This window comes from Photobacterium phosphoreum, assembly GCF_002954725.1.
GTDB lineage: Bacteria > Pseudomonadota > Gammaproteobacteria > Enterobacterales > Vibrionaceae > Photobacterium > Photobacterium phosphoreum.
Window position 1 is genome coordinate 1,674,277 of record NZ_MSCQ01000001.1, and the last position, 57,671, is coordinate 1,731,947.

A 57,671-nucleotide genomic window follows, 5' to 3' on the forward strand; every position below is an offset into this window, starting at 1 on the left:
AGCGCTAAATGCGCCCTTTGTTATTACTATATCTAGTTAATCATTGATCATAATGGATGTTTAAAACAAGCACCAATTTGATTACTGATCGCCGTTAATACATCACGACGGGTAATAACGCCTACCAAACGACCGTCATCAACCACAGGGTATATTTTAGGCTTTTGCCCTGTCATGGTTTCAGCTAACACAATAATAGTGTCATTGCCCGATACCGTAAGCACATCAGTTCGCATACACTCACTAACGGTATGGCTATCTTGGCAGTGATAACTGACTTTAAGTAATTTATGAATCATATCTTGTTCAGAGATAAAACCCACCACTTGTTTATGCTCATTAATAACCGGTCCACCAATCTGTTTTGCCGTTAATAGTTTATCTAACGCAGCAGACAGTGACATACTCTCGGTAAATGTAACCGGACGAGTATTCATATAGTCTTTGACTTTTAATGACTCCATACCTTCTCCCAACGTACTTTTTCTGTCGTCGATCAGGTTTAATCCCTTGAAATCTTAATTAAAAAACCTGTACCTATAATATTAAGTTAAGTCTAAATATTTAAATTTACTAAATATCAATGTTCCATTTTGGACATATTTATCATAAAAAAAGATAACATCATGATAATTATTGATTTTATCGAACCTAAAAAAACGCTTACCCTGAGAGTAAGCGTTTATTAGTACTTGCCCACTACACTGAAATTAATGCAATAATAGTGCCATCATTGCTAATGGTAATTTTGCGCCAGAAGAAAACTCTAACTGATCAGCAACAATCTTCACCTGAAGCTGATAGTTGCCATTTTGTTGAGTGACAATTTTTTGATTAACTAATATTGGTAACTTCGCCGCCAACAATGGCTCTTTAGCCACCAATGCTTCAGGAAGAACAATATTAATATTACCACTTAATTGATCAGTAACCGCGGTAAGGTTGGTTGATGCATGCTCTAATCCAGGCTTAATATTTAATAACAGCTGTGCGTTAACGACTCCCTGCGGTGTCTTCACACTTAGCTGTGATAAATCGACACTAGCACCATGAGCAATTAATAAATCTAATGCTAACATTGCTTGTTTAATTTGAGCAGGATCTTGCGTCGCTTGTGGTGATTGCTCCATCGCAGCTAATTGAGTAATCGCTTTATAATTTAAATCTTTTAGCGCTAACTTAAAGGCAATATCTTGATAATGTTGACCATCAAGCGTGGTTAATTTCGCAACCTGAATAGTGTTCGTATTGGTCACCTGCTGAGTTGCTTCCGTCGGGTTTTTCTCACCTTGTGGCTGACTCAACGCATTATTCATCGCAACATTAACGCCATCAATCGCAATAAATTGATGTTGATCAGACGCGGTAAATTTTGCATTTTCTAAACTGAAGGTTTGATGTCCAATCCAAAAGTTCCCTTGCATTTGGCCTTGACCTTCACCATCAATATTATTTACGACCATACTTTCTTTATCAGGTGTCGTGATCGTTAATGCGGGTAGGCTGTAACTAAATTGACTCTTACTGTTTTCAGGATCAAATTCACCTTGCACAACAAACTTGTCACTGATGGCACTTACACCATCTTTTTTCTTATAATCCATTGGGTTAACAGTCATTACAAAATGGGTTGATCCTGTGAAACCAGAATCAGTTACAATTTGCATTGGCGCAACATTCTTACCCCAAATTTGATTTACTATTGGCGCTATTTGTTTATCAATCACAAATTCACTGGTAGATTTAACCCCTAAAAAGCCATTTTCAATATGGTGTTTCACCAACCAGACAGTCGGTAACCCTTGCTCTGCAAACTCCGCTTTTAATTGATTTTTAAGCTCAATACGAGACACCGCATTAGAGGAAAAATAACCACGTTCAAAGCTTTTATTGGTAATAGACAAATAAGGACTATGGTAATTTTCAACCGCACCCGTATAGATACTCTGCCCAATTTGCCCTGTCGCCAAGGGACCACAAGCAATGATCGCAACCGCGCCAGCACTAGCAAGAATTTTTTTCAACATATTGAATCCCAAAAATAAAGTAAATTGCAATAAACTATCCAAATCATAGCATGAACCACTTAGCCACAGCAGTACTACCATAACCGTTATTTTAGTGTGCTTATTTTGTCATACAATTTATTTGCTATTTACAACAAACTTGTTATCTTGATCACATAATAACCGTGTGATTTAGTCAGATATTCGCGTATTAAACGTCAATAATGACTAAGTAACAAACCGTGTTTATGGAGTGATATTATGAAAATAGCTGTTTTTAGCACCAAAAGGTATGACCAAAAATCATTTGCGCATACGAATAAAGAATTCCATCAACAGCTCACTTATTTTGATTTTCAACTCAATCATCACACTGCAAAAATGGCTGAAGGTTTTGACGCTATTTGTGCATTTGTTAATGACGACCTTAGTGAACCCGTTCTCAAAATATTAGCAGAACAAGGGGTGAAAATTATCGCCATGCGTTGTGCTGGCTTTGATAGAGTCGATCTTGACGCAGCCAAGGCATTAAATTTACAGGTTGTCACTGTTCCGGCTTATTCTCCTGAATCCATTGCTGAACATACGTTAGGATTAATGTTAAGCCTAAATCGTCGTATTCACCGCGCTTATCAACGTACCCGTGATGCGAATTTCTCACTCGAAGGCTTAACCGGTTATAATTTCCATGGTCGTACCGTCGGTGTTATTGGTACAGGCAGAATTGGTATTGCGACAATTCGAATTCTAAAAGGGCTCGGCATGAATATTCTTGCTTATGACCCTTATCCAAACCCGATAGCACTAGAGTTAGGTGTCACCTACTGCACCCTTGATGAAATTTACGCACAAGCACATGTGATCACACTTCATTGCCCAATGAGCAAAGAAAATTATCATATGCTAAATCGTAAAGCGTTTGCAAAAATGCGCCGAGGGATGATGGTTATCAATACCAGTCGTGGTGGTTTACTTAACTCAAGCGATGCCGTTGAGGCATTAAAAAGCGGTATTATTAGTGCGTTAGGGGTTGATGTTTACGAAAACGAAAAAGATTTATTCTTCCAAGATAAATCAAATGACATTATTCAAGATGATGTATTCCGTCGTTTATCGTCATGCCATAACGTATTATTTACAGGCCACCAAGCCTTTTTAACAGAAGAAGCGCTCGGCAGTATTGCTCAAACGACATTAGAAAATCTCGCTAGTTTTGAAAAAAATGAACTTTCAGGTAATGAACTCATTAAATAAACCTACCGTTTAATGAGTCGTTTGGTACATCATAAATATACGACAAAAAGGCGCGTAAAGTGCCTTTTTTTGATCATGATACCCACACCGCCATTACATGTAGATCTCACTAAGAAGCCAATCTTTAAACGCTTTGATTTTAGGCGAGGTTTGCATATCTTTACGACACACAACGTAATAACTGTGCGCAGAATTTACTGTCATATCAAAAGGGGAAACTAAGCGCGATGTTGCTAATTGTTCAGCAACAAATGATTGCCTTGCCATCGCGACCCCCATCCCCGTTGTTGCTGCTTTAATGGCTAAATCAGCCCGATCAAAAGTACAACCATTATCGGGTAATATTACCTTAAAATGTTGCGCCCAAAATTGCCATTCATCATTACGCCCCGCTCTTGCCCACGGTGCTGCATCATGCAGTAATAAGCAATGAATTAAATTTTCAGGCTTATTATAAAGTTGATATTTTAACGCATAATCATGGCTACATACCGGAAACATACTTTCTTCCAGCAGTTTATCGACCGCTAAACTTGGGTAGATACCATTTCCAAAATAAATAGCACAATCATAACTTTCCGTTTGAAAATCAACTAAATCATTCCGCGTACGTAAATGAATCCGCACATTAGGGTACTTATCAATAAAAGACGTTAACCGAGGAACTAACCATGTTTGTGCAAAAGTGGGTGGGACTGAAATGGTTAAATCACCACTTAATTCAGAACTTTTTAAATCACGAATTTCATGAATAATATCCCCAAAATTCGTTGCTAAGACTTGTTTTAAACGCAGACCTTCATCGGTCAAAACTAATTTTCGATGTTGTCGAATAAATAATTGGACGTCTAGGGTATCTTCAAGATTTTTAATTTTATGACTTACCGCGCTCTGAGTAAGGCATAATATCTCAGCCGCACGTGTAAAGCTCATTTGATCAGCTGCAATCAAGAAACAATGTAATCCCGATAAAACAGACCCTGACAATTTAGATAATTGCATAATTTAGCCACAGCAACATAATTGTCGCCAGCATAACAAAAAAATCACGTATTCTCAGCTACATCATCTAAATAGACTCAGATTATCAATTAGCTATGCCTTTAATGAGTTTGTTGATGATATTCATCTAATAATTGTTGCTTATGATCTTCACTTAATAACTGCCAATGCCCGCCATGAATAGCACCCGCAAATATCCACAATAATTTATAATCTAATTCTTGGCCATTATGTTCACACACACGACGAAATACATTTACAGCACCAGCATCAAAAAACGTATCAACATCCAATACACCGGCTTTTTTTACCATGCGTTCAAGTGTTAAACGCATATTAGGTAAATCACGCAAACGACGATTTGATTCGGAAGATTTGAAACTTTTGTCACGACAAGAAAAGGCAATAGATTGTTCTACAAGCTGATCACATTGAGATTGTTCCGTTAAAAACAAATTTTTGATCTCATAATAATTAACCGTTGCGGTTTTACTTTTCTTTATATGTCTAAACTTTTCACAGCCCGCGTTAAGTAATTTTTCATCAAGATCATCCCCTCCACGAATATACATTGAGTTTGGGGTTACGATGGCAAACATAGCACTATTAATAAAAATCCCCGTACCACCAAACATTGACCTTCTTTCTTGCGATCCAAATTTAGCTAAATAATTTAAATAATCATCTTTTATTGACGTCATAACTCATGCTCCAGATATTATCCATAACAACTAAAAACACATCCAATCTTTATCACTTTCAGTGTCAATGATTTGACGAGCTATTTTATGCTCATAGCCGCAACAGATGATACAACGAGCATTCGAATATGAGATTGCTCGCATATTTTTAATCGAAAATTTATGAAACAAATTAACAATTCACGCTTTTTTATACTTACTCTCAACTAAATATATAGTGCTACCCTTAGTAAGGTTTCTTGTAAGCAGAACAAAAACGACAAGGTTAAAATATGAATTCCATCGCATTATTACCCCATAGCAAGCATATATTACCCGGTGGACGGCTAAAACTGGTTATCTCAAGAGTCTGTGATATTCGCATGGTGACAGAAGCGATGGCAAATAATCACCCATTCGCTCTGGGTATGATCGCACCCAATAGCTCCCCAGAAACGGTTACTAATATTCCAGTTATCGCGACAGTGGTAACTATTGTCGATTTTAACACTCGTGATGATGGATTATTAGAAATTATGGTTGAAGGTACTGATACAATTTCAGTTTCAAGCCTCACTATGGCGTACGATAATTTACTGACTGCCGTTTATGAACCATGCCATTCTTGGCCAACTATTCCGATCAATGCCGATAGCCAGATGTTAGCCGATAAACTCAACCTACTCTTTGACTCGGTTCCAGAAATTAACACTTATTATCAACACTCTAACTACAACAATGCTACTTGGGTTTGTCAACGTTGGTTAGAAATATTACCCATTGACATCAAACATAAACAATCTTTAATTCACCATCCAACTGCAGAGACTACAATTCACTTTCTCTTGCAATTATTGCAAGATCACAACTTAATTAATAATTAATAATAATAGCCATATTCAGCGACTCAAGCGTTAACTATGTCAAAAATACAACAGTTTACGCTTTGTGCATCTACCAATAATGCGTACACTTATAACATCTCTTACCACTGTAATTATTCGATGCCACACTTATCTTTTTTTTGGCTGGAAGCTAATAACCACCACATCCGCGCTATTCAGTCGAATCTTTGCCTTTCGATAAAAAAATCAGCACGCGATAATCGGTTAACCTTACCGTCCATTCCAGATACACTGCTAACCTTGAATAAATTGTGCAAAAATCCTGAAACAACTATTCATGACGTCGCAAATTTATTAATTGATGATCCCGTGTTAACGGCCAATATTATTCGAACCGCCAACTCCATCATATTTAATCGTCGTAATATTATCTGTCACGATATTGTCACTGCCGTATCCCGGTTAGGTATTACTCGAATTAGAGATATCATTACAGCTCAAACAATATATTCATTAAAAAACACCACCATTGAAAACATTGAATGTAACCAACTACTTAAAAATAGTGCTTTTCATTCACGTCAATTTGCAGCGACGATGGCACTAATTTGTCAAAAAATGCAGCTTCATAGTAATTACCCCTTAAAACTTGAGCCTGAAAAAGCGTTATTAACCGGTCTACTTGCTGACATTGGTTTATTTGGATTAATAAATGAATATGCGTATTTTATTGAGCAAGGCAATTATCTCGATTTTAATATCGCTAAGTATATTTTTCAGGATAACTGCGCATTAGCCAGTCAGATTGTTCTGACCCAATGGGGGTTTGATGAAGATTATATCGCTGTCGCAACCAATACAACGTCCCTTCTCCATGAGAATGACATCAGTTATTTAACTATCGCTCGTATGGCGCATCACTTGCTACTGTTTAAAGCCAATGATGATGCAATAAATGATCATGACGTTGAATTAAATCTAGCAGGGGCTGAAGTGATGTATGAATTAACCAACCTGTCAGAATTTGAATTTGATCATCAATTAAAACAGATCACCCATAACTGTGGCATCTAATGCTATTGATTGCTTCTATGATGTAATGTCTGCGTTCGTCTAACTCCCCATTAGACGATACGCTCTGACACATATTCATACACTTTTCAGAGACTTTAAGCTGCTTCTTTCCTATTGATATCTATATTCTTTCTGCTGCTTTATGTTATATTCGTCACAAATTCAACGCTTAATCTTTAATCACTTATTATGATGTTGTTACAACAGCACCGTATGTAAGATATTCCAAAGATCACTTCAACGCTGTTTTATACATATAAGGATAAATATGTTATCGGGGATCCTGCTAATTTTTCTACCGTTGGTGCTGGGGTATTTAATCCCGATAAAAAAAACCAATATCCTTGAATTTATTAATACCCAAACGAGTCGCTTAGTATTAGTGATCTTAGCTTTAATGGGATTAAGTTTGGCAGGGCTGGATAATCTCAGCCAGAATTTAGGTCAAATTCTGCTCTATACATTTACCTTTTTTATCTCAATTTCGGCGTGTAATCTGCTCGCATTGCCTTGGCTTGATCGGTTATGGCCAACGCCTACTTCTCATGTTCAGCGTAAAGTACCCTTAGCAAAAATGATGCAGGAATCAGTAAAATTAGTCATCGTGGTTGCGCTAGGGTTAATTATCGGACTACTGTTAAACGTTGATCTGTCGTGGGTAGAACAAGCGAGCGAAAACATCTTATTATTGCTACTGTTTTTTGTTGGGATCCAACTCCGAAATAGCGGCATGACCCTGAAGCAAATTATACTGAATAAGAAAGGTGTCATCATTGCAGCAGTGATCCTCGTGACATCATTATTAGGCGGCATTATTGCTGCGTTATTACTCGGCATTCCAATTAATAATGGCTTAGCGATGGCATCTGGTTTTGGTTGGTATTCATTGGCAGGCATATTGATTGGCGATGGTTTAGGTAATATCTATGGTGGCGCAGCCTTCTTAAATGAGCTACTGCGTGAAATGCTAGCACTGATCATGATCCCACTGTTGATTAATCGCTATCCAAACACCGCAATAGGTTATGCAGGCGCGACAGCAATGGACTTTACGCTACCGGTTATTCAAAACAGCGGTGGTATTCGCTGCGTGCCAATTGCAATTGTAAGTGGTTTTATTTTAAGTTTATTAGTCCCTGTTTTAATTCTGTTCTTTATCTCTTTATAAGCATCCCCCTACCTTCATAGCCAGCCTTGTGCTGGCTTTTGACATCAAATTACAGAGCGATTATATCGTTTTCTGAGTCGTCCTATCAGTTCTCATTACCGCTGTTCGTTATATACCGCTGACAATAAAAAGTTAGTCACACCGAATCATCAGATCAAAAAAAACCGCAGCACTTCATCAATGTGAAATGGCTGCGGTTTCTACATATAAACAAGGTTAAGACTGAATTAAATCAACGTTCAACAACGGTCGTATGGTTGGTACGATCATGCCACGGTGGATTTGAAAAAGCTAAATATTGAGCACCACTATAAAGTGGATATAACCCCAACGTTGCGACACAAAGGTAAATTTTATTAAATTCACGCTTTAAGTAACGTTGTTTTGTTAATGGTTGATCATCAATCGTAATCACCTGCACACTCAATAAGTAACGTGATAATGACGTTCCTAATAAGCGATAACAGATCCATTGATAACCCATAAAGACACCAATAAATAACACCATTAATCCCATCAACAATAACAACAATGCGGGTAATGCCATAGTATCGTTTAACGACAGCGTTATGCCTGTACCATCAGAAAGATAAGCAATGATTCCAAGGTAGATGTCGCGACCCACCATCGCGAACATCTGAACAATTGCCATATCAATCATGAAGGTACCGATACGTCGGTATTTCAATTTAAAGCCCATTAGTATTCTTACTTACCGAGTTTAGCGTTAATTTGCGCTTTAAAGCCTGCAGCTTGTGCGCCGTAGATAGCTTGAATACCTGTGCTACCAATCTTCACTAAGCCTTTCGCGCCTAAATGCTGAGTCCAATATTGATTATCTTTTACTAAATCACCATCTTTCACAGTGATACGTAAACGGGTAATACAGGCATCAACATCAACGATATTATCTTTACCGCCTAATGCTTCAATCATCTCATCAGCTTGAGCGTCATTTGCGCCACCAGCAGCTTTTGATGCGTGGTAATCTTTCTTACGCACAACGGCAACTGCACTACCCTTACGGCCCGGAGTTTTAACGTCAAACTTCAGAATGAACCAACGGAACAAGAAGAAGTATACTGGACCATAGATTAGACCAAGTAGTGGAATGTAGTACCAATGGTTCTCAGTACCCGTTAGACCTGGCAACATACCAAACAAGGCGAAGTCAATGAAACCACCACTGAATGTCATACCCACTTTAACCTGTAGCAAGTCCATGATCATAAATGATAGGCCAGCTAGAGGAACGTGAATGAAGTAGTAAAGCGGTGCAGATAAGAATAGGAACGTAAATTCAATTGGTTCAGTAATACCTGTTAGGAACGCTGTAAGCGCAACAGAGAATAATAAACCACCTACCGCTGTCTTGTTTTCTTTATCAGCAACAGTGTACATCGCGTAAGCTGCAGCAGGTAAACCGAACATCATGAATGGGAATTTACCTGTCATGAAGTTAGTTGAAGAGAACTGTGAATAATCACCGTTAGCTAAAGAGCCAAAGAAGATATTTTGCGTACCCTTAAACACATGACCTGCGATTTCAGCAGTACCACCAATTTCTGTCTGCCATAATGGAAGATAGAACACATGGTGTAGACCAACAGGAATCAATGCACGCTCGATAATACCGAAAATGAACGATGCAATGTAACCATGACCAGAAGCTGTCATTTCACCTAGCGTTGCACCGATAGAACCGAATGCAGCACCGATGTATGGCCATACGAATACTAATGCAATACCGTAGAACAATGCCGAGAATGCACTGATGATCGGTACGAAACGTGCGCCACCAAAGAAGCCAAGGAATTCAGGTAACTTAATGTCATGGTATTTGTTATGAAGAATAACAGTAAGACCACCAGCAATAAGACCACCAAATACACCCATACTCAGTGTATTTTGAATACCTAATACATCAGCAAGTACACCTGCGTAATGATTGCCCATTAACACTACTGTGTTGTTGGTGGTATCAACCATACCCGCAACCGTCAGTGTTTTTGCAATCGCAACGTTCATTACTAAGTATGCAATCGTTGCAGCCAGTGCAGCAGCACCTTTTTCTGCACGCGCAAAACCGATAGCAATAGCAAGTGCGAACATTAATGGTAAGTTTGCGAAGACGATACCGCCAGCTGCGGTCATAACCTGTAGGAAACTATTTAAAAGTGTTCCGTCTTGCAAAATACCAATTTGGTACGCATCAATCATACTTTGGTTAGTAAAACTACCACCCAGCCCTAGCATAATACCAGCAGCAGGTAGCAAGGCTATCGGTAGCATTACCGCTTGAGATAACTTACTGAAAAAGGCTTTCATGACCTTCTCTCCTTGAGATGAACTCTAAACTTGTCGATGAAATAAATATAAGACGCTAATGACATCTCTTTTTCTAAATCATTTTCAAAAACAAATAAGCATTTGGTGAACACTTTCGCAGTTAGAGGCCAGCTCCAATTACCAATGGTAATTGCGTTAGTGAACATTGTTTGCTCCTGAGTATATTAATCAGAAATAAGACTAAGCATTAGCGACATACCCCCGTAGTCATTTGCTAACACTTCTTTTATATCTATTTCAGGCACTAGTATAAAAATGCGTTGAATAATATAACTTGATGACAGTCAAAGTTACAAATAAGTAATTAATTATAGTTCTAAATTATAATCCAGATCACAATGAAACAAATGTATTCAACGTTAAAGAAATAAGTGTAAGTAATTGATTATAAATAACAAAGTAACTAAAAATCCGCCATTTAAAACAATTAATTTAATCTCTAATAAGTAACCTTTGTAACCTATGTAACATGAATAATAAGTAATAGTTGTTAATGTTTTGTAATAAGCATCTATTATTTACTTTCTAAATAAGAATTAAAATAGAACCACTCAACTAATTTATAAATTAAATATGCTGATTTGGTTTTAAATTAAACAATAATAATCACCACAGCTATAACTCGATGACGATAAAAATAATATCACCGCTAATTCATTCTCAAAAAAATTGACCGCCATAATTAATCTCATCGGTATGATCACCTCAAAGCAGCCCCCCAAAAATCAAATACTCTCTATTTTAGGCACAAAAAAATCCCGCGATTTTCATCACGGGATTGTTTATCGATCAGCGAATAAAATTAATCTTATTCTTTATGAGCGGCTTTTTCTTCTGCTGTACGATAATCAAAGATGAAAATCAATACCATTGGCACAACGAAAGCAACAGCGATTGATACTGCGTAAACCCACATTGGATGGAACACTGGAATCGTTAATAGTGACGTAAATGCAAACGCTTGAGTTTTAACACTGCCGTACATAGAACCAAGAATCGCAAGTGTTACACCACCGGCTAAACAACCAGGAAGTAAACGTGAGTACACTTTCTTAAAGCGTAAGTGAATACCGTATAGTGATGGCTCAGAAATACCACCAAATAAACCCGCAGCTAAAGCACCAGAAGCGGTTTGACGCATCGTGGCATCTTTCTCACGCAGTGAAATAAGTAGTACACCTGCCGTCGCACCGAAACAAGCAAAGTTCCACACACCCATCGGACCTTGAATGAAGTCATAACCTAATGTTTGAATATTCATTAACATTAGTGCGTTTAGTGGCCAGTGTAGACCCAATGGAACAAGGAATGGGTACAGTAGTGGGATTAGAATCGCGAATACAAACGGTGCATGGGTATTTAGCCAAGCTAAACCAAGACCTAAATAAGTACCAATCCATACCCCTAGAGGACCAATCAAGAACGCGGTTAGCGGAATCATGATGATCAAAGAAAGGAATGGTACAAATACCATGTGTAGGTTATCTGGAATGATTTTCTTTAAGAAACGATATACCAGCGCTAATACAGCAACCATGATCAACGGCACGAACACGTTACCAGAGTAATCATTAAGCTGCATTGGTAAACCAAACACGTGTGCAACGTGAGAGACAGTACCTAAGGTTGCATCTTTAATAGATGTTGTTGACGCTAATGAAGTTAGCTTTTGGAAATCAGGCGTCATTAATGCGCCCATGATTGCAGCACCTAACCAAGGGTCAACCTTAAGTTTTTTAGCGGCGTTATAAGCAACCATAATTGGCAAGAAGTAGAATACTGAATGCCACATTGAGTCGACAAAAATCCACCCAGCAGACTTCTCGCCTCTAAAATCAACAATGTGTAAGGCATCCAATACGGCACATAATGCAATAATTAATGATGCGCCAAGTAAAATACCTAAAATGGGACGGAACGAATCTGAAAGGTATTCAAAGAAACCATCAACCCAAGCAACTTTGCCACGAACGCCACCAGAGCGCAGTGAAGCTTTTACATCATCATTTGATGCGCTCTCTGCTTTGGTTTCATTATTGCTTGGCGTAGCTGCACCGCTACTTGCTTGGTTTTCTATTAACTGTTGCAATGCGCTGTTCATCGTTGCGACACCACCACCAACAACAATTTGGTAGCGCTCGCCACTTTGAGGAACACACCCCATCACTTCAGGAATAGCATCTAATGCGGCTTTATCTACAATTGAGTTATCGTTTAATTCAAAACGTAAACGCGTTGCACAGCACGTCAGAAACTTAATGTTAGCAGCACCACCAACCCCTTCAAGGATCTTCGCTGCTGAAGATTGAATATCTTTCGACATGATTTTTACCCTTTATATCCAAAACAATACCAGTGAATGTAGTATTTTTTCACTGGTATATACGTAATAAGCCATTAATTTAATTGGTATAATTTGGGGTTTATATAAAGTGTTCGTCTACATTAATAAATTTAATTTTAGCTCATTATAATAAAAAATTGATTAAAGCATTCTGCACAGGCATATCCCCATCTCTAATATGCTCGTTTTTGACCGATTTTTCCAGAATATACTTAAATAACATGCAAAATATAAAACATTGATCACATAGATCAACATGCGAGCCGTAAATTACTGATAATAAAACCAAAAAAAAGTAAATCTAATAAAACTTTAATTACAAAAAATAAACATAACAAACACATTTCAACTTAGGTAATGTAACCTATCGTACAATTTAAATTACAACGTCCTTTTCAAGGTAGCTAAAAGAAGCACCATTATTTTCTTATTAATTGGAAGCTATTCAGTATTGCTAATATGACGATCAGAAATGATTAAAAAACAGCCGTGATAATTAACAACAGCATTAAAATAATGAAAACTCCAACCCCTCCGTCATTCCCTACAGTGAATGCCCGCGAGGGCGATAGGGAATCTAATCACCGCGCGTCGTAGGGTTATTGTGGCTATAATTAATTCCGACAGTATGATTATGAATTTCGAGACTAAACCCCTCAAAAATCGTCTTCTTTAATTTTGCTCTTCCTTATACCTTGTTTCTTTATATCCACTGGCGTCTTTAAGGCTCAATCACGCGGTGAGTAGATCACGGATAGCTTCGTGCCTCAACTTCCGAGATGACGGATAATAGGCTGAGTGAACACCAAGCTTTACGATCGCAATTATCAATAATGAATGCCAAGCCCAAATCCCCCGTCATTCCCTACAGTGAATGCCCGCGAGGGCGATAGGGAATCTAATCACCGCGCGTCGTAGAGTTATTGTGGCTATAATTAATTCCGACAGTATTATTATGAATTTCGAGACTAAACCCCTCAAAAATCGTCTTCTTTAATTTTGCTCTTCCTCATACCTTGTTTACCTCGATCCTGCTTTATCCACTGGCGTCTTTAAGGCTCAATCACGCGGTGAGTAGATCACGGATAGCTTCGTACCTCAACTTCCGAGATGTGAATAATAGGCTGAGTGAACACCAAGCTTTACGACCATTGTTTCAGACATTGAATGTCCAACCCCCCTTCCATCATTTCCGAAACTGAATACCCAAATCCCCCGTCATTCCCTACAGTGAATGCCCGCGAGGGCGATAGGGAATCTAATCACCGCGCGTCGTAGGGTTATTGTGGCTATAATTAATTCCGACAGTATGATTATGAATTTCGAAACTAAACCCTCAAAAATCGTCTTCTTTAATTTTGCTCTTCCTTATACCTTGTTTACCTCGATCCTGCTTTATATCCACTGGCATCTTTAAGGCTCAATCACGCGGTGAGTAGATCACGGATAGCTTCGTGCCTCAACTTCCGAGATGACGGATAATAGGCTGAGTGAACACCAAGCTTTACGATCGCAATTATCAATAATGAATGCCAAGCCCAACCCCCCGTCATTCCCTACAGTGAATGCCCGCGAGGGCGATAGGGAATCTATTATCCGCGCGTTGTAGAGTTATTGTGGTTGTATTATTAGATTTTAGGCTTTTTTAGATTCCTCCCCTATTGGTTCAATTTAAGTCAGTTCCTTTGAATGGTTCAATAGTAGTGGTTTCTTAAATGCAGCAATGCGGGGTGAAAGGTTGAAGTGAACTGGTTTCGTTGGGGTATACCCATAAATCACTCAAATGAGTGATTAAAAAGCAGGTTGTTTATATTTCTACTTCTTGTTTGGAGTTTTACGATAAGCTCGGATAACATACTGTTAATACAAAATATCATTGGAATTTTATGTTTACAAAAGAAGAAATTAAAGAATTTATAATTAAGTATGGGAAAAAATGGCTGTTTCCAGATTTCTATAACAAAGTAACTTGGTATGTGATTACTTTAGGCGCAGGAATAATACTTACACCTACTCCGTTTAAACTAGTTGTTTATAACTGGATCATTGAGTCTTTTAATCTCAATTTAGGTAATACTATCACGCTGTCCGAGATGGGCTCTAGTAATACTGATTACTGGCTTGGCTTTGGGCTAATAATTTCAGCCTTATTGCATAATGTATTCTCAAAGTGGATTCTTCATCAAAATGATATTCAACAGAGAGCTTCCGTAGATACAATAAGTACAGTAGATAAATCGTTATTCAAAGAATTTTTAGAAGTTTTTCCATCTGGGTCAAGATCATCTGAATTATTACACACACATGATTTCGAGCATTCCTTTAGCCTAAAATCCTTGGACGAGATAGATAAATTTGTTAACGAATGGAATTGTCCTGAAAAAAGCTTTATAGATCCAAAACTAGAAACTATACGTAAAGAGTTATGGGTAAAATGTAATGAATTCAGTAGGCTTATAGCTGAGAAATCATCTCCTACGTGTGGAGGTCTACAAAGTGTCGTTCCAGACCAACATCGAAATGACTGGGATAGACCTAAGTGGATAAATGATGATATTAAGCTTGTTAATAATATGGCATCGGAAGTATTCACCTTACATCAAACTTTTATCAAGTCTATGCGAGAGGTATTAAAGTGCTAATAAGCACATCGATTAACAAGCAATTCTGCCATAATAAACTCCACCAATATCAGACTATACCGATACAATTAGCCATCAACTTTACATAACATCTGTTATATGTCCTACAGGGAATTGTATGTGCCACAACCATTTAGAAATATCACATCACCACCAGCCCCTTTCCACAAAAAAAAAGAGAAGCCAAAGCTTCTCTTTAATGTCATACCAACAATAGCCTTTACTGTTTAGCTAATGAAAACAGCGTAAAGAAGTTTTTGGTGGTAGCTTGCTCAACTTCCTCAACAGATACGCCTTTTAATAACGCAATATATTGCGCCACTTCACGGGTATAAGCAGGTTGGTTTTGCTTACCACGGTATGGAATTGGGGCTAAGAAGGGTGAATCAGTTTCGACCAATAACCGATCTAGCGGTAACTTACTGACCACATTCTTCAAATCGCTAGCAGTATTGAACGTTACGATGCCTGAGATTGAGATATAAAAGCCTAGCTCAATCGCTGCTAGTGCCATATCCAAATCTTCAGTGAAGCAGTGCAATACACCACCACACTTCTCTGCGCCTTCTTCACGCAAAATACGCATCGTATCTTCACGCGCCATACGAGTATGGATAATTAACGGCTTATTTAATTCAACCGCCACACGCGCTTGCTCACGGAACAGTTTTTGCTGTAATTCTGCCGTCTCTGGCTGATAGTGGTAATCAAGACCTGTTTCACCAATCGCGACCACTTTTTCATGGCGAGCATAGGCTTTAAACTGCTCAGAGTCATAACCAGACTCAACATCTAATGGGTGAATACCACATGATGCAAACACGTTATCGTAAGGTGCGATCATTTCCATCATTTTAGGAAAAGCCGCTAATGTTACCCCTACAGATAGAAAATATTCAACGCCACGTTCCTTGGCTTTATTTAATACATCATCAATCCCTGTATGAAGTTTGTCATAATCAAGTTTATCAAGATGACAATGTGAATCGACTAACACAGGCTTTCCTCTTGTTTATTCTAACGCTTCATTTTATAACAGTAACAGTCAGTGGTAACGAACAACGGTTACTTACTCATAAATCCCGTTAACCATTCAACCACTAACAACTCAATATTTAGCCCTGTATGTTTGGCTAATTGACGATGCAAATCATTAATCTTACGTACTTGTTCTAATAGCAATGCCGTTGGTATGGTGGTTGCGATAGCTTCTACCGCTGGCAATGATTCTTGGTGAACAAGATATTGCGTTACCCCTTGTTGCCATTTTAAACAATCAACTAAGAAATAACTTAATAATTGCAATGTCACGATACCATCAGCACTGCACATTGCCGCGACATCATAAATACCAAGATGAGGCGGCTGTACAAACTCTGTAAACGCTTTGACCAAATGACCGTAACGAATATTTAAGCCACTTTCAATAAATGCCAAAGTGGCTAATGGTGCGCCGTTATTAAGTCGAACATTCTCTAATAAAATCGATTGCTGTAACTGACTTTCAACCCAACTTTTCACACTGAGTTCATTCGGTGGGTTTAAACGCCATTTATTACATCGACTCACGACGGTTGGCAATAAGCGATCAAGGCTTTGTGCGGTTAAGATAAATTGACAGCCTGCTGGCGGCTCTTCCAATGTTTTTAAGATCGCATTCGCACCAGCTTCACCCAATGCATCAGCGTGTTCAATTAAAATCACTCGCTGTCCATTTAGGTGCGAGGTTTCAGTCGCCCAACGGTTACATTGTCGCACCGCATCAACACCAATTTGCTTACCTTCTTGTTCTGGCTTAATAACATGAAAGTCAGGGTGGTTTTCAGCATCAAACAGTTTACAGCTATGGCAAACACCGCAAGGCTCAGTCTGTGAATTTTGACAGAGTACGGTTTTGGATAATTGTCGTGCTAACACACCACGTCCACTGCCCTTTGCTGCTAATAACAAAATAGCATGGTGTAAACGTCGTTGCTCAAGCAACTGCTGCCAGTTGTGCCACAAGGTTTGTTGCCATGGATATATCATTATTATTGTTGCTCCAACCAAGACTGTAATGCTTGGGTTAAATCCGTTGTAACTTGAGCCAATGTTTGGCTTGCATCAATAATGATCACATTAGGTTGATCAATACATAATGCTAAGAAGCGCTCACGGGCACGCTCAAAAAAAGCGATATCCATTTGTTCAATACGATCTAGCTCACCACGGCCACGAGCACGTTGTAAGCCTAGCACGGGATCAATATCCATATAGATAGTCAGATCAGGACGAAAATCACCTAAAACAGTGTCACGCAAGTTTTCCATTAACGCTTGATCAAAACCACGACCACCACCTTGATAAGCTTGTGATGACATATCATGGCGATCACCGACCACCCAACGCCCTTCAGCAAGGGCTGGCTTAATCACGTTATCGACTAATTGAATACGAGCCGCATACAGCAATAACAATTCAGCCATATCCGTTAATGGCTCATCGGGATGTCCTTGCTTAACCAAGGCACGCATTTGCTCAGCAAGTGGGGTGCCACCAGGTTCGCGGGTCGACTGCGGATTTTCAATTCCATGCTGCGCTAATGTTGCTATTACTTGTGCAATAGCTGTACTTTTACCAGCCCCTTCAAGGCCTTCGATGACAATAAATTTACCGATCATTTCTGTGTTCTTAATATTTTGAGGTAGGCACGAACCGCGCGATTGTGCTCGACTAACGTAGTTGAAAATTTGTGACCGCCTTTACCATCTGCAACAAAATAATAATAATCACTGTCATCAGGATCAACGGCAGCCATGATAGATGCCTTATTGGGCATAGCTATCGGTGTTGGTGGCAAACCACGCATGGTATAGGTATTGTAAGCCGTTGGCGTGCGTAAATCTTTTTTGGTGATATTGCCATCATACTTATCACCCATGCCATAAATAACCGTAGGATCGGTTTGTAATGGCATATTAGCACGTAAGCGGTTCATAAAGACTGACGCGACTAAACCACGCTCACTCGCCACTGCGGTTTCTTTTTCTATAATCGATGCCATGATCAACACTTGATAAGGTGTCTTTAATGGCAGATCTTTTTCACGTTGTTGCCATGCAAGATCTAACTCTTTCATCATTGCAGTATGAGCGCGCTTTAAAATACTAATATCACTGGTGCCAGCAGTAAAATGATAAGTATTCGGTAGGAAATAGCCTTCAATTTTACTGCTATCAATGCCAACCGCGTCACCAATTTGTTCTTCCGTCATCTTATCCGTGGTATGGGTTAAATGCGGATCAGCTTGAAGCAACTTGCGCCACTCACTAAAATGCTCACCATCAACCAATGTAATTGCATACTGATACTCTTTACCTTCGGTGATCATTTCTAATACTGAATGCAATGTTTCTTGAGGTTCAATCGCATACGTACCGGCTTTAATATCGGTTAATGTCGGTTCTAAATACCCGACCCAACGTAGCCATGGCGATAAAGTGACAATTTTTTCATTACTTAATTTAGTTAATAACCCACGAAAAGGTGTGCCTGATTTCACGGTAATAAATGTTTGTTGTTCAATCAGCACTGGCTTATCTAGCGCTGATCTTACTTGGAAAAAGCCCCAACCTGCCACGCCTGCCATCAACAAGCCCAACAGAAAAATCACAATAATCAACTTCTTTAGCACGAATGTAACCTCTTCCATAGTGTTTTGAACATTGTACGTTCACAATATTGTGTAGTTTGTATTTGATTAACCGGTACTAACGCCATAAGTGCATTAGTAATAAAAACTTCATCCGCTGCCAATAAAGTATCAAGGTCAAAATCACCCACTTGATAGTCATAATTAAGCTCATCAAGTATATTGAGGATATGTTGACGCATCACCCCGGCAACACCTGCACGTTGTAAAGCAGGAGTATATACAGTATTACCTTGACGCCAAAATAGATTCGCGACGCTCGTTTCAATAACACACTCAGTACAATCTAATGCAATAGCGTCCACCCAACCTGCGGTTTCAATTTCTTGTTTTAATAATACCTGTTCGAGGCGATTTAAGTGTTTCATACCTGCAAGCATAGGGCTATTCCCCATTCGCTGCTGACACACCCCTAAGACAATACCTTGCTGCTGCCATTGCTGATAATGCAACGGCCATTCAAAATGCGTAATAATAACTTGGGTATCATTACAACCGCTAGGATTATAACCACGGCCACCACTGCCACGGCTGACTAATATTTTAATGCCGCCTTTATGCGGGAATTTCAATGCTAATGCGGTGATATCAGTATACACCTGCGGCCAATCCGGTGCAGCAATCCCCAACCGTTGTAAGCTCACCTTCAAACGAGCTAAATGCAATGACCACAGCTGAACACGTTGTTGCTCAACCAGTATCGTTGTAAAGCAACCATCGCCGTATTGGGTTGCTCTATCTGTGATAACTAGTTTCTGTTGCTCGCAACCGTTCACTGATGCCATGGTCTGTTCCTTTTTTACAGATAAAAAAATAGCCCGATATCTAAATATCAGGCCATCTAATCATATCAGTTTATGATGCTTATTGCTCAATACACAATAATCGAATTAGATCTTCTTAAACAATAACGAACCGTTAGTGCCGCCAAAACCGAATGAGTTACATAATGCGTATTCTAGGTTCGCTTGACGCGCTTCACCTGGAACATAATCAAGGTCACAACCTTCACCTGGGTTATCCAAGTTAATCGTTGGTGGCACAACTTGATCAATCAAGCTTAAAATAGTAATGATTGATTCAACAGAACCCGCAGCACCTAATAGGTGACCTGTCATTGATTTCGTTGATGATACCATTACGTTATCAATCGCTGAGCCCATTGCACGTTTAATGCCTAATGTTTCAGCTTTATCACCCGCAGGGGTTGATGTACCGTGAGCGTTAATGTAGCCAATCTTGTCAGCATTGATACCCGCATCGCGAATACATGCTTCCATAGCTAACGCACCACCTGAACCATCAGCACTTGGTGACGTCATATGGTAAGCATCGCCACTCATGCCAAAGCCAACTAGCTCTGCATAAATTTTAGCACCACGCGCTTTAGCATGTTCGTACTCTTCTAGCACAATCACACCAGCACCATCGCCTAATACAAAACCATCGCGATCTTTGTCCCATGGACGAGAAGCCGCTTGAGGATCATCATTACGTGTTGATAGTGCTTTCGCAGCGGCAAAACCACCCATGCCAAGCTCTGTTGATGCTTTTTCTGCACCACCCGCTAGCATTGCGTCAGCATCACCGTATGCAATCATACGTGCAGCATGGCCAATGTTATGAAGGCCCGTCGTACACGCTGTAGAAATAGCAATATTTGGACCACGTAAGCCGTACATGATAGACATGTGGCCTGCGATCATATTTACAATTGTTGATGGAACAAAGAACGGACTGATTTTACGTGGTCCTTTGTCGATCAATGTTTGATGGCCAGCTTCAATTAAACCTAGACCACCAATACCAGAACCAATAGCGACACCAATACGTGGTGCGTTTTCTTCAGTAACTTCAATACCTGAATCTTTGAAAGCTTGTACGCCAGCTGCAACGCCATATTGGATAAATAAATCCATTTTGCGTGCATCTTTTCGAGACATGTAATCTTCACAATTGAAATCTTTGATCATTCCGGCAAATTGAGTAGCAAATGCGCTTGCATCAAAATGTTGGATGGTACTGATACCACTAGTGCCAGACTGTAAAGCTTTCCAAGAAGATTCAACAGAATTACCAACCGGGGTAAGCATACCCATGCCAGTTACAACTACACGACGCTTAGACACGATTAATTTCTCCGGGAATTGAGGATAAAACAGGAAGTGAAAAAAAACAGGCGGTCATAATGACCGCCTGGAGATATTCAATTTTTATATTACTGTGCGCTGTTTACGTAGTCGATTGCAGCTTGAACAGTAGTAATTTTTTCAGCTTCTTCGTCAGGGATTTCTGTATCGAATTCTTCTTCAAGAGCCATTACTAGTTCAACTGTATCTAGTGAATCTGCACCTAGATCGTCAACGAAAGATGCTTCGTTCTTAACTTCTGCTTCGTCTACGCCTAGTTGCTCAACGATGATTTTTCTTACGCGTTCTTCGATGTTGCTCATACTAATATATTTCCTTTGACAAGAATTCGCTAATGCGATTTGTTGTAGTTTATTCATTACAGCAAAAGTTGCAACACTCATAGTGCTGGTCAAACCACGATTTAACCAGAAAAATAGTTCAATTTGACTTGAATCATGAAGTATTGCAAAGAATTTGCTTAAATCATATACATGCCGCCGTTAACGTGCAATGTTTCGCCTGTTATATAAGCAGCGTCATCAGAGGCTAAAAAAGCAACAGCCGCTGCTATTTCACGCGGATCGCCTAAACGACCAGCAGGGACATTTGCTAGCGTTGCTGCACGTTGAGCATCATTTAACGCTTTTGTCATATCAGTTTCAATGAAACCCGGCGCAACAGCGTTAACAGTGATACCACGAGAAGCAACTTCGCGTGCCATCGATTTAGTAAAACCAAGTAAACCTGCTTTAGCCGCAGCATAGTTTGTCTGGCCTGCGTTACCCATAGTACCGACAACTGAGCCGATGCTAATAATGCGACCATGACGTTTTTTCATCATCGCACGTAGGACTGCTTTAGACATACGGAAAACCGATGTCAAATTGGTATCCATGATATCTTGCCATTCGTCATCTTTCATACGCATAAGTAGATTATCACGAGTAATACCGGCGTTATTAACTAGGATGTCAATATCGCCATATTGTTCTTTAATTTGCTTTAATATTGTTTCAATTGACTCTGGTGAAGTTACGTTTAACGCAAAACCTTTACCATGATCGCCAAGGTACGCACTGATTGCATCAGCACCACTTTCAGACGTCGCAGTACCAATAACTGTTGCGCCACGCTCAACTAAGATTTCAGCGATTGCACGACCAATACCGCGACTCGCACCTGTAACTAGTGCAATTTTACCTTCCAGACTCATTGTCAATCCTCTACTTTAAGCTTAATTACTTCGCTAATGCCGCTGTTAATGATGCAACATCATTGACTGCTGCGCCGCTAAGTGCACGATCGATACGCTTTGTAAGACCCGTTAATACTTTACCCGGCCCCATTTCTAGCAACTCTTCAACGCCTTCAGATGCCATACGCTCAACAGTCTCAGTCCAACGAACTGGATTGTATAGTTGCTTAACCAATGCAAGCTTAATCGCAACAGGATCGATTTCAGTCGCCACATCGGCGTTATTGATTACAGGGATAGTTGGTGCATTAAATGCTAAACCTTCCAATGCAATCGCTAGTTTATCAGCCGCTGGTTTCATTAACGCACAGTGTGAAGGAACAGAAACTGGCAATGGCAATGCACGTTTAGCACCTGCTTCTTTACACAATACATTGGCACGCTCTACCGCTTCTTTGTTACCCGCAATCACCACTTGACCAGGCGAGTTAAAGTTAACAGGAGAACATACTTGATCTTCAGCAGCTTGTGCACATGCTGCAGCAATCGCATCGTTATCTAAACCGATAATAGCAGACATTGCGCCAATACCAGCAGGGACTGCTTCTTGCATCAGTTTACCACGTAGTTCAACTAACTTGACCGCAGATTGGAAATCAATCACACCAGCACAAACAAGCGCTGAGTATTCACCTAAGCTATGTCCAGCTAAAACAACTGGCTGTGCGCCACCCTGTTGTTGCCATACACGCCAAATCGCCACAGATGCGGTTAATAATGCAGGCTGAGTACGTTGGGTTTGGTTTAAATCTTCAACAGGACCATCTTGAACGAGTGCCCATAGGTCGTAACCTAACGCATCAGAGGCTTCAGCAAACGTCTGCTTAACCACATCAAATTGCTCTGCTAAATCAGCAAGCATGCCAACAGTTTGAGAACCCTGTCCAGGGAAAACAATCGCGAACTTAGACATTTGAGAATCCTTATTCTTTATATACTGATCGTTCAGTAAATTAATAGGCTAATAAGACAGCGTTAACTATATTCAACCTTCTGCCTTATCGCAAAAATTCTTTTAGCAACTAACACTAAATACAGCTTAGATTTAGTTTAAAATTTCACTAACGCAGAGCCCCAGGTGAAACCACCACCAAATGCTTCTAACAATAACGTTTGACCGCGTTGAATACGACCATCACGCACTGCTTCATCTAATGCGGTTGGTACCGTTGCAGCTGAGGTATTGCCATGGCGATCCAATGTGACAACCACTTGATCCATCGGCATTGATAATTTTTTCGCTGTCGCTGAGATAATCCGCATATTCGCTTGATGTGGTACTAGCCAATCAAGTTCAGATTTATCCATATTATTAGCAACAAGGGTGCTTTTAACCAAGTTAGACAGTTGAGTTACTGCCACTTTAAACACCTCATTACCCGCCATATAAAGCCATGTATTGGCGTCAAAATCTTTACCGTATTCAGGGACAGCAAGGCTTAATAAACCACCAAAATGACCATCCGCATATAAATGCGTTGAAATGATCCCTTGCTCTTCACTAGCACCCAGAACGACCGCACCCGCCGCATCACCAAATAAAATAATGGTTGAACGATCTTGTGGATCACAACAATGAGAAAGTGCGTCAGAACCAATCACGAGTACGTTTTTCGCCATACCGGTTTTGATATGCTGATCAGCAACACTTAACGCATAAACAAAGCCAGTACATGCTGCTGATAAATCAAACGCTGGGCAACCTTTAATGTCTAACATGCCCTGCACTTGGCAAGCAGCAGATGGAAATGAATGGCTTGCACTAGACGTTGCAACAATAATAAGATCGATATCTTCTTTATTAATACCCGCCATTTCAATAGCGTTTAAAGAAGCTTGATAGCCCATCACTGCTACTGTTTCGTCAGCGGATGCAATGCGACGCTCACGAATACCAGTACGAGCAACAATCCATTCATCGCTAGTCTCTATCATTTTCTCTAAATCCGCATTGGTGCGAACTTGAGTTGGCAAATAGCTGCCAGTTCCTAAAATTTTGCTATACATAAAGACTAATAATGCCTCTCTAGTAAGACCTCTTCCAAACGGTCACTGATTTTCATCGGTATTTGGCGTTCAATCTCATAAACCGCTTGGTTTATGGCATTCTCCAAAGCTGTGGTGTCAGCACTTCCATGGCTTTTCACTACAATACCGCGTAATCCTAACAGACTTGCGCCATTATACTGGTCGGGGTTCAATTGCTGTAAACTCGTAAATAGCTCACGAAACAGCCATTTAGCAATCAAACGTTTAAATGGGTTACGACCAATATTACGCTTAATACAGTCAATGAATAGGTTAGCTACCCCTTCACTGGTTTTTAAACTCACATTCCCGACAAAACCATCACAGACAATGACATCCGCTTTATCTGAATACAATTGATGACCTTCAATATAACCAATGTAATTAATATCAGGAGATTGACTCAACATTTCAGCACAGCGTTTAACGAGATCATTACCTTTGATCGATTCTTCACCAATATTAAGTAATGCAACCCGTGGGGATGATCCTAATGTTTGTTCAGCAACGACTGATCCCATCACCGCAAATTGAAACAAGGTGTCAGCATCACAGGAAACATTCGCGCCCAAATCTAATAACCACGTATGGTTAGCATGACGATTAGGGATTTCTGAAATTAAAGCAGGACGTTCAACACCAGGAAGTTGTTTCAGCACATAGCGGGATAAAGCCATTAACGCACCAGTATTACCAGCACTAACGCAAGCATCAGCATCACCAATAGCAACTGCTTCTAATGCCATTCTCATGGAAGAACCTTTGCTGTGGCGTAATGCTTGTGATGGACGAGTTTCATTGGCTATAACGTTATCGCAATGCACGATAGATAGTCGGGGATGATTGAGTTTATTGAGAAGAGTTAGCTGAGTAGTGATTGCACTAATATCACCAAAAAGAATGAGTTTGAGCTCAGGCGAATGCAACAGTGCCTGCACGGCGGCAGGCACTGTTACTTGAGGACCGAAATCCCCGCCCATTGCATCAAGTGCAACGGTAAGACCCATCAAGGCTCAACCTTACTTGTTGATAACCTTACGGCCACGGTAGAAACCGTCAGCTGTCACGTGGTGACGTAGGTGAGTTTCACCTGATGCTGAATCTACAGATACTGCTGCTGTAGTTAGTGCATCATGTGAACGACGCATACCACGTGCTGCACGTGATTTTTTGCTCTTTTGTACGGCCATTAACCCTACTCCTGTTAAATTTAACTTTTAAGATTTTTCAATACTGCAAACGGATTCGGACGCTCATCAGCAACGGGAATATCACCAAAAGACAAGTTATGTGTGCCGATCTTACAATCGTCATTATCATGTCTTGCTACTTGTGGTAACTCTAACATCAATTCATCTTCGATGAGTTCAATTAGATTAATATCGCCATTTTCATCGACAATTGTCGGCTCATAGGCATCCGGTAACTTGTCAATAGCCTCTTCGTCACGAACTGGACTATAACAGAATTCAACACTAATTGTGTGTGGAAATTCTCCCTGACATCTCTGACAGGTCAACATCACATCTACACTTGCGTTTCCGCGCATGAAAGGAGTACGACGTTGATCAAGGTCAAAAAACAAGTTAACGTTTGCATCACTTATTACGCTCTGGGTTGAGCCAGCTAAACGAGACAGAAGATCAGCTTTGATGATACCATCATAGTCGAGTCTTTTCTGTGCAGTGCGTACTGGATCTACCTTTATCGGCAATTTTACCTTTTGCATAGGGCGCGAATATTAGCCTTATAGTCTGGTTGAGTCAAAGGAAATGTGCCTGAATTCACGGCTTTTGAGTAATTCTCATGCTGCCACGAAAATTCATTCAACATTCAGTCCCTTTCCTCATTAAAAAGTTTTTATTTCTCTGTCACTCAATCACTTGACGATTGCTGATAAAATGACGAAAGATCACTCAATCATTGTTTAAATGATCGCCAATAATGGCTCTATTTACATTTAATCCAATAATTGCCTCTTATAATAGCATTGTGCTGTAACGATGGCATCGTCTGTCTGCCTTGAAACTCAAACAATCAAAAAAACATGCTGACTAGCATTGAATCATTGTGATGGTTACACTCAAACGACTTATTCATTTCGATAAACAAATAGCCTATGAACCAGCCACTTGTTCTTGCATCTACTTCTCCATTTCGTAAAAGCTTATTGGAAAAATTACAATTACCTTTTACGACAGCGAATCCTAATGTGGATGAAGCAATACTTACTAATGAATCAGCGACAGCCTTAGTGATGCGTTTAGCACAAGCCAAAGCACTTGCTTGTGCTGAGGATCACCCTCATCACCTTATTATAGGTTCAGATCAAGTGTGTGTCATTGACGGTCAAATTCTAGGTAAGCCTCATACTGAAGCTAACGCATGTGCTCAACTACGTGCAGCCAGTGGCAAAGTCATCACTTTTTATACAGGCTTGTGCTTATATAATAGCCGCACCCAAACAACTCACGTTATTTGTGAGCCTTTCCACGTTCATTTCCGTACCCTGACAGACAGTGAAATTGCCCATTACGTTACAAAAGAGCAACCACTCTACTGTGCTGGTAGCTTTAAAAGTGAAGGTTTAGGTATTGCGTTATTTGATAAGCTAGAAGGACGAGATCCCAATACGTTGGTAGGATTACCGCTGATTGCCTTACGAGAAATGCTTGCCAAGGAGCACGTCGCTGTTTTATAGAAAGACGATCTATATAAAGACAGTCGCTCAAAGACAACCGATAAAAGACAACCGATAAAAGACAACCGATAAAAGACAATCTATAAAAGACAACAAAGGCGAGTACAGTACTCGCCTTTATCTTATGTTACAGCATGATCGAATGTTACAGCCCGACTAAAAAGTACGTAGCTTTATTAAACAACGCTCTAATACAGGTTCCATCGGCGCACTAATATCCATTAACTCATCCGTACTTGGATGGGTAAATTTAATGTTTGCCGCATGTAAGAACAATCGTCCCAAACCTGTTTTTTTAGTGTAAGCATCAAAACGTGGGTCACCATAACGATCATCCCAAGCTATAGGATGACCTTCATATTGACAATGCACACGAATTTGATGTGTACGACCTGTTACAGGACTTGCTTGTACCAGTGTTGCTTGTGCAAAGCGTTCAAGGACTTTAAAGCGGGTATCTGATGCTTTACCTTGTGGATTAACACGCACAATGCTGTTGACTTCATTTTTCAATAACGGTGCAGTGACTCGCTTACAGTTTGCCTTCCATTCCCCCATCACTAAGGCAAAATAATATTTCTGAACCGTTTTTTCTCTAAATTGTTCTTGTAGCTTACGTAACGCCGAGCGTTTCTTCGCTATCAGTAAAATGCCAGAGGTATCTCGGTCAATACGGTGTACTAACTCAAGGTATCGAGCATCAGGTCGTAATGCACGTAACGCTTCAATCGCACCAAACTTCAAGCCACTACCGCCATGAACGGCTGTGCCTGATGGCTTATTCAAAATTAAAACATGCTCATCTTCATAGATAATGCATGATTCAAGTTCAGCCACTTTGTTAAGTTTGGTACTAATCGGTGCTTGTTCGTCTTTCTCAGGAACAAATACCGGTGGGACACGCACGAGATCACCATCCTGCAATTTATATTCAGGTTTAATACGTTTTTTGTTTACTCGCACCTCGCCTTTACGCAAAATACGGTAAATCATACTTTTGGGTACATTTTTAAGCCTAGCACGGAGAAAATTATCGATCCGTTGGCCAGCAAAATCATCAGTAATATCGATGAATTGCACTTTAGGTTTATCTTCTGTCATAAGTTTGATTGTACCATGCAAATAAAGCAGATTGCCGCAAAAAAGTGAGCCTGCTATGATTGCATTCTAGAATAAGTTTTTTTGCTTATTTTACTGACAAGGTGAGCATGCTCTCATCATTTCGGCTATTTTATATACAACTCAGGTGATAAACGCAGCACGTGGCGTAAGACGTTATAGTTACCGGAGTTTTTTTTAGCGCGTCAGATTACAGATTTTTTTGATGTAACAGATACAACCACACCTCGATGTGGTGATACCAGCTGTGTGTTTCAGATCTAACCATCTCTACATAGTTGGCTAATACGTGTGGCCATAGAGCACTCCTGCATTCCAACCGTGAGGTTGCACCCGTACATCAGACTTGGAGTCAGGCACCATCAAATAATTGAAGTAATTAGCGGCGCTAATACAACAACAATAATGAGTACAATATAATGAAAAGAATGTTGATTAACGCGACTCAGAAGGAAGAGTTGCGCGTCGCATTAGTTGATGGCCAAAAGCTATTTGATCTTGATATCGAAAGCCCAGGTCACGAATCTAAAAAAGCAAATATTTACAAAGGCCGCATCACCCGCATCGAACCAAGCCTGGAAGCTGCGTTCGTTGATTACGGTGCAGAACGCCATGGCTTCCTCCCTTTAAAAGAAGTTGCTAAAGATTACTTCCCGTCAAATTATTCTTACCAAGGTCGTCCTAACATTAAGGAAGTCTTGAAAGAAGGCCAAGAAGTTATCGTCCAAGTTGATAAAGAAGAGCGTGGCAACAAAGGTGCTGCTCTAACAACCTTTATCTCATTGGCTGGTAGTTACTTAGTGTTAATGCCTAATAACCCTCGTGCTGGCGGTATTTCTCGTCGTATCGAAGGTGAAGAGCGTACACAACTTAAAGCTGCATTAAGTACATTAGAACTGCCACATGGCATGGGTCTGATTGTTCGTACTGCAGGTGTGGGTAAATCAGGTGAAGAGCTTGAGTGGGATTTAAACGTTCTTCTTAATCACTGGAGTGCAGTGAAAGAAGCCGCTGAATCTCAAGCTGCTCCGTTCTTGATCCACCAAGAAAGTAATGTTATTGCTCGTGCTATTCGTGATTATCTACGTCGTGATATCGGTGAAATTCTTATCGATAGCCCACAAGTATTTGAGCGCGCACGTGATCATATCAAATTAATTCGTCCTGATTTCTTATCACGTATTAAGCGTTATGAAGGTGAAGTTCCACTATTTAGCCACTACCAAATTGAAAGCCAAATTGACTCTGCGTTCCAGCGTGAAGTTCGTTTACCTTCAGGTGGCTCAGTCGTAATTGACCCAACAGAAGCATTAACCTCGATTGATATCAACTCCGCGCGTGCGACGAAAGGCGGTGATATTGAAGAAACGGCACTACAAACTAACCTAGAAGCAGCAGATGAAATTGCACGTCAATTACGTCTTCGAGATCTTGGTGGTCTTGTTGTTATCGATTTCATTGATATGACACCGGTTCGTCACCAACGTGAAGTAGAAAACCGTTTACGTGAAGCTGTTCGTGTTGACCGCGCACGTGTACAAATTGGCCGTATATCTCGCTTTGGTTTGCTTGAAATGTCTCGTCAACGTTTAAGCCCATCTTTAGCAGAAGCAAGCCATCACGTTTGTCCACGTTGTACAGGTACGGGTGTTGTACGTGATAATGAATCACTATCACTCTCTATCTTGCGTTTAATTGAAGAAGAAGCACTAAAGGATAACAGTTCACAAGTTGTTGCAATTGTACCTGTTCCTGTTGCCTCTTATTTATTGAACGAAAAACGTCCAGCTGTACAGCACATTGAAAAATATCACAGCGTACATGTTGTTATTGTGCCAAACGCTGACATGGAAACACCACACTTTGAAGTGTTACGTATCCGTGAAGGTGAAGAACAAGAGACGCTTTCATACCATCTTCCTGGTGCTATTGATGCATTAAAAGAAGCGGAAGCGACTGAAGTTCCACAACAAGAGCGTACAGCTAAAAAACGTGAAGAACCTGTTCTACACGGTTTTGCAGCACCAAAGCAACCTGCGCCAGTGGTAACAACACCAGAAGTACAACAGGTCGTTAAACCACAAACGATTATTGCTCAAGCACCAAGTATCTTTAGTCGTATTTTTGCTGCTATTTCTTCTTTCTTCAATAACAATACTGAACAATCAGTAACGGTTAAAGCAGAAGTTGAAGCGCCAGTAAAAGAGCAATCAAATAACAATAATCGTCGTAGCAACAATAACCGTCGTCCTGATAATCGTCGTAATGACCGTCAAGGTAATCGCGATAACACTCGTCGTAATAACACCCAAGACAGTGATCAAGACAACAACACTGAGCAAGATCGCAACAACGAGCAGCGTCAACAGCCTCGTCGTCGCAATGAGCGAAATGAGCGCACGGAGAAAAACCGTCAACCTCAAGAGCGCCCAGTGAAGCAACCACGTCCACCTCGTTCTGAAGAAGCGAAAGAGCAACCACGCCAATCTCGTAAAGAAGAGATTCAAGCGCAAAAGCAACAACGCCAACAATCAGAAGAAGTAAAAGTAAAAGCAATTGAGACCGTTACTGTTGAAGCGCCAGTAGCTCCAATAGAAGCTGAAGAGAAAGTTGTTAAAGTAAAACAACGTCGTCAACGTCGTCAGTTACAGAAAAAGATCCGCTTTACTGACAACGTAGAAACCGCTGTTGAAACTCAACCAATTGTTGCAGCTCAAGCAGTTGTTGAAACGAATGCTATTACAGCTATCACTAACCCAACACCATTAATGGAAATGGGTACAACGATTGCGAAAGAAGCACAAACAACACCGACTCAAGATCAGCCAGTTGTTGATGACCAAGCTGAAACAAATGAGCAGGATAACAACCAACGTCGTAACCGTCGTTCACCACGCCACCTACGCGCTAGCGGCCAACGCCGTCGCCGTATTCGTGACACTCGCGGTGAAAAACAAGATTATGAGCAGCATGAAGATCCAAGCTGTTATAATGTTGCAGACGCGTTTGAGAATGCAGATATTGAAGCAACAGATACTATTAGCGATATGGTGAATGTTGTCTCTATTGTTGAGAAACCAAAAGCACTACGTCCAACATCAGGTGTAGCAGCACCAGAAATGGCAATGGGCAAAGTATGGTCTCGCATTAAGCCAACAATTGAAGCGCCTGTAGCCGACGTTGTTACAGAGCAGCCTCATCAGCCTGTAATCGCTCAAGCATTACCAAAGGTGGTATCACAACCGTCTTTAGGTGGTGTTGCGATGCCTGAGCTTGCAATGGGTAAAGCATTCCCATTACGTTCAGTGCCAGTTGTTGAAACGCCAGTTGTTGAAGCACCTGTTGTTGAAGCACCTGTTGTTGAAGCGCCAGTTGTTGAAGCACCTGTTGTTGAAGCACCTGTTGTTGAAGCGCCAGTTGTTGAAGCACCTGTTGTTGAAGCGCCAGTTGTTGAAACGCCTGTTGTTGAAGCACCTGTTGTTGAAGCGCCAGTTGTTGAAGCGCCTGTTGTTGAAACGCCTGTTGTTGAAGCACCTGTTGTTGAAGCGCCAGTTGTTGAAGCGCCAGTTGTTGAAGCGCCAGTTGTTGAAACGCCAGTTGTTGAAGCACCTGTTGTTAAAACAGCATCAGCACCAATGACAAAAATTGTCACTGAAACTGTTGCGGTAACAGCAACCTCTCCACGTGGTTTCCATGCGGTAGCGGCAATGACTAAAGCACCTGCGCCAACAGAAACAATGGCAAGCGTAAAAGTTGAAGCTGCACCATTACGTGAAGCAACGACAACGCGTTCTGCTGGTAGCCAAACAGCGACCAATACAGCAGCAGCACCAATGACTAAGCCATCTTTTGACTAAGTTATTTTAAACTGCTAATAAAAAGCCATGCATCTGCATGGCTTTTTTTATTACACTTTTTTGGGTCAATAATATCCACAAACTTTAACAATCTTATTACTGAGCGTAATTAGTATGCTCGCAAAGCACATCTTCACACCATTTAACAGCTTAAGTTGAAGCATTGTAAATCTTTCGGTAACATTCTGTTAATCAATATTTTTTAATTATCCATTCATTTTGCGAAGAGAAGAACGCCTAATATATGTCTGAATTCCCTCAAGTCTCACAACAATCAGTCAAAAATGACATCCTCTCTGGATTAACTGTAGCACTTGCTCTAGTACCAGAAGCGGTGGCTTTTGCCTTTGTCGCAGGCGTTGATCCAATGGTTGGTCTATACGCAGCATTTATTGTCGGTTTAATTACTGCTATCTTTGGGGGTCGTCCTGGTATGATCTCTGGCGCAACAGGTGCAATGGCCGTGGTTATGGTCAGCCTTGTCGCCCAACATGGTATTCAATATCTGTTTGCTGCTGTTATGTTAGCCGGTGTATTTCAAATACTGGCAGGCGTATTCCGTCTCGGTAAATTTATTCGAATGGTACCGCATCCGGTCATGATCGGTTTTGTGAACGGTCTTGCGATTGTTATTTTCCTCGCTCAACTCGGTCAATTTAAAGTGCCATCACTGACTGGCGGCCTTGAATGGATGCACGGTACTCAGCTCTATATCATGCTGGGATTAGTACTGTTAACCATGTCTATCATTTACTTTTTACCTAAACTCACCAAAGCGGTACCCTCTTCGTTAGTTGCCATTTTAACCGTAACAGCATTGGTGCATGTATTAGGTCTAGATTCACGCACTGTTGTGGATTTTGTCCGTACCATGAGTGGTGACGCTAACGCTACACTCGCAGGATCTCTACCTACTTTCGCACTACCTGATGTTGGTTTTAATCTAGCAACCCTTAAAATTATTTTACCTTATTCGTTAATTCTTGCGGCAGTCGGCTTAATCGAATCATTACTGACATTGACCGTTATTGATGAAATGACCAATACACGTGGTCACGGTAACCGTGAATGTGTCGGTCAAGGTATCGCGAACATCACCTGTTCTGTTTTTGGCGCTATGGGTGGTTGTGCGATGATTGGCCAGTCAATGATCAACATTAACTCTGGTGGTCGTGGCCGTTTATCGGGTATTACTGCTGCTATTGGTTTACTTGTGTTCATTCTGTTTGGATCAGCATTCATCGAAATTATCCCATTAGCCGCACTGGTTGGTGTGATGTTTATGGTGGTTATCGGTACGTTTGAATGGGCAAGTTTACGCATGATCCGTAAAGTACCTAAACATGACTTCTTCACTATTATTCTAGTGACTTGTGTGACGGTTGCAGCCGATCTTGCTGTTGCCGTATTCGTTGGCGTGATTTACTCAGCGTTAGTGTTTGCGTGGAACCATGCCAAGCAAATTTATGCAAGTTCTCACATTGATAATGATGGCGCAAAAGTTTACCAAGTTAATGGTCCGCTATTCTTTGGTTCAGCTTCTCGTTTCCTTGAGTTATTTGATGCGACTAATGATCCACAAACCGTCATTATTGATTTTGCCCATTCACGAGTAGCTGACCACTCAGCGATTGAAGCGATTGATACCCTATCTGATCGCTATGCGACTCGTAATAAAACGCTTCATATTCGCCATCTAAGTCCTGAATGTCGTAGACTACTTCAAAAAGCAGGTAACTTAGTTGAAGTCGATATGATTGAAGATCCAACCTACAAAGTTGCGACTGATGTTCTAGGTTAATCACTGTTAGATATTAAAATAAAGCCCGTGTAGTCCTGTGACTACGCGGGCTTTCATTTATAATCACCAATACGTTATGATGGTATTTATTACACATACCACAATGTAACCAAAGAGGAAATTATGGTTGATGCAACTACCAAGGACGATCGTCACCAAGCCCGTCAACAACGTTTAAAAGAGCAAGTTGATAATAAAATTAATGCCGCCCAACAAGAGCGTGGATTAGTGCTGGTAATTACAGGTAACGGTAAAGGCAAATCAACCTCTGGATTTGGAATGATCGCGCGTGCAGTGGGTCATGGACAACAATGTGGTGTTGGTCAATTTATCAAAGGTACATGGGATTGTGGTGAGCGTAACCTTCTGCAACAACACGGTGTAACCTTCTCTGTGATGGCAACAGGCTTTACGTGGGAAACCCAAAATAAAGCAGCAGATACCCTCGCAGCGCAAGCAACATGGGCTGATTGTAAAGCGATGTTAGCCGATGACCAATTGGATGTGGTATTGCTTGATGAACTGACTTATATGGTAACGTATGACTATGTTGATTTAGATGAGATTATTAACGCTATCAACGCTCGTCCATCACACCAAACGGTGATTATTACAGGACGCGCGGCTCATCGTCGTTTAATTGATATTGCAGATACCGTTTCTGAAGTGCGCAATGTTAAACATGCTTTTGAGCAAGGGATAAAAGCCCGTAAAGGCATTGATTGGTAAAATAATAAACCTAGCGTAACCACTTTTGTTATTCATTATTTCGAATAAAAAATGAACACTTGTTTGAATTAAATGAAATTTTGCTATTAGAATAAGCATTACATTTTATAATACACCAATGCTTAATAAAAATATAAACAGCGTTAAAGCTGGAGACAATATGCCTTCCCACTTACCTAGCTCATTTAGTAAACCTTTTCTAAAAGTATTTCACATTTTAGAAGCGATATTATTAACCGCAATCACCTTAGCCACCGTTGTAGCGATGGTGAATGAATTTATCCATGTATTTGTTAACCGTAATATTCAGTTAACTGACATTTTATTAATGTTCATTTATCTCGAAATTCTCGCGATGGTGCAGCAATTTGTCGCTCACGGTAAAATCCCCGTACGATACCCGTTGTATATCGCAATTATGGCGATTGCCCGTTATATCACCCTTGGCATGAAAGAGCTTGATGGTACTTTTATTATTTGGCTATCACTGGCAGCATTCGTCTTAGCTGCAGCAACCGTTCTTATCCGTATTGGTCATCACTATTGGCCTTATGAAGAACCAGAAGAACCCGGTAAAAAACAATCTGACGATTAATCATCATCGCTATACCTTTTTAATCACAATATAGCCATCATCAAAAAGGGCGAATCTAATGATTCGCCCTCTGCTTTTCTAATCTCAATTCATGCTATCACAATAGCAATTAGCAATTAGCAATTAGCAATTAGCAATAATTAACGCTTAAATAATGATTTGTGCGAGCACATAACCAATACAACAGGCTGAAATAACACCAATTAAGCCTGGCATCATAAAGCTATGGTTAAAGTACCACTTACCAATTTTAGTGGTGCCTGTTACATCAAAGTTCACTGTGGCAATGTCTGATGGATAGTTTGGTATAAAGAAATAACCGTATGTCGCAGGCATTAAACCAATTAATAACGCAGGATTTAATCCCATTGCTAAGCCTACAGGTAACATCATTCGCGCAGTAGCTGCTTGTGAATTCACCACTACAGAAACGGTAAATAGCGCTAATGCAAATGTCCACGGATAGCCTTGCACCATTTCAGTAATGCCTGATTTAAACGATGGCATAGCGTATTGGAAGTAAGTATCACTCATCCAAGCAATACCAAAAATAGCAATCGCTGCTACCATGCCTGATTTAAACACCACCCCTTCTGGAACTTTCTGCACATTGGTACGCGTAACTAATAAAATTAAGCCACCAAAACCTAGCATCATCATCTGGATAATCAATGACATCGATATTGGTGCAGCATCACCAATGGTACGAATTTCAGGCACCATTGCCACGATCACAATCGTCACTAACGCGATGACAAACAAGATAACAGCATGCATCGCAGAACGTGGTAATTGCTCATTCAGTGACGTTTTAGTGGTATGCAAAATTTGATCACGCCACACAGGATCTTGTAGTCGGCGTTGATATTCAGGATCATCTTCTAATTCTTTACCGCGACGTAAGCTATACAATGACAACAACAATGTACCGCCTAATGTGGCAGGAATTGTCACCATTAAAATAGACAGTAAATTAACAGAGTCAGTAATCGTCGATAGTTGCGCGAGGTAATAAACCACTGCCGCAGAGATTGGACTTGCAGTGATCGCAAGTTGAGAGGCAACAGAAGAAGCCGCCATTGGACGCTCTGGACGAATGCCATTTTTAAGAGCTACATCACCAATGATAGGCATAATTGAATACACAGCATGGCCTGTACCCAACATAAATGTCATAACATAAGTCACTAATGGACCAACAATAGTAACCCGCTTCGGATTACTACGTAAAATACGCTCAGCCACTTGTAGCATGTATTTTAAACCACCAGCCGCTTCGAGAATCGATGCACACGTCACAACGGCAAGGATAATCAACATAACAGTGATCGGCGGTGACGTTGGCGGCATACGGAAGATAAATACTTCCACCAACAAACCTAAACCAGAGACAACCCCTAGCCCAATACCCCCAAAACGACTACCTGCATATAACACTAATAGCAGGAATAAAAACTCCAAATACAACATGACCTATTTCCCTATATATCACCGATACTCTGCTAACCAAAGTATCTACCATAAGGAGAAAATGCCTGTTATATCCATTAGCTATATTGATAAATATCAAACTACTTAATAGCAATTAACGCTTAATGTTACTTCTGAGAACCATCACAAATAACCGCCACTAACAAAGAACATCAACATTACCAATTGGCACCTTTATAGTTACAAAATAAATACCTTGGCGTAACCTTTTCGTCGTTGACGCTGAAAAATAAATCACAATGCAGCCTTACACTACAATAGTAATACTCACCAATTTGCATTTAACAATGTTGTGTTAATGTTATTAACGCTCAGTTATTACTACTCAATAATCATTTCTCTATTATTAAAAACAAATAAAAAAAAGGACATAAAAAAAGGACAGCCAACGCGCTATCCTTTTAAAATAATCACACTCTGATGAGCACGATTAAAAATTACTCTTCAATATCATCATCAGCGACAACACCATAGCCAGGGCGGTTTTCTTTGGCTGTAGCTATCCATGCCGCACAGAACAAGGTTAAGCGAGCAAAGAAATAGAAGAATGCCATTAACCCTATAATAGAACCAAAGGCAGCACCTGATGGAGAGCTGGCTAATTTCGGTAATAAGAATGTCATCGCAAATTTGATCGCTTCAAAGCCAATAGCTGCCAGTAATGTCCCCTGCATTAAACTTTTACGATTAAAGTGACGACGGGGCAACATCCAGAAGATCCATAAAAACATTAGATAGTTAGCTAAAATAGAAATGGTCAAAGCAATGGCCGTTAACACTGGACGTAACCAAGTGATCCCGCCTAAGCCTAGCGCATCAACAATCGTCGCTTGGGCTGAACCCGCAACAGAGGTTAATACCACTGTAAAAATCAATGCCGCAACCAGTCCGGTTAACCCAATAAGATCTTTACAATATTGCAGTAAAATATGTTCTTTATCTTCAGGCTTACGCTCCCACACATCACGGGTTTGTGCCCGTACCGCTTCACGTAAATTTCCCATCCAGCTAATACCAGAATAAAGCGCAATCGCTAAACCACTTAAACCAACGGTAGTACGTTGGCTGATCGCCGTTTGCACCATTTGCTTTAAAGTATTTGCCAAACTTGGATCAGTCACACCAGCAACAATTTTATCAATAATATTGGTTAGCAGTACTTGGTTTGAGGCTAAGATAAAACCCGCCGCAGCAAATAGCACCATTAAAATGGGAATAAGTGATAAAAATGAAAAATAGGTAATTGCAGCACCAAACTGACTACCTAAACGATCGTTAAAGCGATCAGTTGCCCGTATAAAATGGTCAACCGGAGGTAGTGCTTTGATAGCATTGCCAATAAGAGTTAATACTCCCTTTACTTTAGAGAATAACGTCGATTTTTCAGATGATATTATTTTGTTAGTCATAATTTGATTGCAGTGTCATAAAAATACTCAACAAGATTAGCAATGGATAAGAACAAAGCCAATCTAATAATAACAAGCCATTAAATACCTGCTACTTAATTGATTATGTAGTTAAAAAATAAAAGGTTTGCCGATAACAGCAAACCTTTCTATCCTATTTTACGTTAACAATACCACTCGATATGAAGCGTTAATTAAATAACCCTTTCAGTAGCTTATCTGCGGCATTTTTAATGTTGTCATCTTTTGCTTTATCACCAAAGAGTTTTTCTAAGCCGCGATTGATTTCTTTCTTAGCTTTACTCTCTAGCTCCGCATTATTCTTAAATAAATCTTTAATATTTAAGTTATATTTAGGCTTCTGCCAGTTGCCACCGACATGGATAGGAATCGCAATACCTTTAATATCATCTAGCCCTTTACCACTCGCGACAATCTTGGTATTAATCGTAAGATCAATGCCTTCATTAACCAGATTAGTATGACCTTCGCCATTAATAGCCAGTAATGGTGACGCTAACTGGAAATTATCGGTTGATGCAATGCCTTTACCTAATACTAAGGTTGTGGTTAATGCTGAGAAGTCCGTTTTCTTGACCGTATCGCCACTACTCGTATCAGCTTGACCTTTTAACTTGGCTTTCGCATTACGTAATAAATCAGAAATATTGACCCCATATACTGCGCCATCTGAAACATTAACCTTAATAGAACCTGCAATATTATGACGAATATCCGCTTCAGATAAACCATGACCGCTTAAATCTGTGGTGATATTTGCTTTACCAGCAAGTAACTTATTATTCGCAACCGCTTGCAGTAACGGTAAAATAGACACGTTTGAAATGGCATTTTTTAAGTGGTAACTAGGTAATGCGCTATTCACATCAACAACAGCACTGCCCGTGATCTTACCGTCATATAAATTAGCTTCAAAACGATTAATCGTCGCAATGCCCTGTTTAATCGAGGTCACCACTTTAACGTTAGCAATATCAGCATTGGCTACTTTTAGTTGTTTAATCGCTATCATACCAGCAAGGTTAATATTTTTTAACGCACTAAGATCAGGTTGTTGCGTTGAAGTATCAGCCACTGTTGCAACAGCTGAAATGTCTCTAGCTGGTATTACCGTGGCATTATTTGCTACTGCGGTTGATGCTTTTTTCGCAGGTAACCAACTATCAAGATCAATCTTATCGCTTGATAATGCAAAACGAATATCAGGGATCGCTGCGGCTAAATATGAACCAGATCCTGATACCTTCGTCCCGTCAGCATTAATCATAATTTGACTGACTAAAGCCAGTTTTTGAGCAATGTCATACGTTGCGTCAGCATTAACAATCAAATTCATTGTTGGGTGCGGCAAGGCTTTACCCGCTAAATCATTGGTAACTTTCAGCCCTTGAATCGTAACAGTATTATGGTCTTCAGATAATGTTACTTTCGTTGTACCGTGTGTATCAAAACTTAAATTAGGCACTTGTCCATTCACCGAAAAAGTGACATTTGACAATTGTCCAACCGTAAATTGATCCAGCCCCAACTGAGCATGCTTGATCTCAGTATTGCCATCTTTCATGCTCATTTGTGCAGAAAGTGCTTTCAACTGAACATTCTTATAATCAGCAGCAAGATTTAGATCTGTACTCCCTTGCGCACTAAAGGTGATTGCATTCATTTTACCTTGTACATCAAAGGTTGCTTTGGTCCATGTTTGTGGCTGAAAACTACCCAGCGTGAAATTCACATTATTCAGTTGTACAACCATCTTGGTTTGATCATTGCGTACTTCAGCACTTGCATCCACTAACTCAATGCCTGCCACAGCCACTTTCCAATGCTCTTTTTTAGCACTTAGGTCATTATCATTCTTGGTGGTTACTGTTTTCTCGGTAGCAGTTTTGTCAGCGATAGCTTTTTTATCCGTGAGGCCATCGAGGTTTGTAGTACCATTTTTTAACGTTTGAACAAAGACATGTGCCCCTTCTAAACGCATTTCACCAATATCAAGTTGGTGAGACAATAACGGTAGAACCGATATAGATAAATTTGCTTGTTTAAATTGGACTAAATTAGGCTCAGCAAACCCTACTGGGTTACGAAATTCAGTCTCACCGACACTTAATCCCAATGTTGGGAAAAAACGCCAGCTAATATCACCATTAATAACTAAGTCACGACCCGTTATTTTTTTAACTTGCTCAGTTAGCAGTGGCTTAAACTGATTCGGGTTAACAAAGGTTACTAGTGCACCAATACCAATCACGACTAATAAAATCAGCCCGAGTAAGATATAAAGTATTTTTTTCATTATGTCCTCGGATATGCATATAACGTCACAATTAATAGTGTGCTATGCAGAAAAAATTTGTTGGCGATTAACCCTATAAATCAATGTCATTAAGACCACTAACTCCAAGATTAGTTCACCATAAACGTAATAGCTAAACAAAAGGCAACCCTAAGGCTGCCTTTAATAATTTTTTGATCAATTGCGAGCGCCGTCATATCTCAAATGCTTACCGTTGCTTATCGTCTTCATTGATACGACTTGCTACAGCGCCTTGCTGATTTTTGTATTTGGCATCAACACGCTTGTTATACGGTTTTTCCGCAGGGCCTGATAAAGTCTCAAAGCTTAATGCGCCAATCGGCATATGTGGACGTAATGCTAATGGCAAACGGCCAGAGTTATAGAACTCAAGTACAATCCGTCCTGACCAGCCGGGATCGATACGATGTGCTGTTACATGCACCATTAAGCCTAGACGTGCTAATGATGAACGTCCGTCTAACCAGCCAACGATATTATCAGGTAATGTCACTGACTCATGAGTAACCGCTAATGCAAGCTGCCCCGGATGAAGAAAAAAGGCTTCTTCTTCTGCGACAATAATCTCATCACTCATTACTTTTTCAAGTTGAGTGGCGACATCTTCTTTTTTACCAGATAGATCAATGAACGGAGCGCCATGATCATTAAACACTCGGAAATTATTTCCAAGACTAACATCAATGGTCAAGCCACTAATACAATCATCAGATGGGCGGGGTTCAATGCTGATTTTACCGTCATCAAGGTAAGCCTTGATATCTCTATCACAAAGTCTCATTCAAGCTCTCTCCGGGCTTAATACACACTCTATCCTATTAATGCTCAACACATGAGAGTGGTATAAAAATACATCGATACGGTTAATCTATATTTGTGGGTTAGCAAAAGTTAACGGTATTATCCCCAACAATCATAACCATAGAAATAAGGCTGACATATTGTCAGCCTTATTCATTTTAAATTATTACGAACGCAGCAATTTAGCGATATGGGCTTTTAGCACATCGATTGCGATACGGTTCTTACCACCACGCGGCACAATAATATCGGCATATTGCTTTGATGGCTCAATAAACTGCATAAACATTGGACGTACCGTTTTTTGGTACTGAACTAACACTGACTCCATTGTACGACCACGTTCAGCAACATCACGCTGCAGACGACGTAGTAAACAGATATCAAGTGGAGTATCCATAAATATGCTCGCGTGCATAATGTCACGCAGACGAGGATCGGTTAACAATAAAATACCTTCTAAAATGATCACTTTTTTCGGTGTCATTGTGGTGCTTTCTTGTAAACGAGTATGCTCGCTGTAGCTATATTGTGGTACTTCTACTGCTTCACCTTTCATTAACTGCTCAAGATGATCACACAATAAATTATGATCAAGCGCGTTTGGATGGTCGTAGTTAGTCTTAACACGATCTTCCATTGATAGATGGCTTTGATCGTTATAGTAACAATCTTCCGTGATTACACCGATCTGGTGATCGCCTACTTTTTCTTTTAACTCTTTATAAACTGTACTGGCAATCAGACTTTTACCGGAAGCAGAAGCGCCTGCAATACCGATAATAACGCATTGGTGTGAAGTTTCAGACATATCAGAAAGTACCTATTAGACCACGTAGCAAGGCGAATATGGATAAATTAAACCCTCTGATTATAAGCAGTTGCTATGGCAGATACCAGCAAAAATGCGGTATCTGTCATATCTGATTATAATATCAACGGATTTTGTTTGGTAAGCAGTTACATTGTTCGAATAGTAATCTGCTCTGCTACAGTTTCACCCTGCCAATATAATCGACTCGCAATATTTGCAGCTAACATAATGTATGCTGCAGCCTGTTCTGATTCAGGTGATGAAATAACGGTTGGTGTACCGTTATCAATATCTTCGCGAATTTTGATATCTAACGGTAATTGAGCCAATAACGGCACCGCATAATCTTGTGCCATTTTCGCCGCCCCTCCCGTACCAAAGATATGCTCTTGATGACCACAATTACTACAAATGTGATAACTCATATTTTCAACAATACCCAGTACTGGTACATCAACCTTATTGAACATACTGATGCCTTTAATCGCATCTGCTAAGGCTAAATCTTGCGGGGTTGTTACCACTATTGCCCCTGTTACAGGAATTTGCTGTGACAAGGTTAATTGAATATCACCCGTACCCGGTGGCATATCGATCACTAAATAATCAAGATCGGGCCACCATGTTTCACTGATAATTTGTGCTAATGCTTTTGACGCCATTGGCCCACGCCAAATCGTCGCACTCTCTGCTGGCACTAAATAGCCGACGGAGTTGGTATATAAACCATGCGCTTCAATCGGCGACATCATTTTACCATCAGGTGATTGAGGCTTTTCATCCATCGTGCCTAACATCATCGGTACAGAAGGACCATAAATATCAGCATCCAATAGCCCTACTTTTGCACCTTGGTGCTGTAAACCCAGCGCTAAGTTAACTGACGTGGTTGATTTACCAACACCACCTTTAGCAGAACTCACTACAATGATGTTTTTTACACCTTTAAGTGGCTGTTTATCAACAACAGCTAGTGTTGCAACTCGACAACGAACATCAAACGTTAAGGCAGTATTAACGATGCCTTGTTGCTGTTGCTGTGCAATCCATTGACGCAACTGTTGAGCTAATTCGCTGGCTGCAAATGGGATCGTAATAATAATCACGCCCTCTGCCGACACCGAAACAAAGTGCGGGACATCCGCCCATTCTGCACTTAGTAGCGGATGTTCAAATTGATTCAACCATTGGCTAATATCACCAACACTGTCGAAATGGTTTGTTGTTTCTGTTGCCATAGATTAACGCTCCACATAAATGTCATAGCTTATTAGCAACATCGGCGTCACAGTATTCGTCTATAAAACAACCAGTAACGTTGATGCTGCGGGGTAATATTTACCTCTTTTTCCTAATGCTACCATCAAAGTACCCTTTCTGCCCGATTTCCCCTGTCCTAAAACATACAAATCAGTATCGGATGCTAGTCAATATGCTGTCCATCAGGTAGTATTTGCAGCTATGTTTTTTTACCCATCATGAGCGAAAGAAGTAATTATGGCTGCTAATCCAAGAAAAATTCTGGTGACCTGCGCCCTGCCGTACGCTAACGGTTCTATCCACTTAGGTCACATGCTAGAGCATGTTCAAGCGGATATTTGGGTGCGCTATCAGCGCCTTCGTGGCAACGAAGTTCATTTTATCTGTGCAGATGACGCACACGGTACGCCAATCATGCTTAAGGCCCAGCAGATGGGTGTGGAACCTGAGCAAATGATTGCAGAAGTGAGCAAAGAGCACCAAGCTGACTTCGCCGGTTTCGATATAAACTTTAGCAACTACCACAGTACGCATTCACCTGAAAACCGTGAACTTGCTTCTTTTGTTTACACCCAGCTAAAAGACAAAGGCTTTATTACTAGCCGTACTATTTCTCAGTTGTTTGATCCTGAGAAAGAAATGTTCTTGCCTGATCGCTTTGTAAAAGGCACTTGCCCTAAGTGTAAAGCTGAAGATCAATACGGTGATAACTGTGATAACTGTGGTGAAACTTACAGCCCAACTGATCTGATTAATCCAAAATCAGCCGTGTCTGGCGCAACACCCATCATGAAAGATTCAGAGCACTTCTTCTTTGATCTGCCACAGTTTGAAGACATGCTAAAAGCGTGGACTAAATCTGGCGCACTTCAAGAAGAAACATCTAACAAGATGCAAGAGTGGTTCGAGTCAGGCCTACAGCAGTGGGATATTTCTCGTGATGCACCTTACTTTGGTTTTGAGATCCCGGGTGAAACTGGCAAATACTTCTACGTATGGCTAGACGCACCTATCGGCTACATGGGTTCATTTAAGAATCTATGTGATAAGCGCGATGATCTTGATTTTGACGAGTTCTGGAACAAAGACAGCTCAACGGAGCTTTACCACTTTATCGGTAAAGACATTGTTTACTTCCACAGCCTATTCTGGCCTGCAATGCTAGATGGTGCTGGTTTCCGTAAGCCAAATAACGTATTCGTACATGGCTACGTAACCGTTAATGGCGCGAAAATGTCGAAGTCAAAAGGCACATTTATCAAGGCGGGTACTTACTTAAACCACCTTGATCCAGAATGCCTACGTTACTACTACGCGGCAAAACTTAATAACCGCATTGATGATCTAGACCTTAACCTTGAAGATTTTACTCAACGTGTAAACAGCGATGTAGTGAACAAGATTGTTAACCTAGCATCACGTAACGCTGGCTTTATTGCTAAGCGTTTTGACGGCATGTTATCTGAGAAGTTTGCAGAGCCTGAGCTTTATGCTGAATTTGTAGGTGCAGCAACGCGTATCGGTGATCTTTACGAGAACCGTGAATACAGCCGCGCTATCCGTGAAATCACGGCACTAGCAGATAAAGCTAACCAGTATGTTGACGAAAAAGCACCTTGGGTTGTGGCGAAGCAAGAAGGTAAAGATCAAGAGCTACAGGAAATCTGTACTGTTGGTATCAACCTATTCCGCGTATTAATGGCTTACCTAAAGCCTGTAATGCCAAAACTTACCGAGCGCACTGAAGCTTTCTTAAATGAAACGCTAACGTGGGAAAGCATCGAAACGCCATTAACAAACCATGAAGTAACTAAGTTCAAGGCATTGTTTAACCGTATCGATCCTGCTCATGTTGCTGCTATGGTTGAAGCATCAAAAGAAGAAGCTGCCGCTGATAAAGCCGCGATTGAAGCTGCTCAACCTGCTGTTAGCCCATTAACTGCAGAGCCAATTGAAGCTGAAATCGAGTTTGATGATTTCGCTAAAATCGATATGCGTATCGCTAAAATTGTCTCTTGTGAAGCAGTGCCAAAAGCAGACAAACTACTGAAATTCCAATTGGATATCGGTGGTGAAATGCGTCAAGTATTCTCTGGTATTAAATCAGCTTACACACCAGAAGAGCTTGTTGGTAAAATGACGGTAATGGTTGCTAACCTAAAACCGCGTAAAATGAAATTTGGTATGTCTGAAGGTATGATCCTTGCAGCGGGCCCTGGCGGTAAAGATCTGTGGATCTTAGAGCCGCATGACGGTGCTCAGCCAGGTATGCGTGTAATGTAATTTGCGCCACGTTTAAATTCGAAATACCGACAACCTTGTTGTCGGTATTTTTTTGACTTTTTTTTATACATTCCCTCTTTAACACCCCCCAATATATCACCTTATTACCACTTGTTAACAGTATGTTGAATGTTGATCTATATCCGCAGCTAACTCTACTTTTAAAACTAAATATTCATCTTATGTTCATAATTAGCGATCTTGATCGTTTTTACGATTTTCAATATCCCTTACATTAAATGTATAAATTTGCTTGTAATTAAATATTAATACAGCAAAATTTAGTCATAACTATATAAGAACAATAAAAATCCCCCTCTTTTTATTTGATATGAAGGATTCATCATGACCTTAGGTATTGTAACGAACCTCGCCATATTTGTTGGCTTGATCGCATTTCTTTATCACATGCAAAACAAACACTACAGCTTTACTAAGCGTGTATTTGCTGGCTTAGGCTTAGGTATTGCATTTGGTGCCGCGCTACAAGTTTTCTATGGTACTGGCTCTGAGGTCATCAAAACATCGATTGAATATTTTGATATTGTGGGTGTGGGTTATGTTCGCTTGCTACAAATGATCATCATCCCATTAGTGATGGTATCGATCATTTCTGCAATTCTGAAACTTAACGGTGGCACATCATTAGGAAAAATAAGCAGTCTGACGCTTGGGGTACTGATTGTTACCACCATGATTGCAGCTTGTGTCGGTATTCTAATGGCTAACCTTTTTGGTCTTACTGCTGAAGGGTTAACCTCGGGTGCGGCTGAAATGGCGCGCGCTAAGAGCCTTGAATCAACCCTTTCTAATGTAGAAGCCATGTCGTTTGCTAAATTAGTGATCGAATTTATTCCTGCTAACCCATTCTTAGATATGACCGGTGCGCGTCGTACTTCCACTATCGCAGTGGTTATTTTCTCTATTTTCATTGGCCTATCTGCAACTGGAATTGCTAAGAAAAAACCTGAAATTTTCGCCCAATTTGAAGGCTTCATTAAAGTTGCCCAAGCGATTGTCATGCGTATGGTAACGTTAGTCTTACGTCTAACACCGTTTGGTGTATTAGCGCTGATGACCAAGGTAATTTCAGGTTCAAACTACACTGATATTGTGAATCTTGCCAACTTCGTTTTTGCTTCATATGCTGCATTAATCCTAATGTTTATGATTCACTTAGCTCTTGTTGCGATGGTAGGCATTAACCCAGTGCGCCACTTAAAGAAAATTATTCCAGTACTGGCTTTTGCTTTCACCTCACGCACCAGTGCTGGTTCAATTCCCATGAACGTGCAAACCCAAGAAAAATGCCTTGGTATTCCATCGGGTATTGCTAACTTTGCCGCTTCATTTGGTTCAACTATCGGTCAAAATGGTTGTGCAGGAATCTACCCTGCGATGCTAGCAGTAATGATTGCGCCAACCGTGGGTATTAACCCAATGGATTTCGGCTTTCTATGTACTTTAGTGGCAATTATTACCGTAAGTTCTTTTGGGGTTGCAGGTATTGGTGGTGGCGCAACATTTGCGGCATTAATCGTATTATCAGCAATGGATATGCCTGTGGCACTTGCCGGTCTTTTGATTTCAATAGAACCGCTTATTGATATGGGTCGTACTGCTCTTAACGTATCGGGTTCAATCACCGCAGGCACAATTACCAGTAAGGTCATGGGCGAGACAGACATGGCTATTTTTAATAGTGATGAAACCATTAACTTAGATGGCGAAGAATCAGCGGCTTAATCAATAGTAAACACTCGTTTTAAAGAGAGGTGCATTGCCTCTCTTTCCATTTTTCAAGGAATAGACAATAGTATGAAAATTATCATTATTGGCGGTGAAGCCGCAGGCATGAGTGCCGCAGCAAAAGCAAAACGCATTAACCCAACCGCTGATATTGTTGTTTATGAAGCCTCTAATATCATCTCTTTTGGCGCTTGTGGATTACCTTATTATATTGGTGATGAATTTTCTGATGCCAATTTGATGGCGGAATTTACCCCAGCACAATTTGCAGAAAAAGGGATCCAAGTATTAACCCAACATCGCGTGGTTAACCTTAACGCACAACAGCAGCAGTTAACCGTTGAACATCAAGGTGAAACGCACACTGTTGATTATGATCGCCTAATGATTGCGACAGGGGCAAAAGAAGTTTTACCCCCCATTACTGGCTTAGAAAAACAAGGCGTTTATTCATTACGTCGTATGCAAGATGGCATCAATATCAAAAATGCCCTTGCCGATCCCCAATGTCAAAATGTGACGATTATTGGCTCAGGTTTTATTGGCTTAGAAGTCGCTGAAGCCATGATCCATCAAGGCAAAACCGTACGCCTTATTGAACGTGCGCCATGCTTAATTCCAGATGCTTTTGATGTTGAAATTAGCCAGCATATTCAACCTGAACTGGAACGTGCTGGAGTAATCATCCACCTGAAAGAATCGGTGTGTGAAATTATTGGTGATGATCGCGTTACTAGCATCAAAACCGATAAAGACATTTATTCAACAGATTTGGTGATCTGCTGTACTGGCGTTAAACCGAATACTGATTTTATTGCAGATACTGGCATTGATCGTTTAGCCAATGGTGCAATAATCATTGATCAGCAAGGTAAAACATCCCTTGATAATGTGTGGTCAGCGGGTGATTGCGCCACCATTTGGCATGCTCAATTACAACAACCCGTTTATATTCCGCTAGCAACAGGCGCGAATAAAATGGGTCGCTTAGTCGGTGAGAATATCGCAGGCAAGAACCTCAGTTATGACGGCACATTAGGCACCAGTTGCGTCAAAGTGTTAGGTTTAGAAGCTGGTCGAACAGGCTTATCTGAGCGTGAAGCCCAACAAGCGAATATTGATTACCGTACCGTTTATATCAGCGATAAATGTCATACCAATTACTGTGAAGGTCAATCTCCACTGTATATTAAGTTGGTTTATCGTTCTGAGAATAAGCAATTATTAGGTGCTCAACTCATTGGTAATAAAGGTGCAGTTCATCGTGTTGATGCACTCGCTGTTGCAATCAGTCTTGGTGCGACTACAGAGCAATTAGGCATGATGGATTTTGCCTATGCACCGCCATTTGCACGTACTTGGGATATTATGAATGTCGCGGGTAATGTGGCTAAATAATTTGTTTATCTCTCAATAATAACGACACAAGCTACGTGCTTTTTAGCACTCATGAAGAAAAAGTACGTAGCCTCCCCCTGTTATAAACGCCATCAATATCCTTCCTAATTTATTCACTCACAACTATTTATCGAAAATTCCGACAAAACACCTCGTAAAAACAACATTTAAACCGTCATTTATGATTATTAAACGCATAAAGTGTTAATTAATAGTTAAAAATAAACTTCTCAAACATGAAATCAGTATAAAATTTGTGAGTTGACGCAAACTTTAGCCCTTAATAATAATTATTACTTCACGTTAACAGACAAATAACTGCTACTCTCCGAACGCGCTCTGATTATCGATGGACAGAGAGAAATAAATATTAAGGATAAATACTAATGACCACAGAAAAGAAAAAAATGTCACTAACTGGCCGAGTCATTCTCGGTATGGTTTTAGGTATTCTGACAGGATTTATGATCCGTTCCCTTTTTGCTGATGTCGCTTTTATTCATGACTATATCGTAAATGGCCTGTTTGATGTCGGCGGTAAAATTTTTATTGCCAGCTTAAAAATGTTAGTTGTTCCTCTGGTTTTTGTATCACTGGTTTGTGGTACGAGCTCATTAAAAGATTTAGCAACATTAGGCCGTTTAGGCGGAAAAACCTTAGCGTTTTACCTCACCACTACAGCCTTAGCAATTACCCTTGCACTGACCATGGCGAATATCTTCCAGCCCGGTGCAGGCGCCGATTTAAGTGCAGCTACAACGTTTGCTTCTAAAGATGCACCATCGCTAGGTAGCGTTATTGTGGGCATGTTCCCAACCAACCCTATCAGTGCTATGGCAAATGGTAATACGCTACAGATTATTGTATTTGCGGTTTTATTTGGTATTGCAATCAGTGCAGCAGGTAAACCAGGTGAACGTTTAGCGGCAGTATTTGCCGATTTAAATGAAGTGATCATGAAGCTGGTTGCATTATTGATGAATATTGCCCCATACGGTGTGTTCTTCTTGATGGCTAAATTGTTCACAGGCTTAGGCTTAGACGCTATCTATAGCTTAATTAATTACTTCTTAGTCTTAGTCGCTGCACTGTTGTTCCATGCTTTAGTGACTTACAGTGTGATGCTAAAAGCGTTTACGGGTTTAAGCCCAATTACCTTCTTCAAGAAAATGGAAGATGCGGTGATGTTTGCGTTCTCAACCGCATCATCAAATGCAACTATTCCAGTTACGATGGAAACTGCAACTAAGCGTTTAGGCGTTAATAACAAGATTGCGTCATTTACCGTTCCACTAGGCGCAACCATTAATATGGATGGCACTGCAATCATGCAGGGTGTGGCAACGGTATTTATTGCCCAAGCGTTTAATATTGACCTCACCATGAATGACTACATCATGGTTATTCTAACAGCTACGTTAGCATCAGTGGGTACAGCGGGTGTTCCTGGTGTTGGTCTAATTATGCTAGCGATGGTGCTTAACCAAGTGGGTCTACCTGTTGAAGGTATCGCGCTAATTATGGGTGTTGACCGTCTACTGGATATGATCCGTACTGCGGTTAACATTACGGGTGATAGCGTTGTAACCTGTATTGTGGCTAAATCTGAAGGTGAAATGGATATTGCGCGTTTCAACGATCCACTAGCTGCAACAGAAGATGAAGCGGTTCGTTTCCATCCGAATCCTCAACCACAGAAATCATAACAGCGAGTAAAAACTTGCGAACACAACATAATTCAAGGGCACGTAATGTGCCCTTTTTTTAGTTTTGAATAGGGTGGGAGGATTTAATACATTTTAATACAATCCCCACCCTCAATATCTTTTTCTGTTATATATGGCATAAATCGTAAAAATGAATATCTATAAAAACGATACATCATGTAGTTATAGCTATAATAAGATGTTCTATAACACCCTAAATTTTCATATTGATTTGTACCAATAATTTTTTTTGTTTCTTCTTTTTCTAGCCAGTCACAAAAATGATTAAGATCATTAATCATTTCCTTACATTCATCTATTGCTCTTTCTAAATGCCGACTAAAATCAATATCAATAAATATTTTATGTTGTTTAGTTCGTTCTAAATAGAATAGATCTTGTTGGACTCTGAATAACATTGATGTTGGCTTAGATAAACATCTCATATATTTAGAACTATTACTATCCCTTAAAGAACGAAGCAGTATATCTTTGAATTTGTGATTTTTTTCACACATATTCCCATCATAATTCAATGTATTAGAAAGATTCATTTTAATAATAGCAATCTCGATTAGTATATGAGTAGCTTCTTTTCTACGAGATTTAAACTCATTGACATGTGATGTTAGTACATAGAAAAAAGAGCCAGATAAAATACCAAGACTAATATTGGTTATATATCTATCTAATAACTGATCTTTCTGAAAAAACAATGGAATGATTAGAGAACTAAAAAAGCATATCCAAATACCAAACGGAATTGTTCGTAAAAAGGTATACATTAATTTTACTATTCGTTTAGTTTGTTTAGATAAATTAACTAAGTGAAATAAACAAAATAATAATAAAAAGAAAATTGATAATGATAAAGGATTAAGAATAATCAAGATAATATAAGGTAAAGATGTAATCATTTTATGTTTTTACTAGTAATAGTTGACGTAATGTACCATGTGTACTTACAAGAATAACCATTAAACCTCTTTATTTAACAAAATACATATATATACCCAAAATAATGACTAATTAAGTGCAAACATCACAGAAAAAAATGACACAGCCTACTATCCGTGATCTACTCACCGCGTGATTGAGCCCAAAAGACGCCAATGAAAATACGCTTGAATCCCACCAGAAGCACTGACTCTACAACGCGAAAACAGTAGATTCCCTATCTCGTTCATAACCTCACTGTAGGGAATGACGGGGTTGGGTTTGGCATTCACTGTAGAAAATAACGCGATTGACGTTGGCATGCACGGTAGGGAATGACGAGTGAAAGGCTTGCCATTTACTCATGCTTTTTTCAAATCAATAACAAAAATATGACTCGCAGTCTCATCTATAACATCGAGTGATAAATAAATAACACAACAAGTGATAAAATTATCGTTAAATAACCCCATACAGAATAAGTTGAGAGACAACATGACTGAATTTGAAAAGATGTTGGCAGGCAAAGACTTTGATGCGGGCTCAGATTGTATTGAACGTATTCGTCAACATGCTTTAAATCTATTGCAGACTATTAACCAAAATACAGACGACTCTCAACGTAATGAGCTATTTCAACAGTTAATGGGCACTATTTCACCATCAAGTATTGTCCGCTCACCATTTTATTGTGAGTTTGGTAAAACGATCTCGATTGGAGAAAATACTTACATCAACATGAATGTCACCATGTTAGATGGTGCTAAAATTACGATTGGTAACAATGTTTTAATTGGCCCAAATACACAATTTTACTGTGCTAGTCATGACTTAAACTATCGCAATCGCCGCAACTGGGCAACCATCTGGGATTCGATTACAATTGAAAATGATGTATGGGTGGGTGGCAATGTGGTGATCAACCAAGGTGTGACCATTGGCGCGCGCTCTGTTATTGCGGCTAACTCGGTGGTTAATTGCGATGTACCACCGGATTCTCTTTATGGTGGTACACCAGCGAAATTAATCAGAGTGATTCACGAAAACCAATAACCTACCTGCGTTTTCTAAGAATATTAGCAGATCTGATTCACTATAAGGTTTTAAGTATCGTAATACCGCCACTATAAGCGGTATTTAATATCAAATGCTCTTATTCAGCTAAAAATGGCATAAATGTTCGCAACAATAAAACAAAAAAAACACCCAAACCTAAAATAATATATGAATTTTGCTTAAACTGTTCTCGATAACGATCAACGATAAAAACACGAACATATAGAAAAATAATACTCACCATTAAGAGTATTGGAATTTCAATCAGATGGCTCAAACTTTGATGTCCATATCCAACAGAAGCCAAGAAAGTCCAAACCAATAGCAATACTATAGGTAAACAAATATCACTCCAATAAAGCGCATTCCTTCTTTTCACATAAACCCAAGCTAAAGATGCTAAACTTGCATAACCAAACAAAATCAAACCAAAAATCAATAAACCGTCAATAACTAACACCTCTGAAAAACACCTGTAATTCGCACTTCAAGTTTCTATTCATACCCAAAGTACCAATTGCGTCGTATTTTGATAAATTGTATGCATGAATAATAAATCACGTTTGTAATAAACCACAATACGCATTTAATAATATTTAGCACCATATACAATCAACAACAACGCATGCTTTTCATCTCGCTACCTCAAGACGCGAAACTAACCCACCGCAGGCGATCAATCTTAGTTGTTGTGCACTACTTTTAAAGCTGAACGCCGCTTGAAAATACCTTTTGGTACTTTAGTCAATAAAATACCCACAAGAAGAGGCAGCATCATGAGCAATGATTGTTGAGACAACGCCTCACCATTGATATAGCTAGAAATCAGTAACGCCACTACAGGGAAAATCAGAAAGCATATAGACGCTTGAAAGGGGGTTGATACCTGCACCAGTTTGAAATACGCAACAATACCGCCAACACTCGCCACAAAGCCAAGGTAAACAACGGCTGACATTGAATCCCACGTGAATGCTTCAACGTTTACGTTTTCACTCACAGCTGAAACTGCAAATAAAAATAGCGAAGCGATGAAGCTCGGTAGTGCGTTGTAAGTTAGCACTTCAATGCCTTTGCAGTGCTTTTGAACTAACACATACATAATAGCGTGCATAGCAACAGCAACACCTAAGCAAACAGTACCAATAAGATAATCATCGCTGCCCATTTGCATTTCATTTGCAAGAATTAAACACAAGCTAACAACAGCTGTAATTAACCCCAATATTTGATGCTTTGCCAATCTTAAACTCAAAAACAGACCTGACATTAACATTACTGCGACGGGCATATTGGCGAAGATTATTGATGCTAAACCAGACGATATGTATTGCTCGCCAAAGATCATCAGCGTAAATGGAATCGCGAAGTACATCAGTGCGACAATAAACAACCATCGACGCTTACCTTTAGGAAATAACAATGGTTGGTTGAGGATTTTTGCCAATACCACGAGTAAAGGGGCTGCCAGTAAAAAACGTAGCGCGGTGGCAAAAATAGGGGGAATAGAATTCAATGCGACTTCCATAGCGAACCAAGTGGTTCCCCAAATTAAGCAAACAGAAACAAAAAGAAAGATAGTGAGTAGCTTTGAATTCATAGTGATCCCTCATTAATAATAGCTGTAAATCATTGCAGTGTGGCGCAATAATAATGTATTACAGTATAGAGATATTATTAGGGAAATAAATTCCATTTACATCTATAATTGAGATTGTATATAGAAAATAAATCTATAATTAAACAATTAACTATAAAAAACACCTATGAAACTTGATATCAAGAAATCCATTATTCTTTACAAGGTCTACTTTTACAGAGGGATAGTTGACACAATATGGCAGTGTACAAGTTCATTAAGCCACAACAGATCTAGCATATATTGAATGAAATAGAACGTTGTAAACACCCCACCCAACGACAGCCTAAGTTATCTATTAAATCAAAGTCCGTCCTTAAATGGTTAAGAAAAGCAGCAACATGAAAATAGTCAATAAAGGGTACCTTATGTACCCTTTTGTAATGTACTTAACATCATTCAACCAGCAAACACACTGGATGAATTAGTGCGTATTACGCATTAAATCAGCTTCTGTTAATGCCGCAGTATTGGTGTAACGGCCATTTTCAATACTTGGTAATGCAACCTTGCCGCTATTAACTAATTGAGCGATACGTTGTTGATCAGCTTTAGAGGTTGATAAGCCAATAACCGACCAATCATTTTCAGTTTTACCTGTAATATGGCCTTTTTTAACATCACGAATATAACGCATAGTCAGTTGACGAACCGTGCCGGCTTCAGTGCCGTAATGGGCTTTTGAATCAAAAAGCTCCTTAAATTTATGGCCTTCAAGTACCCCACCTTTTTTCATTAAATGTCCCATACGGTAGCTATTCATGCCTAAATTAATAGTTTGCGCATCCGTAATCGGTTTACCATTCATTTTAAGATTGGTAATACGATGACCTGCCGCTTGGGTTAAATCAATTTGATAAGTGACGCCACCGAAAATATCGTGGGTACTGTATTTTGATGAGCGACGTTTAGCGTCAAAGCTGTAAGTTAGATCATTAGGTTTTACACTATTGAAATACCCCGCCGACCATTCCATATAGGCTTTTAAATCTTTACCCGTCATTTCATAAACGGTGTATTCGCCGCCAGCATATTCATAGTTAAAATTAATATCTTTAACTTTAATATCGCCCACAGGCAATGATGGATTCATATTATCAAGGTGAACTGCAATAACATTGGCTTGCGGAGCAAAATAAAAACCCACCTCTTGGAAAAGTGACGTTAACCCTGTGTCATGCAATTGGCTTTCAGGAATACCTTTAATCGTATTGTGCGGTACAAGATCTTGCCCCTCTAATTGACCAATAACCTTATTAGCGTCTTGCTGGAGCTTGTGATGATAAGGCTTAAAGATAGTTTCCATGGTTGGATCTGATGGTAATTTATTCATATTATAGGTGAAGCTATCTTTACTGATTAACGTATATTTACCCTGATCATCTTTTTTGAAATTCAAATCAATACGGGATAACGCGCGACCATATTTATACGGTTCAGTAATAATAACCCCATTAATAACCGCTTTATCGACTTTGACATGCATATGACCCGCAACAATCGCTGCTAACTCTGGGTTAGCACGAGCAATATCCCCCACCCCTGTATCAGCAATATTATTTTCATTATCGATACCCATATGAGCCACTAATATTATGGCATCGGTTTTATCTTTAATTTGGGTAATAACTTTTTTAACTTCAATACTTGGATTACTAAAGGTCAGATCTTGAAGGCGATCACTGCCATTAGCAAAAGCAGCGATCATTGGGGTATCCATACCAATGATGCCAATTTTGATACCTTTACGTTCAACAATTTTATAAGACGGCAGAAAAGGAGAGGTCGCATTATGAAAAATATTACCGGCTAGTGGCGTACCATTAAACGTTGTAACGGTATTTTTAAGTACCTTCAAACCAAAATCAAATTCATGATTACCTAATACATAGGCGTCATACTTCAACTGATTAAAACCTAACATCATTGGGCTAATGGCATCGTTTTTAAAGGTTTCGATATTATTACCCTGAATCGCATCACCCGCATCGACCAATATAATCTCAGGGTCTTGCTTTCTTAGCTCACCAACTTTGGTCGCTATTTGGCTTAAACTGCCTGATAAATTAGGTTTATCAGTGGTGTAATCCCAAGGAATAAATCGCCCATGAAGATCCGATGTACCTAAAATTGTAATATCGACTTGCTCTGCATAAACAGATGGTGAACTTACTAGAAGGGAAAATAATACTGTTTTGTAAATGTTCTTATTCATTAGTTGAATGACTCATCCGTTGATTTAAACCACCTATGGCATAAGAGCATAATTATACACAATCAATATATTAATATTCCTATTCTACATAATAATTGTGTGATTTATATTTAGGGATGAGGAAAGACAACAAACCGCAAGGAATAATACAAGGTACTAGGTATCAGGGCCGAGGGAAAAGCAATAAACATCATTGCCTTTAATCTCGATAGTCACCTTCTCGAAATATCGAAACCTATAACAAAGGTCGCTTAACGACCTCTATTAAATATTAAAACTAACGTCGTAGCTTACAACAAAATTTATTATACGTATTATTCATTCGACCAATACATTCTTGAGTAGTTATCTCATCTATACGATATTGTGATTTATAATTGTGTAACTCTCGATCTAAAAGATGCAATGTGTTTTCAACGGCTATAGCGGCATGAGGTTTATTAATAACTATGGTTGTTAGTTGTTTAACTAATTTATCGTGATACTGATGCGGCATATAATCATCCCTAACAAAAAGCTTAAAGGTTACCAAAGCAGTATTTTACATCTATATTTTATATTTAACGAGCATATATTATAAAAAATATAATAAACATTCGACTTCTTGTAAATATTCCAAACAAAACAAAGATCGCTTTAAATAAGCTAAAAACAAACGTTAGCCGCACGAACAAAAACAGACCAACAATACATTCACAATAAATCCTGTTTAAAATAAAGGCACGAGGCAAAGCACTTCATCTCGATACTCGCGACCTAGAAACCTCGTCCCTAAACCCCTCTCTACCTTTCTTCCATAAAAAAACCCAGCCTTATCGACTGGGTTCTTTAATTTAAAGCTTATCGCAGCATCAGTGATTAACCGATGTGAGTAGCACCGCGCATGTACTTACGTAGCACTTCAGGGATCATGATACGACCATCTGCTTCTTGGTTATTCTCAAGAATAGCAACCATAGTACGACCAACTGCTAAACCAGAACCGTTTAGTGTGTGTAGTAGCTCAGGCTTCTTCTCGCCTTTACGACGGAAACGCGCTTGCATACGACGCGCTTGGAAATCCCACATGTTTGAACATGAAGAAATCTCACGGTAAGTTTCTTGAGCAGGAACCCACACTTCTAAGTCGTAAGTTTTGCAAGAACCAAAGCCCATATCGCCAGTACAAAGTATTACTTTACGATAAGGTAGCTCTAGAAGTTGTAGTACTTTCTCAGCATGACCTGTTAGTTCTTCAAGTGCAGCCATTGAATCTTCAGGGCGAGTGATCTGAACTAGTTCAACTTTGTCGAACTGGTGCATAC

At 39.9% G+C, this 57,671-nt stretch carries 46 protein-coding genes and 1 pseudogene (1 of these 47 running past the window's edge); 15 read left to right on the forward strand and 32 right to left on the reverse strand.

Annotation, left to right across the window (positions count from 1 at the left end):
• Positions 1-47: 47 nt before the first annotated feature.
• Both BTO21_RS07270 and BTO21_RS07275 read right to left on the reverse strand, forming a co-directional pair.
• Positions 48-464 (reverse strand): CBS domain-containing protein, encoded by a 417-nt coding sequence (locus BTO21_RS07270; RefSeq protein WP_045032710.1) that lies wholly within the window; start codon positions 462-464, stop codon positions 48-50.
• Positions 465-710: 246 nt separating this feature from the next.
• Positions 711-2,027, reverse strand: coding sequence for a DUF945 family protein (locus tag BTO21_RS07275; RefSeq protein WP_045032713.1), 1,317 nt, complete (start codon positions 2,025-2,027; stop codon positions 711-713).
• Positions 2,028-2,267: 240 nt separating this feature from the next.
• Here BTO21_RS07275 and BTO21_RS07280 point away from each other — a divergent pair, with 240 nt between their 5' ends.
• A complete protein-coding gene (locus tag BTO21_RS07280) occupies positions 2,268-3,260 on the forward strand; it encodes a 2-hydroxyacid dehydrogenase (protein WP_045032715.1) in 993 nt (330 codons plus the stop codon).
• Between the two features lie 93 nt (positions 3,261-3,353).
• On the opposite strand, the gene dsdC is transcribed toward BTO21_RS07280, so the two are convergent.
• A complete protein-coding gene (gene dsdC / locus BTO21_RS07285; RefSeq protein WP_045032717.1) occupies positions 3,354-4,262 on the reverse strand; it encodes a DNA-binding transcriptional regulator DsdC in 909 nt (302 codons plus the stop codon).
• Between the two features lie 101 nt (positions 4,263-4,363).
• On the reverse strand, positions 4,364-4,963 hold the full coding sequence (locus tag BTO21_RS07290) for a TfoX/Sxy family DNA transformation protein (RefSeq protein ID WP_045032719.1): 600 nt from the start codon (positions 4,961-4,963) through the stop codon (positions 4,364-4,366).
• A 272-nt stretch (positions 4,964-5,235) separates the two neighbouring features.
• On the opposite strand from BTO21_RS07290, the gene BTO21_RS07295 reads away from it, so the two are divergent.
• The 3 genes from BTO21_RS07295 to BTO21_RS07305 all read left to right on the forward strand — a co-directional run bounded on the left by BTO21_RS07295 (position 5,236) and on the right by BTO21_RS07305 (position 8,029).
• A complete protein-coding gene (locus tag BTO21_RS07295) occupies positions 5,236-5,826 on the forward strand; it encodes an LON peptidase substrate-binding domain-containing protein (RefSeq protein ID WP_045032721.1) in 591 nt (196 codons plus the stop codon).
• 36 nt (positions 5,827-5,862) lie between these two features.
• Positions 5,863-6,861 (forward strand): HDOD domain-containing protein, encoded by a 999-nt coding sequence (locus tag BTO21_RS07300; protein ID WP_373455467.1) that lies wholly within the window; start codon positions 5,863-5,865, stop codon positions 6,859-6,861.
• Between the two features lie 268 nt (positions 6,862-7,129).
• Positions 7,130-8,029, forward strand: a complete 900-nt coding sequence (locus BTO21_RS07305) for a LysO family transporter (protein WP_045032723.1) — start codon at positions 7,130-7,132, stop codon at positions 8,027-8,029.
• A 232-nt stretch (positions 8,030-8,261) separates the two neighbouring features.
• Here BTO21_RS07305 and BTO21_RS07310 read toward each other — a convergent pair whose 3' ends face one another.
• From BTO21_RS07310 to BTO21_RS07320, 3 genes are all read right to left on the reverse strand, one after another.
• Entirely contained in the window at positions 8,262-8,729 is a 468-nt protein-coding gene (locus tag BTO21_RS07310; RefSeq protein WP_045032725.1) for an RDD family protein, read from the reverse strand.
• 8 nt (positions 8,730-8,737) lie between these two features.
• Positions 8,738-10,357 (reverse strand): PTS transporter subunit EIIC, encoded by a 1,620-nt coding sequence (locus BTO21_RS07315; RefSeq protein WP_045032727.1) that lies wholly within the window; start codon positions 10,355-10,357, stop codon positions 8,738-8,740.
• Positions 10,358-11,186: 829 nt separating this feature from the next.
• Positions 11,187-12,701 (reverse strand): PTS transporter subunit EIIC, encoded by a 1,515-nt coding sequence (locus tag BTO21_RS07320; RefSeq protein WP_045032729.1) that lies wholly within the window; start codon positions 12,699-12,701, stop codon positions 11,187-11,189.
• A gap of 1,907 nt (positions 12,702-14,608) precedes the next feature.
• Here BTO21_RS07320 and BTO21_RS07325 point away from each other — a divergent pair.
• Entirely contained in the window at positions 14,609-15,364 is a 756-nt protein-coding gene (locus BTO21_RS07325) for a hypothetical protein (RefSeq protein ID WP_045031353.1), read from the forward strand.
• Positions 15,365-15,584: 220 nt separating this feature from the next.
• Here BTO21_RS07325 and BTO21_RS07330 read toward each other — a convergent pair whose 3' ends face one another.
• The 13 genes from BTO21_RS07330 to yceD all read right to left on the reverse strand — a co-directional run bounded on the left by BTO21_RS07330 (position 15,585) and on the right by yceD (position 26,199).
• Positions 15,585-16,361, reverse strand: a complete 777-nt coding sequence (locus BTO21_RS07330; protein ID WP_045031351.1) for a TatD family hydrolase — start codon at positions 16,359-16,361, stop codon at positions 15,585-15,587.
• 68 nt (positions 16,362-16,429) lie between these two features.
• The gene (gene holB / locus BTO21_RS07335; RefSeq protein ID WP_045031349.1) at positions 16,430-17,392 is read right to left on the reverse strand and encodes a DNA polymerase III subunit delta'; all 963 of its coding nucleotides are present in this window, start codon (positions 17,390-17,392) and stop codon (positions 16,430-16,432) included.
• Between the two features lie 2 nt (positions 17,393-17,394).
• Complete coding sequence (gene tmk, locus BTO21_RS07340) at positions 17,395-18,024, reverse strand: dTMP kinase (protein ID WP_065192443.1); 630 nt, start codon at positions 18,022-18,024, stop codon at positions 17,395-17,397.
• Complete coding sequence (gene mltG / locus BTO21_RS07345; RefSeq protein WP_045031347.1) at positions 18,021-19,037, reverse strand: endolytic transglycosylase MltG; 1,017 nt, start codon at positions 19,035-19,037, stop codon at positions 18,021-18,023. Before mltG ends, tmk begins: the two co-directional genes overlap by 4 nt.
• A complete protein-coding gene (pabC, locus tag BTO21_RS07350; protein ID WP_045031345.1) occupies positions 19,031-19,840 on the reverse strand; it encodes an aminodeoxychorismate lyase in 810 nt (269 codons plus the stop codon). The genes mltG and pabC overlap by 7 nt, the downstream gene beginning before the upstream one ends.
• Positions 19,841-19,945: 105 nt before the next feature.
• On the reverse strand, positions 19,946-21,184 hold the full coding sequence (fabF, locus tag BTO21_RS07355; RefSeq protein WP_045031343.1) for a beta-ketoacyl-ACP synthase II: 1,239 nt from the start codon (positions 21,182-21,184) through the stop codon (positions 19,946-19,948).
• Positions 21,185-21,273: 89 nt separating this feature from the next.
• Complete coding sequence (gene acpP / locus BTO21_RS07360) at positions 21,274-21,507, reverse strand: acyl carrier protein (protein WP_027697107.1); 234 nt, start codon at positions 21,505-21,507, stop codon at positions 21,274-21,276.
• A 158-nt stretch (positions 21,508-21,665) separates the two neighbouring features.
• Positions 21,666-22,400 (reverse strand): 3-oxoacyl-ACP reductase FabG, encoded by a 735-nt coding sequence (gene fabG / locus BTO21_RS07365; RefSeq protein WP_045031339.1) that lies wholly within the window; start codon positions 22,398-22,400, stop codon positions 21,666-21,668.
• A gap of 25 nt (positions 22,401-22,425) precedes the next feature.
• Entirely contained in the window at positions 22,426-23,355 is a 930-nt protein-coding gene (fabD, locus tag BTO21_RS07370) for an ACP S-malonyltransferase (protein ID WP_045031338.1), read from the reverse strand.
• Between the two features lie 137 nt (positions 23,356-23,492).
• Positions 23,493-24,449 carry a beta-ketoacyl-ACP synthase III gene (locus BTO21_RS07375; RefSeq protein ID WP_045031337.1) on the reverse strand — a complete coding sequence of 319 codons (957 nt, stop codon included), beginning with the start codon at positions 24,447-24,449 and terminating at the stop codon, positions 23,493-23,495.
• A 5-nt stretch (positions 24,450-24,454) separates the two neighbouring features.
• Complete coding sequence (plsX, locus tag BTO21_RS07380; protein WP_162270856.1) at positions 24,455-25,480, reverse strand: phosphate acyltransferase PlsX; 1,026 nt, start codon at positions 25,478-25,480, stop codon at positions 24,455-24,457.
• Positions 25,481-25,489: 9 nt separating this feature from the next.
• Positions 25,490-25,660 (reverse strand): 50S ribosomal protein L32, encoded by a 171-nt coding sequence (rpmF, locus tag BTO21_RS07385; RefSeq protein WP_006231206.1) that lies wholly within the window; start codon positions 25,658-25,660, stop codon positions 25,490-25,492.
• 20 nt (positions 25,661-25,680) lie between these two features.
• Complete coding sequence (gene yceD / locus BTO21_RS07390) at positions 25,681-26,199, reverse strand: 23S rRNA accumulation protein YceD (RefSeq protein ID WP_045031333.1); 519 nt, start codon at positions 26,197-26,199, stop codon at positions 25,681-25,683.
• 390 nt (positions 26,200-26,589) lie between these two features.
• Here yceD and BTO21_RS07395 point away from each other — a divergent pair, with 390 nt between their 5' ends.
• On the forward strand, positions 26,590-27,171 hold the full coding sequence (locus tag BTO21_RS07395; RefSeq protein ID WP_045031331.1) for a Maf family protein: 582 nt from the start codon (positions 26,590-26,592) through the stop codon (positions 27,169-27,171).
• A gap of 156 nt (positions 27,172-27,327) precedes the next feature.
• Here BTO21_RS07395 and rluC read toward each other — a convergent pair whose 3' ends face one another.
• Positions 27,328-28,272: a 23S rRNA pseudouridine(955/2504/2580) synthase RluC gene (rluC, locus tag BTO21_RS07400; protein ID WP_045031329.1), complete on the reverse strand. Its 945-nt coding sequence runs from the start codon at positions 28,270-28,272 to the stop codon at positions 27,328-27,330.
• Positions 28,273-28,709: 437 nt separating this feature from the next.
• Between rluC and rne the strand changes: the two genes are divergently transcribed.
• The 4 genes from rne to BTO21_RS07420 all read left to right on the forward strand — a co-directional run bounded on the left by rne (position 28,710) and on the right by BTO21_RS07420 (position 35,272).
• Positions 28,710-32,147, forward strand: a complete 3,438-nt coding sequence (gene rne / locus BTO21_RS07405) for a ribonuclease E (RefSeq protein WP_105026748.1) — start codon at positions 28,710-28,712, stop codon at positions 32,145-32,147.
• Between the two features lie 244 nt (positions 32,148-32,391).
• Positions 32,392-33,948: a SulP family inorganic anion transporter gene (locus tag BTO21_RS07410; protein ID WP_045031325.1), complete on the forward strand. Its 1,557-nt coding sequence runs from the start codon at positions 32,392-32,394 to the stop codon at positions 33,946-33,948.
• Positions 33,949-34,071: 123 nt separating this feature from the next.
• Positions 34,072-34,677: a cob(I)yrinic acid a,c-diamide adenosyltransferase gene (cobO, locus tag BTO21_RS07415; protein WP_045031323.1), complete on the forward strand. Its 606-nt coding sequence runs from the start codon at positions 34,072-34,074 to the stop codon at positions 34,675-34,677.
• Between the two features lie 160 nt (positions 34,678-34,837).
• Positions 34,838-35,272, forward strand: coding sequence for a phosphate-starvation-inducible protein PsiE (locus BTO21_RS07420; RefSeq protein WP_045031319.1), 435 nt, complete (start codon positions 34,838-34,840; stop codon positions 35,270-35,272).
• Positions 35,273-35,419: 147 nt separating this feature from the next.
• Here BTO21_RS07420 and BTO21_RS07425 read toward each other — a convergent pair whose 3' ends face one another.
• From BTO21_RS07425 to apbC, 6 genes are all read right to left on the reverse strand, one after another.
• Complete coding sequence (locus BTO21_RS07425; protein WP_045031318.1) at positions 35,420-36,742, reverse strand: anaerobic C4-dicarboxylate transporter; 1,323 nt, start codon at positions 36,740-36,742, stop codon at positions 35,420-35,422.
• A 458-nt stretch (positions 36,743-37,200) separates the two neighbouring features.
• The gene (gene yhjD / locus BTO21_RS07430) at positions 37,201-38,172 is read right to left on the reverse strand and encodes an inner membrane protein YhjD (RefSeq protein ID WP_045031317.1); all 972 of its coding nucleotides are present in this window, start codon (positions 38,170-38,172) and stop codon (positions 37,201-37,203) included.
• 190 nt (positions 38,173-38,362) lie between these two features.
• Entirely contained in the window at positions 38,363-40,489 is a 2,127-nt protein-coding gene (locus BTO21_RS07435; RefSeq protein WP_045031316.1) for an AsmA family protein, read from the reverse strand.
• A 208-nt stretch (positions 40,490-40,697) separates the two neighbouring features.
• A complete protein-coding gene (gene dcd, locus BTO21_RS07440; RefSeq protein WP_045031315.1) occupies positions 40,698-41,291 on the reverse strand; it encodes a dCTP deaminase in 594 nt (197 codons plus the stop codon).
• Between the two features lie 186 nt (positions 41,292-41,477).
• The gene (gene udk, locus BTO21_RS07445; protein WP_045031313.1) at positions 41,478-42,122 is read right to left on the reverse strand and encodes a uridine kinase; all 645 of its coding nucleotides are present in this window, start codon (positions 42,120-42,122) and stop codon (positions 41,478-41,480) included.
• Between the two features lie 149 nt (positions 42,123-42,271).
• Positions 42,272-43,363: an iron-sulfur cluster carrier protein ApbC gene (gene apbC / locus BTO21_RS07450; RefSeq protein WP_045031312.1), complete on the reverse strand. Its 1,092-nt coding sequence runs from the start codon at positions 43,361-43,363 to the stop codon at positions 42,272-42,274.
• A gap of 259 nt (positions 43,364-43,622) precedes the next feature.
• Here apbC and metG point away from each other — a divergent pair, with 259 nt between their 5' ends.
• The 4 genes from metG (at position 43,623) to BTO21_RS07470 (ending at position 50,521) form a co-directional block, all read left to right on the forward strand.
• Entirely contained in the window at positions 43,623-45,668 is a 2,046-nt protein-coding gene (gene metG / locus BTO21_RS07455; RefSeq protein WP_045031305.1) for a methionine--tRNA ligase, read from the forward strand.
• Positions 45,669-46,013: 345 nt separating this feature from the next.
• Positions 46,014-47,414 (forward strand): L-cystine transporter, encoded by a 1,401-nt coding sequence (locus tag BTO21_RS07460; RefSeq protein WP_045031303.1) that lies wholly within the window; start codon positions 46,014-46,016, stop codon positions 47,412-47,414.
• Between the two features lie 72 nt (positions 47,415-47,486).
• Positions 47,487-48,815: a CoA-disulfide reductase gene (locus BTO21_RS07465; RefSeq protein ID WP_105026749.1), complete on the forward strand. Its 1,329-nt coding sequence runs from the start codon at positions 47,487-47,489 to the stop codon at positions 48,813-48,815.
• Positions 48,816-49,201: 386 nt separating this feature from the next.
• Positions 49,202-50,521 (forward strand): dicarboxylate/amino acid:cation symporter, encoded by a 1,320-nt coding sequence (locus BTO21_RS07470; RefSeq protein WP_105026750.1) that lies wholly within the window; start codon positions 49,202-49,204, stop codon positions 50,519-50,521.
• A gap of 83 nt (positions 50,522-50,604) precedes the next feature.
• Here the strand turns inward: BTO21_RS07470 and BTO21_RS07475 are convergent, their stop codons facing one another.
• Positions 50,605-51,306: a hypothetical protein gene (locus BTO21_RS07475; RefSeq protein ID WP_105026751.1), complete on the reverse strand. Its 702-nt coding sequence runs from the start codon at positions 51,304-51,306 to the stop codon at positions 50,605-50,607.
• Between the two features lie 646 nt (positions 51,307-51,952).
• Here BTO21_RS07475 and BTO21_RS07480 point away from each other — a divergent pair.
• The gene (locus BTO21_RS07480) at positions 51,953-52,510 is read left to right on the forward strand and encodes a sugar O-acetyltransferase (protein ID WP_045031297.1); all 558 of its coding nucleotides are present in this window, start codon (positions 51,953-51,955) and stop codon (positions 52,508-52,510) included.
• 100 nt (positions 52,511-52,610) lie between these two features.
• Here BTO21_RS07480 and BTO21_RS07485 read toward each other — a convergent pair whose 3' ends face one another.
• The 4 genes and pseudogenes from BTO21_RS07485 to serS form a co-directional block, all read right to left on the reverse strand.
• A complete protein-coding gene (locus tag BTO21_RS07485; RefSeq protein ID WP_205068412.1) occupies positions 52,611-52,973 on the reverse strand; it encodes a hypothetical protein in 363 nt (120 codons plus the stop codon).
• A gap of 222 nt (positions 52,974-53,195) precedes the next feature.
• Positions 53,196-54,113, reverse strand: coding sequence for a DMT family transporter (locus tag BTO21_RS07490; RefSeq protein ID WP_045031295.1), 918 nt, complete (start codon positions 54,111-54,113; stop codon positions 53,196-53,198).
• 496 nt (positions 54,114-54,609) lie between these two features.
• A pseudogene (locus BTO21_RS07495) lies at positions 54,610-56,355 on the reverse strand (bifunctional metallophosphatase/5'-nucleotidase); the annotation flags it as partial.
• Positions 56,356-57,225: 870 nt separating this feature from the next.
• Positions 57,226-57,671, reverse strand: partial view of a serine--tRNA ligase gene (serS, locus tag BTO21_RS07505; protein ID WP_045031291.1) — the 3' end only. Its footprint extends 862 nt past the window's final position; only the last 446 of its 1,308 coding nucleotides appear in the window; its start codon lies beyond the right edge, outside the window — the gene reads right to left on this strand; the stop codon is at positions 57,226-57,228.

Bases quoted from the DNA above. Each gene is read 5' to 3' on its own strand.
- BTO21_RS07420 (WP_045031319.1), top strand. From the start codon at position 34,838: ATGCCTTCCCACTTACCTAGCTCATTTAGTAAACCTTTTCTAAAAGTA.
- rpmF (WP_006231206.1), bottom strand. From the start codon at position 25,660: ATGGCCGTACAAAAGAGCAAAAAATCACGTGCAGCACGTGGTATGCGT.
- acpP (WP_027697107.1), bottom strand. From the start codon at position 21,507: ATGAGCAACATCGAAGAACGCGTAAGAAAAATCATCGTTGAGCAACTA.
- BTO21_RS07290 (WP_045032719.1), bottom strand. From the start codon at position 4,963: ATGACGTCAATAAAAGATGATTATTTAAATTATTTAGCTAAATTTGGA.
- fabG (WP_045031339.1), bottom strand. From the start codon at position 22,400: ATGAGTCTGGAAGGTAAAATTGCACTAGTTACAGGTGCGAGTCGCGGT.
- BTO21_RS07460 (WP_045031303.1), top strand. From the start codon at position 46,014: ATGACCTTAGGTATTGTAACGAACCTCGCCATATTTGTTGGCTTGATC.
- BTO21_RS07270 (WP_045032710.1), bottom strand. From the start codon at position 464: ATGGAGTCATTAAAAGTCAAAGACTATATGAATACTCGTCCGGTTACA.
- apbC (WP_045031312.1), bottom strand. From the start codon at position 43,363: ATGGCAACAGAAACAACAAACCATTTCGACAGTGTTGGTGATATTAGC.
- rne (WP_105026748.1), top strand. From the start codon at position 28,710: ATGAAAAGAATGTTGATTAACGCGACTCAGAAGGAAGAGTTGCGCGTC.
- yhjD (WP_045031317.1), bottom strand. From the start codon at position 38,172: ATGACTAACAAAATAATATCATCTGAAAAATCGACGTTATTCTCTAAA.
- BTO21_RS07425 (WP_045031318.1), bottom strand. From the start codon at position 36,742: ATGTTGTATTTGGAGTTTTTATTCCTGCTATTAGTGTTATATGCAGGT.
- tmk (WP_065192443.1), bottom strand. From the start codon at position 18,024: ATGATCGGTAAATTTATTGTCATCGAAGGCCTTGAAGGGGCTGGTAAA.
- BTO21_RS07310 (WP_045032725.1), bottom strand. From the start codon at position 8,729: ATGGGCTTTAAATTGAAATACCGACGTATCGGTACCTTCATGATTGAT.
- BTO21_RS07490 (WP_045031295.1), bottom strand. From the start codon at position 54,113: ATGAATTCAAAGCTACTCACTATCTTTCTTTTTGTTTCTGTTTGCTTA.
- BTO21_RS07315 (WP_045032727.1), bottom strand. From the start codon at position 10,357: ATGAAAGCCTTTTTCAGTAAGTTATCTCAAGCGGTAATGCTACCGATA.
- fabD (WP_045031338.1), bottom strand. From the start codon at position 23,355: ATGTCTAAGTTCGCGATTGTTTTCCCTGGACAGGGTTCTCAAACTGTT.
- yceD (WP_045031333.1), bottom strand. From the start codon at position 26,199: ATGCAAAAGGTAAAATTGCCGATAAAGGTAGATCCAGTACGCACTGCA.
- holB (WP_045031349.1), bottom strand. From the start codon at position 17,392: ATGATATATCCATGGCAACAAACCTTGTGGCACAACTGGCAGCAGTTG.
- BTO21_RS07410 (WP_045031325.1), top strand. From the start codon at position 32,392: ATGTCTGAATTCCCTCAAGTCTCACAACAATCAGTCAAAAATGACATC.
- BTO21_RS07305 (WP_045032723.1), top strand. From the start codon at position 7,130: ATGTTATCGGGGATCCTGCTAATTTTTCTACCGTTGGTGCTGGGGTAT.
- BTO21_RS07275 (WP_045032713.1), bottom strand. From the start codon at position 2,027: ATGTTGAAAAAAATTCTTGCTAGTGCTGGCGCGGTTGCGATCATTGCT.
- BTO21_RS07465 (WP_105026749.1), top strand. From the start codon at position 47,487: ATGAAAATTATCATTATTGGCGGTGAAGCCGCAGGCATGAGTGCCGCA.
- pabC (WP_045031345.1), bottom strand. From the start codon at position 19,840: ATGGCATCAGTGAACGGTTGCGAGCAACAGAAACTAGTTATCACAGAT.
- BTO21_RS07375 (WP_045031337.1), bottom strand. From the start codon at position 24,449: ATGTATAGCAAAATTTTAGGAACTGGCAGCTATTTGCCAACTCAAGTT.
- BTO21_RS07295 (WP_045032721.1), top strand. From the start codon at position 5,236: ATGAATTCCATCGCATTATTACCCCATAGCAAGCATATATTACCCGGT.
- rluC (WP_045031329.1), bottom strand. From the start codon at position 28,272: ATGACAGAAGATAAACCTAAAGTGCAATTCATCGATATTACTGATGAT.
- BTO21_RS07300 (WP_373455467.1), top strand. From the start codon at position 5,863: ATGTCAAAAATACAACAGTTTACGCTTTGTGCATCTACCAATAATGCG.
- BTO21_RS07470 (WP_105026750.1), top strand. From the start codon at position 49,202: ATGACCACAGAAAAGAAAAAAATGTCACTAACTGGCCGAGTCATTCTC.
- dcd (WP_045031315.1), bottom strand. From the start codon at position 41,291: ATGAGACTTTGTGATAGAGATATCAAGGCTTACCTTGATGACGGTAAA.
- metG (WP_045031305.1), top strand. From the start codon at position 43,623: ATGGCTGCTAATCCAAGAAAAATTCTGGTGACCTGCGCCCTGCCGTAC.
- udk (WP_045031313.1), bottom strand. From the start codon at position 42,122: ATGTCTGAAACTTCACACCAATGCGTTATTATCGGTATTGCAGGCGCT.
- BTO21_RS07475 (WP_105026751.1), bottom strand. From the start codon at position 51,306: ATGTATACCTTTTTACGAACAATTCCGTTTGGTATTTGGATATGCTTT.
- BTO21_RS07325 (WP_045031353.1), top strand. From the start codon at position 14,609: ATGTTTACAAAAGAAGAAATTAAAGAATTTATAATTAAGTATGGGAAA.
- BTO21_RS07320 (WP_045032729.1), bottom strand. From the start codon at position 12,701: ATGTCGAAAGATATTCAATCTTCAGCAGCGAAGATCCTTGAAGGGGTT.
- BTO21_RS07435 (WP_045031316.1), bottom strand. From the start codon at position 40,489: ATGAAAAAAATACTTTATATCTTACTCGGGCTGATTTTATTAGTCGTG.
- BTO21_RS07280 (WP_045032715.1), top strand. From the start codon at position 2,268: ATGAAAATAGCTGTTTTTAGCACCAAAAGGTATGACCAAAAATCATTT.
- BTO21_RS07395 (WP_045031331.1), top strand. From the start codon at position 26,590: ATGAACCAGCCACTTGTTCTTGCATCTACTTCTCCATTTCGTAAAAGC.
- BTO21_RS07480 (WP_045031297.1), top strand. From the start codon at position 51,953: ATGACTGAATTTGAAAAGATGTTGGCAGGCAAAGACTTTGATGCGGGC.
- dsdC (WP_045032717.1), bottom strand. From the start codon at position 4,262: ATGCAATTATCTAAATTGTCAGGGTCTGTTTTATCGGGATTACATTGT.
- cobO (WP_045031323.1), top strand. From the start codon at position 34,072: ATGGTTGATGCAACTACCAAGGACGATCGTCACCAAGCCCGTCAACAA.